This is a genomic window from Oleiagrimonas sp. MCCC 1A03011, from assembly GCF_003267965.1.
Taxonomy (GTDB): Bacteria; Pseudomonadota; Gammaproteobacteria; order Xanthomonadales; family Rhodanobacteraceae; genus Oleiagrimonas; species Oleiagrimonas citrea.
In genome coordinates this window covers 113366-169443 of sequence record NZ_MSPY01000001.1, presented here as the reverse complement: position 1 = coordinate 169443, position 56078 = coordinate 113366, and the positions used below count along the sequence as shown (strand labels likewise).

The 56078-nt window shown below is 64.3% G+C and carries 52 protein-coding genes, 1 tRNA gene, 1 pseudogene and 2 riboswitches (2 of these 56 running past the window's edge); of the genes and pseudogenes, 28 read left to right on the top strand and 26 right to left on the bottom strand.

Annotated elements, in window-relative coordinates; translation table 11 throughout:
* The 3 genes from BTJ49_RS00770 to BTJ49_RS00760 form a co-directional block, all read left to right on the top strand.
* Positions 1-1280: the 3' portion of a porin gene (locus BTJ49_RS00770; protein WP_168184619.1), read on the top strand. The gene continues 148 nt to the left of window position 1, outside the view; only the last 1280 of its 1428 coding nucleotides appear in the window; the start codon falls outside the window, past its left edge; the stop codon is at positions 1278-1280.
* A gap of 189 nt (positions 1281-1469) precedes the next feature.
* Positions 1470-2003: a peroxiredoxin gene (locus BTJ49_RS00765; RefSeq protein WP_113063468.1), complete on the top strand. Its 534-nt coding sequence runs from the start codon at positions 1470-1472 to the stop codon at positions 2001-2003.
* Positions 2004-2184: 181 nt separating this feature from the next.
* The gene (locus tag BTJ49_RS00760) at positions 2185-2739 is read left to right on the top strand and encodes a peroxiredoxin (protein WP_113063467.1); all 555 of its coding nucleotides are present in this window, start codon (positions 2185-2187) and stop codon (positions 2737-2739) included.
* A 6-nt stretch (positions 2740-2745) separates the two neighbouring features.
* Here BTJ49_RS00760 and BTJ49_RS00755 read toward each other — a convergent pair whose 3' ends face one another.
* Positions 2746-2958 carry a GDCCVxC domain-containing (seleno)protein gene (locus tag BTJ49_RS00755; RefSeq protein WP_113063466.1) on the bottom strand — a complete coding sequence of 71 codons (213 nt, stop codon included), beginning with the start codon at positions 2956-2958 and terminating at the stop codon, positions 2746-2748.
* Between the two features lie 95 nt (positions 2959-3053).
* Here BTJ49_RS00755 and prpB point away from each other — a divergent pair, with 95 nt between their 5' ends.
* The 4 genes from prpB (at position 3054) to BTJ49_RS00735 (ending at position 6248) form a co-directional block, all read left to right on the top strand.
* Positions 3054-3941, top strand: a complete 888-nt coding sequence (prpB, locus tag BTJ49_RS00750; RefSeq protein WP_205300810.1) for a methylisocitrate lyase — start codon at positions 3054-3056, stop codon at positions 3939-3941.
* A 68-nt stretch (positions 3942-4009) separates the two neighbouring features.
* Positions 4010-5164 (top strand): 2-methylcitrate synthase, encoded by a 1155-nt coding sequence (prpC, locus tag BTJ49_RS00745; protein WP_113063464.1) that lies wholly within the window; start codon positions 4010-4012, stop codon positions 5162-5164.
* A 52-nt stretch (positions 5165-5216) separates the two neighbouring features.
* Positions 5217-5714 (top strand): potassium channel family protein, encoded by a 498-nt coding sequence (locus BTJ49_RS00740; protein WP_113063463.1) that lies wholly within the window; start codon positions 5217-5219, stop codon positions 5712-5714.
* Positions 5715-5807: 93 nt separating this feature from the next.
* Positions 5808-6248: a universal stress protein gene (locus BTJ49_RS00735; RefSeq protein ID WP_113063462.1), complete on the top strand. Its 441-nt coding sequence runs from the start codon at positions 5808-5810 to the stop codon at positions 6246-6248.
* A 12-nt stretch (positions 6249-6260) separates the two neighbouring features.
* Here the strand turns inward: BTJ49_RS00735 and fadH are convergent.
* A pseudogene (fadH, locus tag BTJ49_RS15895) lies at positions 6261-6538 on the bottom strand (NADPH-dependent 2,4-dienoyl-CoA reductase); the annotation flags it as partial.
* Between the two features lie 267 nt (positions 6539-6805).
* Here fadH and BTJ49_RS00725 point away from each other — a divergent pair.
* Entirely contained in the window at positions 6806-7246 is a 441-nt protein-coding gene (locus tag BTJ49_RS00725; RefSeq protein WP_146742229.1) for a universal stress protein, read from the top strand.
* A 12-nt stretch (positions 7247-7258) separates the two neighbouring features.
* On the opposite strand, the gene BTJ49_RS00720 is transcribed toward BTJ49_RS00725, so the two are convergent.
* Complete coding sequence (locus BTJ49_RS00720) at positions 7259-9280, bottom strand: NADPH-dependent 2,4-dienoyl-CoA reductase (protein WP_113063977.1); 2022 nt, start codon at positions 9278-9280, stop codon at positions 7259-7261.
* 76 nt (positions 9281-9356) lie between these two features.
* Entirely contained in the window at positions 9357-10043 is a 687-nt protein-coding gene (locus BTJ49_RS00715; protein WP_113063976.1) for a TerC family protein, read from the bottom strand.
* 269 nt (positions 10044-10312) lie between these two features.
* Here BTJ49_RS00715 and BTJ49_RS00710 point away from each other — a divergent pair, with 269 nt between their 5' ends.
* Both BTJ49_RS00710 and BTJ49_RS00705 read left to right on the top strand, forming a co-directional pair.
* Positions 10313-11764, top strand: coding sequence for a bifunctional 2-methylcitrate dehydratase/aconitate hydratase (locus BTJ49_RS00710; RefSeq protein ID WP_113063460.1), 1452 nt, complete (start codon positions 10313-10315; stop codon positions 11762-11764).
* A 205-nt stretch (positions 11765-11969) separates the two neighbouring features.
* Positions 11970-13142 (top strand): OmpA family protein, encoded by a 1173-nt coding sequence (locus tag BTJ49_RS00705; RefSeq protein ID WP_113063459.1) that lies wholly within the window; start codon positions 11970-11972, stop codon positions 13140-13142.
* Between the two features lie 313 nt (positions 13143-13455).
* Here BTJ49_RS00705 and BTJ49_RS00700 read toward each other — a convergent pair whose 3' ends face one another.
* The 7 genes from BTJ49_RS00700 to BTJ49_RS00670 are packed head-to-tail and all read right to left on the bottom strand — an operon-like array spanning position 13456 to position 20200.
* Entirely contained in the window at positions 13456-14523 is a 1068-nt protein-coding gene (locus BTJ49_RS00700) for a cyclopropane-fatty-acyl-phospholipid synthase family protein (RefSeq protein WP_240151700.1), read from the bottom strand.
* An 8-nt stretch (positions 14524-14531) separates the two neighbouring features.
* Positions 14532-15329 carry a DUF1295 domain-containing protein gene (locus BTJ49_RS00695; RefSeq protein WP_113063457.1) on the bottom strand — a complete coding sequence of 266 codons (798 nt, stop codon included), beginning with the start codon at positions 15327-15329 and terminating at the stop codon, positions 14532-14534.
* Positions 15322-15864, bottom strand: coding sequence for a DUF2878 domain-containing protein (locus tag BTJ49_RS00690; RefSeq protein WP_168184618.1), 543 nt, complete (start codon positions 15862-15864; stop codon positions 15322-15324). The genes BTJ49_RS00695 and BTJ49_RS00690 overlap by 8 nt, the downstream gene beginning before the upstream one ends.
* Complete coding sequence (locus BTJ49_RS00685) at positions 15861-17141, bottom strand: cyclopropane-fatty-acyl-phospholipid synthase family protein (RefSeq protein WP_206098357.1); 1281 nt, start codon at positions 17139-17141, stop codon at positions 15861-15863. Before BTJ49_RS00685 ends, BTJ49_RS00690 begins: the two co-directional genes overlap by 4 nt.
* A gap of 10 nt (positions 17142-17151) precedes the next feature.
* Positions 17152-17997 (bottom strand): DUF1365 domain-containing protein, encoded by an 846-nt coding sequence (locus BTJ49_RS00680; protein WP_240601676.1) that lies wholly within the window; start codon positions 17995-17997, stop codon positions 17152-17154.
* A complete protein-coding gene (locus BTJ49_RS00675; protein WP_113063454.1) occupies positions 17994-19244 on the bottom strand; it encodes an FAD-dependent oxidoreductase in 1251 nt (416 codons plus the stop codon). Before BTJ49_RS00675 ends, BTJ49_RS00680 begins: the two co-directional genes overlap by 4 nt.
* Positions 19241-20200 (bottom strand): fatty acid desaturase, encoded by a 960-nt coding sequence (locus BTJ49_RS00670; RefSeq protein ID WP_240151677.1) that lies wholly within the window; start codon positions 20198-20200, stop codon positions 19241-19243. The genes BTJ49_RS00675 and BTJ49_RS00670 overlap by 4 nt, the downstream gene beginning before the upstream one ends.
* Before the next feature lie 180 nt (positions 20201-20380).
* Between BTJ49_RS00670 and BTJ49_RS00665 the strand changes: the two genes are divergently transcribed.
* Entirely contained in the window at positions 20381-21736 is a 1356-nt protein-coding gene (locus tag BTJ49_RS00665; RefSeq protein WP_168184617.1) for a DUF2254 domain-containing protein, read from the top strand.
* Between the two features lie 127 nt (positions 21737-21863).
* On the opposite strand, the gene BTJ49_RS00660 is transcribed toward BTJ49_RS00665, so the two are convergent.
* The 3 genes from BTJ49_RS00660 to tdh form a co-directional block, all read right to left on the bottom strand.
* Positions 21864-22340: a YbaK/EbsC family protein gene (locus BTJ49_RS00660; protein WP_113063452.1), complete on the bottom strand. Its 477-nt coding sequence runs from the start codon at positions 22338-22340 to the stop codon at positions 21864-21866.
* A gap of 202 nt (positions 22341-22542) precedes the next feature.
* Positions 22543-23742 carry a glycine C-acetyltransferase gene (kbl, locus tag BTJ49_RS00655; RefSeq protein WP_113063451.1) on the bottom strand — a complete coding sequence of 400 codons (1200 nt, stop codon included), beginning with the start codon at positions 23740-23742 and terminating at the stop codon, positions 22543-22545.
* Positions 23743-23975: 233 nt separating this feature from the next.
* Positions 23976-24998, bottom strand: coding sequence for an L-threonine 3-dehydrogenase (gene tdh / locus BTJ49_RS00650; RefSeq protein WP_113063450.1), 1023 nt, complete (start codon positions 24996-24998; stop codon positions 23976-23978).
* A gap of 239 nt (positions 24999-25237) precedes the next feature.
* Between tdh and BTJ49_RS00645 the strand changes: the two genes are divergently transcribed.
* From BTJ49_RS00645 to BTJ49_RS00605, 9 genes are all read left to right on the top strand, one after another.
* Positions 25238-27364 carry a S46 family peptidase gene (locus BTJ49_RS00645; RefSeq protein ID WP_240601675.1) on the top strand — a complete coding sequence of 709 codons (2127 nt, stop codon included), beginning with the start codon at positions 25238-25240 and terminating at the stop codon, positions 27362-27364.
* A 79-nt stretch (positions 27365-27443) separates the two neighbouring features.
* Positions 27444-28403 carry a tRNA (adenosine(37)-N6)-dimethylallyltransferase MiaA gene (gene miaA / locus BTJ49_RS00640; RefSeq protein WP_205300812.1) on the top strand — a complete coding sequence of 320 codons (960 nt, stop codon included), beginning with the start codon at positions 27444-27446 and terminating at the stop codon, positions 28401-28403.
* A gap of 454 nt (positions 28404-28857) precedes the next feature.
* Complete coding sequence (gene hfq / locus BTJ49_RS00635) at positions 28858-29118, top strand: RNA chaperone Hfq (RefSeq protein ID WP_113063447.1); 261 nt, start codon at positions 28858-28860, stop codon at positions 29116-29118.
* Positions 29119-29244: 126 nt separating this feature from the next.
* Positions 29245-30555: a ribosome rescue GTPase HflX gene (hflX, locus tag BTJ49_RS00630; protein ID WP_113063446.1), complete on the top strand. Its 1311-nt coding sequence runs from the start codon at positions 29245-29247 to the stop codon at positions 30553-30555.
* Positions 30556-30745: 190 nt separating this feature from the next.
* Positions 30746-31828, top strand: coding sequence for an FtsH protease activity modulator HflK (hflK, locus tag BTJ49_RS00625; protein ID WP_113063445.1), 1083 nt, complete (start codon positions 30746-30748; stop codon positions 31826-31828).
* Positions 31825-32694 (top strand): protease modulator HflC, encoded by an 870-nt coding sequence (gene hflC / locus BTJ49_RS00620; RefSeq protein ID WP_113063444.1) that lies wholly within the window; start codon positions 31825-31827, stop codon positions 32692-32694. Before hflK ends, hflC begins: the two co-directional genes overlap by 4 nt.
* Before the next feature lie 13 nt (positions 32695-32707).
* Positions 32708-32893 carry a DUF2065 family protein gene (locus tag BTJ49_RS00615; RefSeq protein WP_113063443.1) on the top strand — a complete coding sequence of 62 codons (186 nt, stop codon included), beginning with the start codon at positions 32708-32710 and terminating at the stop codon, positions 32891-32893.
* Positions 32894-33160: 267 nt separating this feature from the next.
* Positions 33161-34453 carry an adenylosuccinate synthase gene (locus tag BTJ49_RS00610; RefSeq protein ID WP_113063442.1) on the top strand — a complete coding sequence of 431 codons (1293 nt, stop codon included), beginning with the start codon at positions 33161-33163 and terminating at the stop codon, positions 34451-34453.
* Between the two features lie 152 nt (positions 34454-34605).
* On the top strand, positions 34606-35769 hold the full coding sequence (locus BTJ49_RS00605; protein ID WP_113063441.1) for a Fic family protein: 1164 nt from the start codon (positions 34606-34608) through the stop codon (positions 35767-35769).
* 40 nt (positions 35770-35809) lie between these two features.
* Here the strand turns inward: BTJ49_RS00605 and BTJ49_RS00600 are convergent, their stop codons facing one another.
* Genes BTJ49_RS00600 through BTJ49_RS00590 form a run of 3 tightly spaced genes read right to left on the bottom strand, consistent with a single transcriptional unit; the run spans position 35810 to position 40789 of the window.
* Positions 35810-38116: a type I restriction endonuclease subunit R gene (locus BTJ49_RS00600; RefSeq protein ID WP_113063440.1), complete on the bottom strand. Its 2307-nt coding sequence runs from the start codon at positions 38114-38116 to the stop codon at positions 35810-35812.
* Between the two features lie 4 nt (positions 38117-38120).
* Positions 38121-39341 (bottom strand): restriction endonuclease subunit S, encoded by a 1221-nt coding sequence (locus BTJ49_RS00595; protein ID WP_113063439.1) that lies wholly within the window; start codon positions 39339-39341, stop codon positions 38121-38123.
* Positions 39338-40789: an N-6 DNA methylase gene (locus BTJ49_RS00590; RefSeq protein ID WP_113063438.1), complete on the bottom strand. Its 1452-nt coding sequence runs from the start codon at positions 40787-40789 to the stop codon at positions 39338-39340. Before BTJ49_RS00590 ends, BTJ49_RS00595 begins: the two co-directional genes overlap by 4 nt.
* Before the next feature lie 263 nt (positions 40790-41052).
* On the opposite strand from BTJ49_RS00590, the gene BTJ49_RS00585 reads away from it, so the two are divergent.
* Complete coding sequence (locus BTJ49_RS00585; protein ID WP_240601673.1) at positions 41053-41763, top strand: DUF3883 domain-containing protein; 711 nt, start codon at positions 41053-41055, stop codon at positions 41761-41763.
* 45 nt (positions 41764-41808) lie between these two features.
* Here BTJ49_RS00585 and BTJ49_RS00580 read toward each other — a convergent pair whose 3' ends face one another.
* Complete coding sequence (locus BTJ49_RS00580; RefSeq protein WP_113063437.1) at positions 41809-42198, bottom strand: DUF302 domain-containing protein; 390 nt, start codon at positions 42196-42198, stop codon at positions 41809-41811.
* Positions 42199-42647: 449 nt separating this feature from the next.
* On the opposite strand from BTJ49_RS00580, the gene BTJ49_RS00575 reads away from it, so the two are divergent.
* Positions 42648-43922: a sodium:proton antiporter gene (locus BTJ49_RS00575; protein WP_113063973.1), complete on the top strand. Its 1275-nt coding sequence runs from the start codon at positions 42648-42650 to the stop codon at positions 43920-43922.
* A 70-nt stretch (positions 43923-43992) separates the two neighbouring features.
* Here BTJ49_RS00575 and BTJ49_RS00570 read toward each other — a convergent pair whose 3' ends face one another.
* Both BTJ49_RS00570 and BTJ49_RS00565 read right to left on the bottom strand, forming a co-directional pair.
* Positions 43993-44451: a type II toxin-antitoxin system death-on-curing family toxin gene (locus tag BTJ49_RS00570; protein WP_113063436.1), complete on the bottom strand. Its 459-nt coding sequence runs from the start codon at positions 44449-44451 to the stop codon at positions 43993-43995.
* A 12-nt stretch (positions 44452-44463) separates the two neighbouring features.
* The gene (locus tag BTJ49_RS00565) at positions 44464-44685 is read right to left on the bottom strand and encodes an AbrB/MazE/SpoVT family DNA-binding domain-containing protein (RefSeq protein ID WP_113063435.1); all 222 of its coding nucleotides are present in this window, start codon (positions 44683-44685) and stop codon (positions 44464-44466) included.
* 136 nt (positions 44686-44821) lie between these two features.
* Here BTJ49_RS00565 and BTJ49_RS00560 point away from each other — a divergent pair, with 136 nt between their 5' ends.
* A complete protein-coding gene (locus BTJ49_RS00560) occupies positions 44822-45091 on the top strand; it encodes a hypothetical protein (RefSeq protein ID WP_113063434.1) in 270 nt (89 codons plus the stop codon).
* Positions 45092-45203: 112 nt separating this feature from the next.
* Here BTJ49_RS00560 and gcvP read toward each other — a convergent pair whose 3' ends face one another.
* Positions 45204-48077 (bottom strand): aminomethyl-transferring glycine dehydrogenase, encoded by a 2874-nt coding sequence (gcvP, locus tag BTJ49_RS00555; protein ID WP_113063433.1) that lies wholly within the window; start codon positions 48075-48077, stop codon positions 45204-45206.
* A gap of 133 nt (positions 48078-48210) precedes the next feature.
* Positions 48211-48308: riboswitch (glycine riboswitch) on the bottom strand.
* 30 nt (positions 48309-48338) lie between these two features.
* Positions 48339-48423, bottom strand: a riboswitch (glycine riboswitch).
* 144 nt (positions 48424-48567) lie between these two features.
* Between gcvP and BTJ49_RS00550 the strand changes: the two genes are divergently transcribed.
* The gene (locus BTJ49_RS00550; protein ID WP_113063432.1) at positions 48568-49002 is read left to right on the top strand and encodes a VOC family protein; all 435 of its coding nucleotides are present in this window, start codon (positions 48568-48570) and stop codon (positions 49000-49002) included.
* A gap of 91 nt (positions 49003-49093) precedes the next feature.
* On the opposite strand, the gene BTJ49_RS00545 is transcribed toward BTJ49_RS00550, so the two are convergent.
* Positions 49094-49178: transfer RNA gene (locus tag BTJ49_RS00545), tRNA-Leu, on the bottom strand.
* Positions 49179-49333: 155 nt separating this feature from the next.
* On the opposite strand from BTJ49_RS00545, the gene rnr reads away from it, so the two are divergent.
* The 4 genes from rnr to BTJ49_RS00525 all read left to right on the top strand — a co-directional run bounded on the left by rnr (position 49334) and on the right by BTJ49_RS00525 (position 53421).
* Positions 49334-51745: a ribonuclease R gene (gene rnr / locus BTJ49_RS00540; protein ID WP_240601711.1), complete on the top strand. Its 2412-nt coding sequence runs from the start codon at positions 49334-49336 to the stop codon at positions 51743-51745.
* Complete coding sequence (gene rlmB, locus BTJ49_RS00535) at positions 51745-52488, top strand: 23S rRNA (guanosine(2251)-2'-O)-methyltransferase RlmB (protein WP_113063430.1); 744 nt, start codon at positions 51745-51747, stop codon at positions 52486-52488. The genes rnr and rlmB overlap by 1 nt, the downstream gene beginning before the upstream one ends.
* Positions 52489-52530: 42 nt before the next feature.
* The gene (locus tag BTJ49_RS00530; RefSeq protein ID WP_113063429.1) at positions 52531-53022 is read left to right on the top strand and encodes a hypothetical protein; all 492 of its coding nucleotides are present in this window, start codon (positions 52531-52533) and stop codon (positions 53020-53022) included.
* Between the two features lie 111 nt (positions 53023-53133).
* Positions 53134-53421 (top strand): hypothetical protein, encoded by a 288-nt coding sequence (locus BTJ49_RS00525; protein WP_113063428.1) that lies wholly within the window; start codon positions 53134-53136, stop codon positions 53419-53421.
* A gap of 18 nt (positions 53422-53439) precedes the next feature.
* Here the strand turns inward: BTJ49_RS00525 and phoU are convergent, their stop codons facing one another.
* The 4 genes in view from phoU to pstC are tightly spaced (at most 47 nt apart) and all read right to left on the bottom strand, a layout consistent with a single transcriptional unit that may run on beyond the window.
* Positions 53440-54147 (bottom strand): phosphate signaling complex protein PhoU, encoded by a 708-nt coding sequence (phoU, locus tag BTJ49_RS00520; RefSeq protein ID WP_113063427.1) that lies wholly within the window; start codon positions 54145-54147, stop codon positions 53440-53442.
* Between the two features lie 47 nt (positions 54148-54194).
* Entirely contained in the window at positions 54195-55007 is an 813-nt protein-coding gene (pstB, locus tag BTJ49_RS00515) for a phosphate ABC transporter ATP-binding protein PstB (RefSeq protein ID WP_113063426.1), read from the bottom strand.
* Positions 55000-55866, bottom strand: a complete 867-nt coding sequence (gene pstA / locus BTJ49_RS00510) for a phosphate ABC transporter permease PstA (RefSeq protein ID WP_113063425.1) — start codon at positions 55864-55866, stop codon at positions 55000-55002. Before pstA ends, pstB begins: the two co-directional genes overlap by 8 nt.
* 1 nt (position 55867) lies before the next feature.
* Positions 55868-56078, bottom strand: partial view of a phosphate ABC transporter permease subunit PstC gene (pstC, locus tag BTJ49_RS00505; RefSeq protein WP_113063424.1) — the end only. Its footprint extends 764 nt past the window's final position; only the last 211 of its 975 coding nucleotides appear in the window; the start codon falls outside the window, past its right edge; its stop codon occupies positions 55868-55870.

The following is a 56078-nucleotide window of genomic DNA, read 5'->3' as shown; positions in this document are numbered from 1 at the left end:
CGCGTCTGGCCGTGATCGAGGACAGGGAATCGCAGCCGTCTACCAGCAAGGACGGTGCCGCGCCGGTTCATGGCGCCGGAAACACCGCCGCCGCGACCGCCGCGCCGTCGGCGGCCGGGCATGCCGATTCGGTGCGCTGGGGCGGTCATGGCGAGGCCGGTCCCGTCTTCAGCAGCGACGACGGCTTCTTCACGTTCGCTCCGGCCGGTCGTCTGCTGGTGGACTACACCGCCACGCGCGGTTCCAGTGACCCCGGGCGCAATATCAACGGGTCCCGGGTCACCGATGCGCGTCTCGGCGCCAAGGGCACGATGGGCGCGCTCGGCTACTACGTGCAGGTGAAGTTCACCGACGGCAAAGCCGGTCTGCGCCAGGCATACCTGAGTTATTCGACGCCGCTGCTCGGCCACCACGCGGTGTTCTACCTGGGCAACTTCTTCAAGGATCTGGGCATCGACGGCTCCAGTGCGTCCGTGAACCTTCCCTTCATGTTGCGCGACGCGGCGACCATGGTGGGCGAGCCGGTCAACCGCTATTACGGCCTGGGCATGCAGATGCGCATGTACGGGGACAACTGGCATTACAGCCTCTCGGTCAGCGGCGATGCGCCGGGGAATGCCAGCAATGGCAGCACGTCCGATTCGGTCGTCTACCTGACACGCGCGCACTGGAATCCGATCAAGACCGATGCCGGATTCATGCACGTTGGCGCCTGGTACTACTACGAGCATCTCAGCCCGGGCGTGGCCAGCATCAACGACCATCCGTCCATTGCCCTGGACTTCAACGAAAACCTGGACGTCAAAGCCGGTGCGGTTCCCGACCCGACCCAGGACCATGCCACGGGCTACGAGCTGGGCGGCGTCTACCGCAGTTTCTGGGCGGTGGGCGAATACGCCCGACGCAGCGTCGATTCGGCCAGTGTCGGTACGGCGCGGCGGCATGGCTCCTCGTTGTCGGCCGGCTGGATGATCACCGGCGAGAAACCCGGCTTTTCCAGCCGCGGCGGCAACTGGCAGTGGGTGCGGGTCAACCATCCGGTGACATCCGGTGGCTGGGGCGCGTTCGAGCTTGCCACGCGGGTCGATCATTACGACTACCGAGGCGGCGCACCGTTCGGCGGCGACGGCCAGAGCTACACGCTGGGCGTCAACTGGTACCTCAACGACTGGTCGCGCGTCATGTTCAACTACATCCGCTGGCATACCGACAACCGGATCGGCGATACGGGATCGGACTGGGGCCATTCGTTCGGGTTGCGCACGCAGCTGATGTTCTGACTGCGCATGGCGTGATCGGCGAGGGAGGCGGCTGCGGCCGCCTTTCTTCGTTCTTCCCGCAAGCGGCAGGGCGGTTTCGCCGTGCCCCGGCAACGTTCCGGGCGACATCGGACGTCCGCGAAATGGCGTATCCTCGCCGTACATGTCGGCTTGTCGGGTCGGCCCGTTATCTTTCAGGAGAAACGTTGCATGAAACGCGCACTGCTTTGTCTGCTTTTCCTGGTCGCGCTGCCAGCGCTCGCCGCGCTGCCCGATGGCGCCAAGGCGCCGATGTTCACGGCCAAGGCGTCGCTGGGCGGCAAGGTGTACAGCTACTCGCTGGCCAAGGAACTGAAGAAGGGGCCGGTGGTGGTCTATTTCTACCCGGCGGCCTTCACGCCCGGCTGCACTATCGAGGCGCACGACTTCGCCGAGGCGATGCCGAAGTACAAGGCGCTGGGCGCCAGCGTGATCGGCGTGTCGCACGACCCGATCGCCAAGTTGAAGAAGTTCTCGGTCAGCGAGTGCCGCAGCAAGTTTCCGGTGGCTTCGGACAAGGACGGCCACATCATGAAGGACTACGATTCGGTGCTGCCGAGCAACGCCGAATACGCCAACCGCACGTCCTACGTGATCGCACCGGACGGCACGGTGATCTACAGCTACACGGCCATGAATCCGGACAAGCACGTCGAGAACACCCTCGGCGCGATCCGCGCGTGGCGCAAGGCGCACGCGATGTGACCTCTGCGCGGCGACACCGCATGGTGTCCTCTGCGTGACCCGACGGGGCGGCTTCGGTCGCCCCATTTCGTCGATCGGGGCGCGAGCTTCGACAGCATGCATCGTTTTGCGCGGTCGCTGCGTATATGCATCAGATCGCCGTTTGCGGCGATCGCTTCATTGCATCGAGGAGGTTTGCAGCATGAAATACGGAATTTCGTTGTTCGTGGCCGTCATTCTGGTCAGTCTGGCGGGCACGGCGGTCGCAGCGCTGCCGGTTGGCGGCAAGGCGCCGATGTTCACCGCGCAGGCGTCGCTGGGCGGCACGGTCTACACCTACTCGCTGGCCAAGGCGCTGCAGAAGGGGCCGGTGGTGGTCTATTTCTATCCGGAGGCCTTCACCAAGGGCTGCACCATCGAGGCGCATGATTTTGCCGAGGCGATGCCGAAGTACAAGGCGCTGGGCGCGACGGTGATCGGCGTTTCGCGCGATGATATCGAGGTCCTGAAGAAATTTTCGGTCAGTGAGTGCCGCAGCAAGTTCCCCGTGGCCGCCGATCCGGACGGAAGCATCACCCGCTCCTACGATGCGGTGATGCCGATCCTCCACAAGTACGCGCGGCGGGTGTCCTACGTGATCGCGCCGGATGGCACGGTGATCTATGAATACACGGATCTGAATCCAGAGCACCATGTGGCCAACACCCTGAAGGCGTTGCGGGCCTGGGGTCAGGCCCATGGTCGCGGGAATGGCTAGGCCGAATCAGCAGCAGCCCGATCCAACCTGGACGGGCGGGCAGGGCGTGTCGCCGAAGCTGCAGAAAACGCAGCAGTCGCCCGGACGGGGCTTGAGCAGGGTGCCGCAGCCCCTGCACGCGTAGAAATACACGCAGGCATTGGCCGGCATCGGCTCGGTTTCGGCATGGCCGCAGGCCGGGCAGGTCAGCGTGCTGGTGGCGATCACTCGGTGTTTCATGGCCCGATCCTAGCGCTGCGGCCATGCCGTTGCGACCGCCCGTCCAGCCGAATGCACTACAATGGCGAGCTCGAACCAGTCCACGGAGTATGTCCATGAGTGCACGAGTATCGATGGGCGCCGCCTTCCGCGCCGCACTCGAGACCGAGAGCCCGCTGCAGGTGATGGGCGCGATCACCGCCTATGCCGGCCTGATGGCCAAGCGCACGGGCTACAAGGCGCTGTACCTGTCCGGCGGCGGCGTGGCCGCCAATTCGCTAGGCATGCCGGACCTGGGCATCAGCACCATGGAAGACGTGCTGACCGACGCCCGCCGTATCGTCGAAGCTACCAACATGCCGCTGCTGGTGGACATCGACACCGCCTGGGGCGGAGCCTTCAACATCGCCCGCACCATCCGTTCCTTCGAGCGTGTCGGCGTGGCCGCGGTGCACATGGAGGATCAGGTCGGTCAGAAGCGCTGTGGTCACCGCCCGGGAAAGGAAGTCGTGTCCAAGCAGGAGATGGTCGATCGCGTGAAGACGGCGGTGGATGCTCGCACCGACGATGATTTCGTCATCATGGCGCGCACCGACGCCGCCGCGAAAGAAGGCATCGACGCCGCCATCGAGCGCGCCGTGGCCTACGTTGAGGCCGGCGCCGACATGATCTTCCCCGAGGCGATGAAGACGCTCGACGATTACCGCAAGTTCAAGGCCGCGGTGAAGGTGCCGATCCTGGCCAACCTGACTGAGTTCGGTTCCACGCCGTTCTTCACTGTCGACGAGCTGCGCGACGCCAACGTCGACATCGCGCTGTATTGCTGCGGCGCCTACCGTGCCATGAACAAGGCGGCGCTGAATTTCTACGAGACGGTGCGCCGCGAGGGTACGCAGAAGTCGGTGGTGCCGACGATGCAGACTCGCGAGGAGCTGTACGACTTCCTCGGCTACCACGAGTACGAGAAGAAGCTCGACGCGCTGTTCGCCGACGACAACGACTGATCTTTCGCGATGAGCGCCGGTCTGACCGGATGCTCTTCCAGCCACATGCAAAATACGAGGTTCCCAGCATGAGCGAGAACACCCAGCAGACCCTGCCCAAGGCCAAGAAGTCCGTGGCGCTGTCCGGCGTCGCTGCCGGCAACACCGCCGTGTGCACGGTCGGGCGCAGCGGCAACGATCTGCATTACCGCGGTTACGACATCAAGGATCTGGCGACCAAGTCCAGCTTCGAGGAAGTGGCGCACCTGCTGATCCACGGTCATCTGCCGACCTGGTCCGAGCTCAATGCCTACCGCGCCAAGCTCAAGCGCATGCGTGGCCTGCCGCAGCAGGTCAAGGGCGTGCTCGAGCGCCTGCCGGCCGCGACTCATCCGATGGACGTGTTGCGCACGGGCTGCTCGGCGCTGGGCACGGTGCTGCCGGAGAAGGACGACCACAATGTCAGCGGCGCGCGCGAGATCGCCGACCGTCTGATCGCCAGCTTCGGCTCCATGCTGTTGTACTGGTACCACTTCCGCCAGAACGGCAAGCCGATCGAGACCGAGACCGACGACGAGACCATCGCCGGCCACTTCCTGCATCTGCTGCACGGCGAGCCGGCCACCGAAACCCAGGTCAACGCGCTGGACAAGTCGTTGATCCTGTACGCCGAGCACGAGTTCAACGCCTCGACCTTCACCGCGCGTGTCATTGCCGGCACCGGTTCGGACATCTATTCGTCCATCACCGGCGCCATCGGCGCGCTGCGCGGACCCAAGCACGGCGGCGCCAACGAAGTGGCGATGGAGATCATCGCCCGCTATCGCGACGCCGACGAGGCCGAGGCCGACATCCGCGAGCGCGTGGCCAACAAGGAAATCGTGATCGGCTTCGGTCACCCGGTGTACACCATCGGCGATCCGCGCAATCCGATCATCAAGGAGATCAGCCGCAAGCTGTGTCAGGAAGGCGGCAACATGCGCTTGTTCGAGATCTCCGAGCGCATCGAGAACGTGATGATGGAACTGAAGAAGATGTTCCCGAATCTCGACTGGTACAGCGCCTCGGCCTACCACATGATGGGCGTGCCGACGGCCATGTTCACGCCGCTGTTCGTGATCGCGCGCACCACCGGCTGGAGCGCCCACGTGATGGAGCAGCGTGACGACAAGAAGATCATCCGTCCGAGCGCCAACTACATCGGTCCCGAGGATCGGGCGTACACTCCGATCGAGAAGCGCTGATTCTGCGCAGGCGGCCCGCGACGAGCGGGCCGCCGCTTATCGCGGAGGCACGATGCATCGATTCATCGAAAGCATGGCCACGGCCCCTGTAGTCGTGGGCGGCTACCATCACTGGGGCGTGAATGTCTCGGTGGCCCTGGCCACGGCCATTGTGGTCGGTCTGTGCGTGCTCGTGCACTACGAAGGCCTTTCGCTGCTAACCCGCGGTCTCGCTCATCTGCGCGGCAAGGCCCGGCGGCACATCCTGCGCGGCATCTTCGGCGTGCTGGTGTTGCACGTGCTGGAGATCTGGATCTTCGGTCTGGCGCTGTATGTGCTGTTGCTGATCGATCCGCTGTTCGGGCGGATCCACGGGATCGAACCGCACTCGATCTTCGACTACGTCTACTTTTCCGCTGTCACCTACACCACGGTCGGCTTCGGCGACGTGATTCCCTTCGGGCCCCTGCGATTCATGGTCGGGACCGAGGCCTTGGCGGGTTTTGTGCTGCTCACCTGGTCGGCCTCCTTCACCTTCGTGGAGATGCAGCGTTACTGGAAGCGCGACTGACGCGCGGGTTCGGGACGCCTTTTGACCGGCGTCAATGCACGGAGGCGCGGGTGGTGTGACAATGAAATCAACCCGTCACCGGAGGAGCACGTCATGTACAAGCGAATCCTGATCGCCACCGATGGTTCGGAGCGTTCCGAACGCGCCATCGAACAGGGCGTGTCGCTGGCCAAGTCGCTCGGCGCGAGCGTGGTCGGCCTCAATGCCATGCCGACCTATCGCGCATTCGTCGGCAGCGTGGGAGACATCACCAACACGCTGGAAGACGATTATCGCAGGGCAGCCGAAGAGCGCAGCACGGTTATCCTGTCCGATCTGGACAAGGCGGCGAAGGCTGCCGGCGTGCCCTGTGAGACCCATTATCTGTACGGGAAGCCGGTCCATCAGGCGATCATCGATGCGACGGACACCTACGATTGCGATCTGGTCGTGATGGCCTCGCACGGACGAGGCAGCGTCGGCACGCTGCTGCTGGGCAGCGTGACCCAGAAAGTGCTGATGCACGGCGAGCGTCCGGTGCTTGTGGTGCGCTGAAGCGCGTCGGATCTAGAGCGTCGCGGCTAGGCGCGTCCCCTGATCGATGGCGCGCTTGGCGTCCAGTTCCGCCGTGACGTCGGCGCCGCCGATGACGTGCGTGTCGACGCCGGCGGCGATCAGTGCATCGGTGAGTCCGCGGTTCGGCGCCTTTCTGGCGCACACGATCACGTTGTCCATCGCCAGCATGCGTTCTTGTCCGTCATGCGTATGTGCAAACCGGCGTCGTTGATACCCAGGTAGGTCACGCCGCCGAGCATGTGCACGCTCTTCGCACGCAACGTGGCGCGGCTGCACCTGGCGGGGTCTTGTTTGGTTGTCGACACGGCCAGCTCTCGGTCGGCGATGTCGTTCCGATGGGGGGGGGTACCGAAGCACCGCGTATTCTGCTGGGTACCGAAGTGTCGGTCGAGTTTGTGCTCATTGCCCGGATGGCCTCGTTCACTGATGTCGAAATGCAGCGCTACTGGAAGCGTGATTGATGTTTGATCGGCGTCAAGGCGCAGGACGGGTTCGAGTCGAACAATGGTCTTGCGCCCACAGTCGAGGAGGCGGTCATGTACAAACGAATCCTGATTTCCACGGACGGCTCCGAACATTCCAAACGCGCCATCGCGCAAGGCGTAACACTGGCCAGGTCGCTGGGGGCCAGCGTGGTCGGACTGAATGCGGCACCGAGTTTAAGCATTGATGCAAACAAGATGGATGACATCAGCCACTCCATGGAAGTCGAATACCGCCGCGCCGTCGAGGAGCAGTCCAGAGCGATGCTGTCGGAAATCGAAAAAGCGGCCGGCGAGGCGGGTGTGAGTTGTCAGACCCATTTCCTGTACGGCGACCCGGTGCATCGGTCCATCATCAAGGCGGCTGATGACAACCATTGCGATCTGGTGGTGATGGGGTCGCACGGGCGCGGCAGTGTCGGCACGTTGCTGCTGGGCAGCGTGACACAGAAGGTGCTGGCTCACGACGAGCGCCCGGTGCTGGTGGTGCGCTGAAGCGCACCGCGTCTAGAGCGTCGTCGCCAGGCGTGTCCCTTGGTCGATGGCGCGCTTGGCGTCCAATTCTGCCGCGACGTCGGCGCCGCCGATGACGTGCGTGTCGATGCCAGCGGCGATCAGCGCATCGGCGAGTCCGCGATTCGGATCCTGTCCGGCGCACACGATCACGTTGTCCACCGCCAGCACGCGTTCTTCCTCGTCGATGCGTACGTGCAGGCCGGCGTCGTCGATGCCCAGGTAGGTCACGCCGCCGAGCATGTGCACGCCTTTTTCTTTCAGCGTGGCGCGGTGCACCCAGCCCGTGGTCTTGTTCAGGCGCCGGCCCGGCCGGCCTTCGCTTCGCTGCAGCAACCACAGTTCGCGCAGCGGCGGTTCGGGCGAGCGCGACGTCAGGCTGCCAGGTTGGCGCATGTTCTCGTCCACGCCCCATTCCGCGTTCCAGCGATGCACGTCGCTGCTGGGCGAGGGCATGCCCTGACTCAGGAATTCGGCGACGTCGAAGCCGATGCCGCCCGCGCCGATGATGGCCGCGCGCTTTCCGACGGGGGCATTGTTGCGCAGCACGTCGATGTAGCCGAGCACCATGGGATGGTCGCTGCCCGGCAAGTGCAGCGCGCGCGGCGTGACGCCGGTGGCGACCACCACGGCATCGAAGTCGCGCAGATTCTCGACTCCGGCTTCGGTGCCCAGGCGCAGGGTGACGTTCGCGTCGCGCAGGCGATGGTCGAAATAGCGCAGCGTCTCGTGGAACTCCTCTTTGCCGGGAATGCGCTTGGCCATGTTGAACTGCCCGCCGATGGCGTCGGCGCGGTCGAACAACGTCACGCGGTGGCCGCGTTCGGCCAGGGTCGCGGCGCAGGCGAGGCCGGCCGGTCCCGCACCGACCACGGCGTAGCGGCGCGGCGTGGCGGCGGGTTCGATCTTCAGTTCGGTTTCGTGGCAGGCCCGTGGATTGACCAGGCAGGAAGCGCGCTTGTTCTCGAACACGTGGTCCAGGCAGGCCTGGTTGCAGGCGATGCAGGTGTTGATGGTCTCGGCACGGGCAGCGCGGGCCTTGGTCAGCCAGTCCGGGTCGGCCAGCAGCGGCCGCGCCATCGACACCATGTCCGCATCGCCGGCGGCGAGGATGCGCTCGGCCACGTCCGGCATGTTGATGCGGTTGGTGGTGATGAGCGGCAGCTTCACCTCCTGCTTCATGCGCGCGGTGACCCAACTGAACGCACCGCGCGGCACGCTGGTGACGATGGTCGGTACGCGCGCCTCGTGCCAGCCGATGCCGGTGTTGATGAGCGTCGCACCCGCCGTCTCGATGGCCTTGGCCAGGCGCACGATGTCCGGCCACGACTGGCCGCCTTCGACCAGGTCCAGCATGGACAGGCGGTAGATCAGAATGAAGTCTGGACCGACGGCCTCACGGATGCGGCGCACGATCTCGATGGGAAAGCGCATCCGTCGCTCGGCGTCGCCGCCCCAGGCATCGGTGCGCTGGTTGGTGCGTTCGGCCAGGAACTGATTGATCAGGTAGCCCTCCGAACCCATCACCTCGACGCCGTCGTAGCCGGCCCTTTTCGCCAACTCCGCGCTGCGCACGAAATCGGCGATGGTGCGCTCGACGCCGCGTGCGGACAGTGCGCGCGGGGTGAACGGTGTGATCGGCGACTTCACCTTCGAGGGCGCGACGGACAGCGGGTGATAGCCGTAGCGGCCTGCGTGCAGGATCTGCATGCAGATACGGCCGCCTTCGGCATGCACGGCCTCGGTGATCTTGCGGTGACGACCGACATGCCACGGCATCGACATGCGTCCGCCGAACGGCTTCAGCCAGCCGGCGATGCTGGGTGCGATGCCGCCGGTCACGATCAGGCCGACGCCGCCGCGCGCGCGCTCGGCGTAGAACGCGGCCAGCTTGTCGAAGTCCGCCGCGCGGTCCTCCAGGCCGACGTGCATCGATCCCATCAGCACGCGGTTGGGCAGGGTGCAGAAACCCAGGTCGAGCGGGCGAAAAAGGCTGGGGTAGGTGCTGTCGGTCATCGGCACGATCGGTTCCAAACGATCGTTTGATTATGGCCGCGATCCGGAGCCGGGGCCAGCCCGCCCGGCGAATCGTCTATTCCGCCTGCGCGCGATGCTCGCGGCGCTCGGCCCATACGCCCAGCCCGCACACGCCCGCCACTAGCACGATATCGAGCACCCAGCGCATCGCGTCGTGGGCATTGAACCAGTCGCGCAGCAGGTGATCGTGGGTGATCATGCGCGCCGCAGTCCAGGCGATGGCCGCCGCGCCGACGTAGATGATGGCCGGGAAGCGCTGGATCAGTTTCAGGATCAGGGTCGAACCCCAGACCACCAGCGGCACACTGATCAGCAGGCCGATGATGACCAGGCCCAGGTGGCCCTTGGAGGCGCCGGCGATGGCCAGCACGTTGTCCAGCCCCATCAGCGCATCGGCCACGATGATGGTGCGCATGGCGGTCCAGAAGCTGGTGGCGACCTTCACATTGGGATTGTCGCCTTCGTCGCCCTGGCGCAGCAGCTTCCAGGCGATCGGCAGCAGCACCAGACCGCCGACCAGCATCAAGCCGGGCAGCTTGAGCAGGAAGACCACCATGGTCGTCATGATCATGCGCACGGCAATGGCGCCGGCGGTGCCCCAGGCGATGGCCTTCTTCTGCAGTTCGGGCGGCAGGTTGCGGGCCGCGAGCGCGATGACGATGGCGTTGTCGCCCGCCAGCACCAGGTCGATGAGGATGATGGCCACCAGGCCGGAAAGCAGGTCGGGGGTCGAGAATTCCATGCAGGCTCCGTTGCGCGTGGGACTCGTGCGGACACCGGCGAACACGCGCGACGGTCCGCTGGCTGGCACAAAAGTCTCGCTCGCGGCTCGGTGCCGCCGCGACGACCGGGGCGTTGGTGCCCGTGATGACGATCGTCGCGCTAGGGAGCTACTCCCCTTTGATGGAACCGATTGTCGGCAGCCGGTGCATGCGGCGTCAAGCCGGCCGAGGCGGCGAAGATGCCGGGCAGGGTACAATGGGCGTTTGATTCCCTTCAGCGAGGTCCGTCATGAGCGCCCCCGACATCCGTTCCGCCCAGCGTCCCGATCCCGATCAGCCGATGGTCGACATCGCCGATTACGTCGCCGACTACACCATCGATTCGACCGAGGCCTACGACACCGCGCGCTACATGCTGCTGGACTCGCTGGGCTGCGCCATGCTGGCGATGAAGTTCCCCGAGTGCGTCAAGCATCTCGGTCCCATCGTCCCGGGTGCGAACCTGCCGGGCGGTACGCGCGTGCCTGGCACCAGCCATGAGCTGGATCCGGTGCAGGGCGCGTTCGCCATCGGCACGCAGATCCGCTGGCTGGACTTCAACGACACCTGGCTGGCTGCCGAGTGGGGCCATCCGTCGGACAACCTGGGCGCGATCCTCTCGGTCGCCGACTACCTCAGCCGCAAGGCCGAACGCGAGGGCGGCGAGCCGCTGACCGTGCGCGACGTGCTGGGCTACGCCATCAAGGCGCATGAGATTCAGGGTTGCTACGCGCTGAAGAACAGCTTCAACCGCGTCGGCCAGGACCACGTGATCCTGGTGCGTCTGGCCTCCACCGCCGTTGCCACCAAGATGCTGGGCGGCGACAAGGACGCCATCACCACCGCCGTCTCGCACAGCTGGATCGACAACGGTGCGCTGCGCACCTACCGTCACGCGCCGAACACCGGGCCGCGCAAGAGCTGGGCCGCGGGCGACGCCTGCCGTCGTGCCGTCACCCACGCGCTGAATGCCGCGCACAAGGGCGTGGTCGGCTATCCGTCGGCGCTGACCGCCAAGACCTGGGGCTTCTACGACGTCGCTTTCGGCGGCAAGCCGTTCGAGTTCGAGCGTCCGTTCGGCAGCTACGTGATGGAGAACGTGCTGTTCAAGATCAGCTTCCCGGCCGAGTTCCACGCGCAGACCGCCGTCGAGTGCGCGATGCAGCTGCACGGCGAGGTCGCCGACAAGATCGATCAGATCGAGAAGATCGTCATTGAGACCCAGGAAGCCGGTTGCCGCATCATCGACAAGACCGGCCCGCTGGCCAACTACGCTGATCGCGATCACTGCATCCAGTACATGGTCGCCGTGCCGCTGATCTTCGGCCGTCTGACTGCCGCCGACTACAACGACGACGTCGCCGCCGATCCGCGCATCGACGCGCTGCGCGACAAGATGGAAGTGGTCGAGAACGAGCAGTTCACCAAGGACTACTTCGATCCGGACAAGCGCTACATCGGCAACGCCGTGCAGGTGTTCTTCAAGGATGGCACCAGCACCGACAAGATCTCGATCGACTATCCGATCGGACACCGTCGCCGCCGCGACGAGGGCATCCCGGTGCTGCTGAACAAGTTCGAGCAGGCGCTGCGCGGACACCTTCCGGCACGTCAGGTGGAAGCGATCCTGGACGCCACCGCCGACTCGGCGAAGCTGGATGCGATGCCGATCCACGAGTTCCTGGCGCTCTTCACAGTCTGAGGACGTTTTTTGCTCTGACTCGTTTATGAACGGGTTTGTCCGCCCACGTGGGATTTGTTTGTTTTTTGATAAACTGGCGTCAACCGCACGGAAGGAAAAATGCGGGACGCTATTAACGGATTCCCAAGGCTCAGTTGTGGCAGGCGCAATGCCACCGTGGGCGGGAGCGGATGCGAAAAGCAACGAAGTGAAGAGGAGATTCCACATGAAACACAAGGCTTTGTACGTGCTTGTCGCGTTGACGCTTGGAAGCGTCAGTGCCGCGCATGCCCAGGACGCCATGTCCTCCAGCGACAACGGTCAGGCCATGAGCAGCAGCTCGAGCATGAGCAGCGACTCCGGCAGCATGAGCAGCGAAAAGTTCGATGGTCGCTGGTACATCGCGCCGACCATCGGTGGCTACTACAACGATACCAACCGCAACACCAACAGCCGTCAGCTGTACTACGGTCTGGGCTTCGGCAAGTTCGTGAATCCGAATGTGTCGATCGATGCGTTCGCCGACTACACCAGCCGCGACATCGACTACAGCAGCGGTAAGTGGAAGAACCTGACCATGGGCCTGGCCGCGCGTTTCTACGGCGGCAACTGGGACTCCTGGCGTCCGTACGCCCTGCTGGGTGCGATGGGCAGCCATCACACCAGCATGCTGGACAGCGGTTGGGCGCCGGCGGCCGAAGTGGGTCTGGGCCTGTCCAAGACCATCAACGAGAACTCGGACTTCCGCGTCGAAGCCGGTTATCGCTATGACTGGGATAGCAATTCGCAGGTCACCGATGGTGGCTACGGCGATTACTTCCTGGGTCTGAGTATCGTTTCGCGCTTCGGTCAGGCTGCCGCGCCGCCGCCGCCGCCGCCGGTTGCTCCGCCGCCGCCGCCGCCGCCGACCTGTGATCAGCTCGACAGCGACAACGACGGTGTCAACAACTGCGACGACAAGTGCCCGAATACTGCAGCCGGCACCATCGTCGGCCCGGACGGTTGCGCGCAGAAGGTCGTCATCGATCTGCGTGGCGTGAACTTCAAGTTCGACCGTCCGCACAAGGGTGAGACCGACATCGGTCCGACGCTGCAGAAGCCGACGTCCGATTCGATGGACATCCTCAACCAGGCCGTCGATACGCTGAAGCGCTATCCGAACGTCCACGTCATGGTTGCGGGTTACACCGACTCGATCGGTACCGAGGCCTACAACCAGTCGCTGTCCGAGCGTCGTGCGAAGATCGTCTATGACTATCTGACCTCGCACGGTGTCGACGCCAGCCGTCTGGACGGCCCGGTGGGTCATGGCGAAAGCAACCCGGTCGCCAGCAACTCCACCGACGAGGGTCGTGCGCGTAATCGCCGCACGGAACTGCAGGCTGAAGACCAGCAGTAAGCCTTCAAGGCAAGTGGTACGAAAAAGCCCGGCGCATGCGCCGGGCTTTTTCTTTGTCCGCGTCCGCGCCACCGCTGCGGGACCCGAGACATTGCCGCGTGCCGAACTTCGATCACGAGCCGATGACGACCCGGATGGGGCTTTCGTTGCGAAATCGGGCAAAATGTCCCGCGGCGAGCGGAGCCAAAGAAGGGCACCAACGCTGCCTCCATGGCTTGCCGACGGGATCGTTGTTCGTTCTCCTGGAATCCATGCGAAAAGCCCGGCATGCGCCGGGCTTTTCGGGCCTCGTTGTGACGGAGTCGCGCGTGCTTCAGGGCCGCACGAAGCGATAGTGTCCGACCAGCCACTGCTGTCCCTGCTCGTAGCCGAACAGTTCGGCGCAGGCCATCCAGAAGATCCGCCAGCGCTGATGCCACAGGCGGGCGTCCTCGCCGTAGGCTTCGCTCAGCACTTCAAGTACCCGTTCCCGGCGCGCGTCCTGATTGGCCAGCCAGAGGTTGGCCGTGCGCGCGTAGTGCCGGCCGGAAAGCCGCCATTGCCGCTGCAGCGTCAGATGCTGCTGGAAATGCAGCAGGGTATCGGCTGCGGGCATCAGGCCGCCGGTGAAGAAGTGCCGGCCCATCCAGTTGTCTCCGCCCTCGGTCTCGAACGGGTACATCAGCTCGCGATGGCAGAAGATGTGCACAAACAGCTTGCCACCACTGCGCAGCCAGGTGCCGATGTTGCGCAGCAGGTGCTCGTAGTTGCGCATGTGCTCGAACATCTCGATCGACACCACGCGGTCAAAGGCGTCGGCGTCCAGTTCCAGGCGATTGACGTCGTCGGTGATGACGCGAACGTTGTCCAGACCGCGTTCGCGGCACTGCGCTTCGATGTGGCGGCGCTGCAGCCCAGAATTGGAGACCGCAGTGATGCGGGCGCGCGGATAGCGCTCGGCCATCCACAGCGTCAGCGAACCCCAGCCGCAGCCGAGTTCCAGGATGTCCAGGCCATCCTCGAGTTCGGCGCGTTCGCCGTACAGCTCGAGCATCGCGTTCTCGCCTTCTTCCAGCGATTCGTTGCCCCAGGGGAAATAGCAGCTGGAGTATTTCAGGCGCGGTCCGAGGCATTCGCGAAAGAAGGCCGGCGGCAGTTCGTAGTGCTGTTCGTTGGCGGCGTCGGTATGAATCGCCAACGGACTCTTGCGCAGCTCGTTCAACAGATCGTTGAAATGCTGCCACTGCAGTTCGACGCCGCCTTCCTGTTCTTCGCGCAGGCGTTGCGCGCACAGTCGGCGGATGCCGAGCCGGAGCAGGCTGTCCGGAACCAGGCCGCGTTCGGCCAGTCCGATCAGCCCGCGTTCGCGCGGCATGCGGTGGTTCGATGAGGTCAAAGCCATGCTGTCGCTCATGAGTGGGCGTCCTCCTTGGGTGGCCAGGGAATGAAGGCGCTGGTGCTGCGTTGATAGTCGCGGTAGTCGTCGCCGCGGCTGCGCAGGGCCTGCGCCTCGGTGTAGGGAATGCCGGTGAGGCGGTACAGAAAGATCAGCATCAGCACGGGGCCGCTCCAGGCCAGCCAGCCGATCGGCGAACCGATGGCCAGTAGCGGGTAGGCGAACCAGTGGGTCCATTCGAAGAAATAGTTGGGGTGGCGCGAGTAGCGCCACAGGCCGGCGCGACAGGTCTTGCCGCGATGCGCCGGATCGGCGCGGAAGCGCGCCAGCTGGCGGTCGGCCAGCGCTTCACCGCCGACGCTGACCAGCCAGATCGCGACGGCCAGGACCAGGGCCCAGCGCGGTAGCGGCTGGACGTGGTTCGCCGCCGCCAGGAACGGCAGCGAAAGCAGGGTGGTGAACCCGGCCTGGGCCATGAAGAAGGCCAGGAACTTGCCCTGGGCGTCGTTCCAGTAGTCGCGCAGGTAGGCGTAGCGGCCGTCTTCCGGTTCGCTGTGGACGCGCCGGAACAGGTACACGAACAGACGTGCGCCCCAAAGGCCGCCCAGGATCAGCACGGCCAGGCGCGCGATCATCGAGCCGCTGCCGACAGCGGCGTACCAGGCCGCGCTGGCGGCCATGGTGCCGGCCCAGACCACATCGACGATGCCGGCATTGCGCGTGACGCGTTGACGCAGCCAGGCCAGCAGCATCAGCACGGCGGTGGTGGCGAACACCAGCAGAGGTTGTGCCCACAGCGGAAGATCAGGCATGGCGGACTCCGGAATCAGTAGTTGCGCGTGTCTCGATGCGCTGCGCTAGCCGCAGCATCAGGGGCAGGGCGAAGGCCCACATCACGGCCAGAGCGATCAGGCCGGGGAGCGGACCTTCACCGAATTGCACGGCCTGCCAGCCGCGCGCGGCGGCCAGGTAGGCCAGCGGTCCGCCGATGCCGCCGAACAGCGCGCTCAGCACCGGGCGTCGGAACAGGAAGCGGAAGGTATGTCGCAGGGTCAGTGCGAAGCTGCACCAGATGGCCGCGATCCACAGCGGAGCCAGGTGCGGCGACGGCACCGGCGCGGCGTAGTGCAGCAGGCCGCTGGCGGCCATCAGCGAATCCATGGCGCAGCCCAGCGGCACCACCAGAGCCATCAGTTGCAGGTCGCTGCGCCGTTCCGGATCCCGCAGCACCATCGCGGCGAAGGGCAGCATCGCCAGCGCCGCGGGCCACCACAGACCGCGTCCGGCACCCCATACGGCGATGAACCAGACGATCTGGTATCCGACAACGTTGAGCCAGATGTTCACGCGGACTCCAGGTCGGGCAGCCAGGAGGCGCGTCGGTTGCCCGGCCGCGTGAACAGCATCTGCACGTCGCCGATGGAACGTTCCAGGAATCCGCCTTCGCAATAGGCCAGATAGAACTCCCACATGCGCACGAATTGTTCGTCGTAGCCCAGTTCGCGCACGTCCGGCAGGCGTTCGAGGAAACGCTCGCGCCAGGCACGCAGGGTCAGTGCGTAACTCGGGCCGATGTCTTCCAGGTTGAACAGACGCAGGTCGCTGCTCTGCGCCGCCGACTGCAGCATCGCGCTGACGCACGGAATGAAGCTGCCCGGGAAAATGTAGCGCTTGATGAAGTCGACCGCGTTCAGCGCCTGCCGGTAGCGATGGTCTTCGATGGTGATGGCCTGGATCAGTGCCGCGCCATCGTGCTTGAGCAGGTTGGCGACGGTGCGGAAATAGGTGCCCAGATACTGGTGGCCGATGGCCTCGATCATCTCGATGGAGACCAGCTTGTCGTAGCGGCCTTCGAGGTCGCGGTAGTCCTCGAGCAGCACCGTGACGCGGTCCTGCAGACCGGCGTGCGCGATCCGCTGCCGGGCCAGATCGTACTGTTCCTGCGAGATCGTCGTGGTGGTCACCCGGCAGCCATAGCGCGAGGCGGCGTGAATAGCGAACCCGCCCCATCCGGTGCCGATCTCGACCACGTGATCGTCGGCCTTCAGGTCCAACTTGCGGCAGATGCGTTCGAGCTTGCGCGTGGCGGCGATGTCCAGCGATTCGCGCGGATCGGCGTAGATGGCCGAGGAATACATCAGTGACGGATCGAGGAACAGTTCGAACAACGGATTGCCGAGGTCGTAGTGCGCGGCGATGTTGCGCTTGCTGCCACCGCGCGTGTTGCGGCGCAGGGCGTGCCAGGCGCGCATGGCGAGACCGCCGAGACGTGCCATGCCGGTTTCCATCGCATCGAGGATATCGCGGTTGCGCACCAGAATGCGTACCAGCGCGACCAGGTCGTCGCATTGCCACAGGCCATCGATCCAGGCCTCGCCCGCACCGACGCTGCCGTGGCTGGCGAGGTGACGGTAGAACGCCGGATCGCGCACGCGGATGGACGCGTGCAGGGTGTGCTCGGGAACGGCGGCAGGTTGCCCCAGTGTTTCCTCGCCGAGTGGGTCGCGCAGCGTCAGCCGGCAGTCCGTGAGCTGCGCCATCTGCTTCAGCAGGCGTGCGCGGAGCATTTTCTCCAGGCCGGTGAAGGGGCGGGACTGTTCCGAGTAGGCTTGGTCGATTCGCATGTCCATGGCTTCAGCTCCCTTGTTTGCGGGGATGGTCGTAGACGGGGGTGCGTTTCAGGAACAGGCGCAGTGCCTGCCAGTGAATCGCGGCAATCACTTTCAGCGTCATCAGCGGATAGCGCAGCAGGACCCGCGCCAGTCCGACCCGGTTCAGCGGGCGCCGGTGTAGCACGAGCGTTGCGTCGAATTCCCGCTGTGTGCCGTTCAGGACGTCCATGTGTACTGCGAGGTGGCGGCTGGGTGCGGTGAAGCGCCAGGCGTAGTCGCGTTGCATGGCCATGAACGGCGAGACATGGAAGGTCTTCGGGAAGTGCCAGTGCGCGGCGCGCGCGCTTCGCTGCGCGTGCTCCATCGGCAGCACGTAGGCGTGACGTTCCTTCCAGGGCGTGTTGGTGATTTCGGCGACGATGGTTTCCAGCGTGACGCCGTCCGCGGCATAGCAGTAGTAGAAACTGACTGGGTTGAAGATGACGCCGAAGTAACGCAGGTGGGTCAGCAATCGAATCGGTCCTTCGGGGCGCGCGCCAGTCGACTCGGCGACGCGCCGGCGCACGGCTTCGTCCAGGGATAGATCGGTCGGTCCCATATAGTCCGAGCGGCGGAAGGCAGCGACGTTGGTGCCTTCCACGGACCACAGCCAACGGTCCTCGAACAGGTCGTCGAGTTCGGCTAGGTCGATGTACAGCATCGCCACGCGATAGCGGAATGCGTGCGGTCGCGGCGCGTGCCGACGGTGCCGCACCCAGCCTTCGTAGATGCCGCTGGCGAGTGGTTCGGCATCGGCCGCAGGAGCCGTTCCGCGCGGGATGTGTCGCGGGGCGGTCGAGTCGAGACGCTCACGCTGCATCGTGTTCACGGCCAGTGCACTCCCAGTCCGTTGGCGACCTCGACCGCGCTGCGCATGCCGTCCTCGTGGAAGCCCCAGCCCCACCAGGCACCGGCGAACCACGTGTTGCGGCGGCCCTGGATTTCCGCCTTGCGCTGTTGCGCGGCGACGCTCTCGTGGGTGTAGACCGGATGCTGATAGCGCATTCGCGCCAGTACCCGGTCCGGGTCGATGCGGTCGCTGCAGTTGAGCGAGACGCAGAATGTATGCGGCGCGTCGATCGACTGCAGATGGTTCATGCAGTAGCTGACGGTGCAGGCCGCACCGGAATGCTCGGGAATCAAGGCGTTCCAGGCCGCCCAGGCTGCGCGCCGACGCGGCAGCACAGCGATGTCGGTGTGCAGGACCGTATCGTTGTCCTGCCACGGGATCGCACCGAGGATCTCGCGTTCCTCGGCGCTGGGGTCGCCGAGCAGCGCCAGGGCCTGATCGCTGTGGCAGGCCAGTACCACCTGATCGAAATGATCGTCGCCGGCAGCGCTGTGCACACGCACGCCATCGCGGGCGCGTTCGACGCGATCGACCGGGCAGCCGATGCGTTCCTGTACGCTCCAGCGTGCGCGGAGCGCGTCGATATAGCGACTCGAACCGCCCCGGACCACGCGCCAGGGCGGGCGTCCATCGACCTGCAGCATGTGATGGTTGGCCATGAAGCGGACCAGATAGGCAGCCGGGAACGACAGCACCTTCGCTTCCGGCGAGGACCACAGCGCGCTGGCCATGGGCACGATGTGCTGGTCGCGAAAGGCGTCGCCGTATCCTTGCGCGCCGAGATACTCGCCCAGCGTCGGACCCGGACCGTCCTGCTGCAGCAAGGCGGGCGCTTCGCGGTAGAAGCGCAGGATGTCGCGGACCATGCCGTGAAAGCGCGGCGAGAAAAGGTTGCGGCGCTGGCAGAACAGTTTGTTGACGCTGGTGGCGTTGTATTCCAGACCGCTGCGCTCGTCGTGCACGGCGAAGCTCATCGTGGTCGGCTGGCCGGCGACGCCGAGTTCCTCGAACATCCGGCACAGCAGCGTGTAGTGCGTGGGGTTGTAGACGATGAATCCGCTGTCGATGGCGTAGCTGCGGCCGTCGATCTCGATGTCGTGGGTATGCGTGTGGCCGCCGAGCCGGTCGGCGGCTTCGTACAGCACGACGTCGTGTTCGCGCGACAGCAGCCAGGCGCTGGCCAGCCCGGCGATGCCCGATCCGATGACGGCGATGCGCGACCTCATGCGCGAGGCTTCCCGTGCGGACGACGCAGCCCGACTGGGACCGGCTTGAGCGCGCGGATCAGTCCGAACGCGGCCATCAGGCGCAGGCCGTAGTAGGTCGCGTCGATCTCCCACCAGCGGAATCCCTGGCGCGCCGAGCCCGGGAAGTGGTGATGGTTGTTGTGCCAGCCTTCGCCCATGGTCAGCAGGGCCAGCCAGAGATTGTTGCGGCTGTTGTCGCGGGTGGCGAAACGACGCGAACCGAAGCGGTGCGCCAGCGAGTTGATCGTCACCGAGGCGTGGAACAGGGCGACGGTGGAGACGAAGAAGCCCCACACCAGCAACTGGCCACCGGTCACGCCCAGCGCCGGGTGCGCGGCGTGCAGCCAGTCACCCAGGAAGAACAGGCCGGCGGCGAGGGCGACCGGCACCACGATGTCGAAGCGGTCGATCCAGCGCAGCTCCGGATATTTCGCCAGATCGGGGATCACCGACCAATCGGTGACGAAACCGCGCCGGGTCAGGAACCAGCCCATGTGGCTCCAGAGAAAGCCGCGCTGCACCGGCGAGTGCAGGTCGGCCGGCTCATCGGAATGGCGATGGTGATTGCGATGGTGCGCCGCCCACCACAGCGGTCCGCGCTGCACGGCGCTGGCACCGATCACGGCGAACACGAACTGCAGCCAGCGCGGGGCGCGAAAGGCACGGTGCGAGAAGTAGCGGTGGTAGAAGGCAGTGATCGCGAACATGCGGATCAGGTAGAGCGCCAGCGCCGTCCACAGCGCGAAGGCCGACACCCCGACGTAGAACACGCCCAGGCAGGCCAGGTGCATGCCGATGAAGGGCACGACCCGCGCCCAGTCGATGCGGTCGGCGTTGGCGTCGTGTTCGTCGACTTGCGCGCCGGTGTCGAACCACAGGCGGATCGCGGTCCACAGGCGTTGGTGCATGCGGTCGGGACGGGCGGTGGAGGGCATGAATCGGTTCCGTGTGACGGGTCTGTGGAGAGATACGCAGGGCGAAGCGGATCGGATGCAGCAGAAAACGCCGATGCGCCGGTTTTTTTCGACCTTGTTTCGGGTATGTAGACTGGGCGGGTCCCGCGAGCTCCGGCGGCTGCCGTCGAGAGCGCGATGCAACCGCAACGAGGAGACGCGATGAATCGCATTCGCCTGTGGCTGGATACCCTGCGGACCAGCCTGTGGTTCGTGCCGACGCTGATCGTGCTGGCGTCCGTGGTGTTGGCCTACGCGCTGCTGGCGGCCGACGCGGCGCTGCCGCCCGAGTGGTGGAAGCACTACGGTGCGGGGGTCAACGCGGTGATGGACGTGCGCATCCGCGGCGCCACCGCGATCCTGCAGATGATCGGTACCTCGATCATCACCATCGCCGGCGTGGTGTTCTCGATCACCATCGCCGCCTTCACTCTGGCCGCGGGTCAGTACACCTCGCGCGTGCTGCGCAATTTCATCGGCGATCGCGGCAACCAGACGGTGCTGGGCAGCTTTCTGGGCATCTTCATCTACTGCATGCTGGTGCTGCGTTCACTGTCCAGCGCCAGCGACGCCGCGCATGCACCGGCGCTGGCGCTGCTGATGGCGATGGTGCTGGCCTTTTTCGCCATCGGCATCCTGATCTATTTCATCCACCACATCGCCATCGGGTTGCAGGCCACCAATGTCGTCGCAGCCATCGCGCGCGACGCGTTGCCCTCGATCGATCACCATTTTCCCGAACGGTTCGCGCCGCCGGAGCAGGACAATGTCGATCTGGAGCGTCCGCAGGGGGAGCATCGAAGTACGCTGCGTGCACACCGCAGCGGTTATCTCACGGGGGTTTCCTACGCTGCGCTGGCGGAGCGGGCCGAAGCGTGCAAAGGATGGATTCGCGTGTACCGCAACGCCGGTGAGTTCGTTGCCGAAGGCGAGGCGCTGGCTGAACTGGTGACGCCGGAGCCGGTCGAGGACGAGCGCATCGATGCCATGCGCGCGGTCTGGTCGTTTGGCGATCAGCGCACGTTGGCGAACGATCCCGGCTACGGTCTGCGTCAGCTGGTCGATGTGGCTTTGAAGGCGCTGTCGCCCGGCGTCAACGAGACCACCACGGGCGTGATGTGTGTGAACTGGATCGGCGTGATGCTGCTGCGCATGGCCGAGCGTCGGTTGCCCGCGCAGATGCGCGTGCGCGACGGTTGCATCCGCGTCATCACGCAGGCACCGCAACTGGGCGACTTCATCGCGCTGGGGTTCGATCAGATCCGTCAGAACGCATCGAGCAACGTGGCGATCCTGCGTCGTCTGCTGGAAGTGCTGCTGGCGCTGTCGGCCAGCGTGGGCGCGCACAAGGCGCGCAAGCCGATCTTGCGTCAGGTCGAAGCCATCGAGGCCATGATGCACGACACCGTCCGCTGGGATCACGATGCCGAACCGCTGCGCAAGCTGCTGGATACGTTGCGCGAACGGCTCGAAGGCGATACCGAATCACACGCAGAGGGCAAGCCGGCCGGCGAATGACCCCGGCCAGGTGCAACCCGCGTCGGTCCGGCCACGTCGTACCGTGGTGCGCGCGATCATGTCCTGGCCCGTGCTTTCCCGGCGATACCGCCTCTCTTCGGGTTGCGCTGAATGCCGGGACCTGCGGCTACATGCGGGGCGATGCGTTGGACAGGTGCACGTGTCGCGGCTTGGCCAGACGCTCGAATTCGACGTAGGGCATGCGCACCAGGTCGGTGTGCGTGCCGTCGTTGAAGGCGATCTCCTCGTTCCCGGCCAGACGTTCTTCGAGGTACACATCCATGTCATACAGATGACCGAACGGCGGCATCGCACCGACTTCGCAATCCGGGAAGCGGTCGCGGAAGTCGGTCTCGGTCGCCAGTTCGACCCGTGACGCGTCGGTGAGGTGTCGCAGGTGACCCAGCGGTACGCGGTGCGCCGCCGGCAGCACCACCATGGCCAGACGGCCGTCCAGTTTCACCATGACGGTCTTGGCCAGCATGTCGCCACGGATGTGGGTGCTGGCGGCGACTTCCTGCGCGGTGATCGCACGGGTGTGATGGATGACTTCGTAGGGGACGTGCTGCTCGTGCAGAAGATGATGGAGTCTTGTCTCGCTCATGGCGCTGCCTCCTCGGGATCGCGCCGTTCCGCTGGGCGCGGCCGGGTTGCCGGCACACGCGGCGCGTTCCCTGCCCGCGACGGGGAACCGCGCCTTCGTCGCCCCTGCGGCGCGACTCCAGACCGGCTTCGTGTGGGAAGCCGGTCTGCGTTCCAGCTTACTCCCGCCCGCGGCGTTCGTGAATGCCGCGGGCGGCGGAGGTTCAGCCGCCGATCACGCCCAGCGAGCGGCCGACGCGGGTGAACGCGTCGATGGCCTTGTCCAGCTGTTCGCGGGTGTGCGCCGCGCTCATCTGCGTGCGGATGCGCGCCTGGCCCTTCGGCACCACCGGGAAGAAGAAGCCGGTGACATAGATGCCCTCGTCGAGCAGCGCGTTGGCCATGGCCTGCGCCTTGGGCGCGTCGTGGATCATCACCGGCACGATCGGGTGGTTGCCCGGCTTGATCTCGAAGCCGGCTTCTTCCATGCGCTGGCGGAAGTAGGCCGTGTTCTCGACCAGCTTCTCGCGCAGGTCGCCGGCGGCGTCGAGCATCTCGAACACCTTGATGCCCGCTGCCACCACATGCGGCGGCAGCGAGTTGGAGAACAGATACGGACGCGAGCGCTGGCGCAGCATGTCGATGATCTCCTGGCGGCCGGTTGTGAAGCCGCCGACCGCGCCACCCAGCGATTTGCCCAGGGTGCCGGTGAAGATATCGATCTTGTCCATCACGCCGTGCACCTCGGCCGAGCCGCGACCGGTCTTGCCGAGGAAGCCGGTGCAGTGGCATTCGTCGATGTGCACCAGCGCGCCGTATTTCTCGGCCAGGGCGGTGATCTCATCCAGCTTGGCGACGTAGCCGTCCATCGAGAACGCGCCGTCAGTGGTGATCAGCTTGGCCTTGCAGCGGGCCTCGTCGGCGGCCTTGAGCTGGGCTTCCAGGTCGGCCATGTCGGAGTTGGCGTAGCGGAAGCGCTTGGCCTTGCACAGGCGCACGCCGTCGATGATCGAGGCGTGATTGAGCGCGTCGGAGATGATCGCGTCCTCGGGGCCGAGCAGCGGCTCGAACAGACCTCCGTTGGCATCGAAGCAGGCCGCGTACAGGATGGCATCGTCGGTGCCGAAGAACTCGGCGATCTTCGCTTCCAGCTGCTTGTGCAGGTCCTGCGTGCCGCAGATGAAGCGGACCGAGGCCATGCCGAAGCCGTGCGTGTCCAGCGCCTCCTTGGCGGCGGCGATGACCTCGGCGTTGTCGGCCAGGCCCAGGTAGTTGTTGGCGCAGAAGTTGAGCACCTTGCGGCCGTCCGCGAGGGTGATCTCCGACGACTGCGGCGAGGTGATGATGCGCTCGTCCTTGTACAGACCGTCGTTGCGGATGCTTTCGAGTTCGGTCTTCAGGCGTTCGCGGATGGTGTAGGCCATGTCGGGTCTCCCGTGCTCCAGTATGGCGAAAAAAGGCGTTGGTGCGAGTGACACACAGGATCGTCATTCCTGCGAAAGCAGGAACCCAGCGTCTTTTCGATGCTGCGTGGAAGTCGCTGGGTTACTCGCTGCGCTCGCCCCTCCGGGGCCGTCCTGCGGCCGTTCTGCGCGCTGCGCGCTTGTCCGGCGTCCGCAGGGATGACGTCCCGATGGGGTGTGCGTAGGTACGGGTGTCACGTCCAAGAACACACGACCTTGCCGCAGTTGCCCGCCGCCATCAGGTCGAAGCCGTTCTGGAAGTCGTCGATGCCGATCTGGTGCGTCAGCACCTTCTGCAGCGGGAAGCCGGTCAGCACCATCTGCGTCATCTTGTACCAGGTCTCGTACATGCGGCGGCCGTAGATGCCGTGCAGGGTCAGGCCCTTGAAGATGATCTTGTCCCAGTCCACGCCCGCGCCCTGGGGCAGCAGGCCGAGCAGGGCGATCTTGCCGCCGTGGTACATGCATTCGAGCATGTCGTTGAAGGCGTGCGGGTTGCCGCTCATCTCCATGCCGACGTCGAAGCCGTCCATGTGCAGATCGGCGACCGCGTCCTTCAAGCGCGCCTTGGATACGTTGACCACGCGCGTCGCGCCCATGTCGGCGGCCAGCTTCAGACGGTAGTCGTTGACGTCGGTGACGACCACGTTGCGCGCGCCGACATGCTTGGCGATGCCGGCGGCGATGATGCCGATGGGGCCGGCGCCGGTGATCAGCACGTCCTCGCCGACCAGGTCGAACTCCAGCGCACAGTGCGCGGCGTTGCCGTAGGGGTCGAAAAATGCGGCCAGCTCGGACGAGATCGGGTCCGGAATCGGCCACAGATTCGAGGCCGGCACGGCCACGTATTCGGCGAACGCGCCGTTGCGGTTCACGCCGATGCCGATGGTGTGCGGGCACAGGTGCTGGCGTCCGGCGCGGCAGTTGCGGCAGTGGCCGCAGACGATGTGGCCTTCGGCCGACACGCGCTGGCCGACCTCGTAGCCGGTCACGCCGGGCCCCATGTCGACGATGCGACCGACGAATTCGTGACCGATCACCAAGCCCGGCTTGATCGTGCGCTGCGCCCACTCGTCCCACTTGTAGATGTGCAGGTCGGTACCGCAGATCGCGGTCTTCTCCACCTTCACCAATACTTCGTTCGGGCCGATCTCGGGCAGCGGCACCTGTTCCATCCAGATGCCTTCGGCCGCCTCGCGCTTGACCAGCGCCTTCATCGTCTGTGACATGCAAAAAACCTCCTGCGTAAGCGGCCATTATAAGGGGTCGCGCAATCCCCAGGCTGTTGATGTAAGTGCATGACTTTATTCAGGTTGTCATTGCGTCGACTTTCGGGCATAAGCGGTGATCCGGGCGGAAGATCCGCCCAGGAAAGCGTCCCGTGAGGGGGCGCGAACACCAGGAGAATGTTGTGCGACGACTGTTGATTGCGGCCGCGCTGACCGCGAGCCTAGGCATGACCCAAGCCGCCCGTGCCGACGAGGGCATGTGGCAACCTTCGCAGCTGCCGAAGCTGGCCAAGACGCTGAAGGCCGAAGGCCTGAAGCTGGACCCGAAGACGTTGACCGACCTCACGGCGTATCCCATGGGCGCGGTGGTGAGCCTGGGTTTCTGCACCGGCTCGTTCGTGTCGCCGCAGGGCCTGATCGTGACCAACCACCATTGCGGCTACGGTGCGCTGCAGTACAACTCCACCGACAAGAAGAATCTGATCGAGGACGGCTTTCTGGCCGGAACCAAGGCGGCCGAGTTGCCGGGCGGTCCGAATCTGCACATCTACGTCACCGAGAGCATTCGCGACGTCACCGGCGACATCAAGGCGGCGATCCAGCCGGACATGACGCCACTGGACCGCTACAACGCCATCGACACCGCCGAGAAAACCCTGGTCAAGCAGTGCGAGACCAGCGAGGACTTCCGCTGCGATGTCTACAGTTTCTATGGCGGCTACCGCTACCAGCTGATCAAGCAGCGCGAGATCAAGGACGTGCGTCTGGTCTATGCGCCGCCGGAATCCATCGGCAAGTATGGCGGCGACGTCGACAACTGGATGTGGCCGCGCCACACCGGCGACTTCAGCTACCTGCGTGCCTACGTTGCGCCGGATGGGCGTTCCGCGGCTTATAGCAAAGACAACGTGCCGTACATGCCCAAGCACTGGTTGAAGGTCAATCCGAAGGGATTGGAGGCTGGCGACTTCGCCATGGTGGTCGGGTATCCGGGCCGCACGAACCGCTATCGCCTGGCCGAGGAAGTGGCGGACGCGATCGACTGGCGCTATCCGACGTTGCAGAAGGTCTACGGCGATCTGCTGGGCATCATCGAGAAGGCCGGCAAGGCGGATCCCAAGGTCGCGGTGAAATACGCGGGCAGGGTGGCCAGCATCAACAACGGCCTCAAGAACTTCGAAGGTCAGCTGGCCGGCTTGACCAAGGCGCATGCCGTCGAGGTCAAGCGTGCGCGAGAGGCGGGGCTGATGCAGTGGCTGAATGCGCATCCGAGTGCCGAGAACCGTGCCCTGACTGCCGACATCGCCAAGCTGCGCACTCTGATTGCCGCGCAGCGTGCGAACCGCGAGCGCAATCTGGACACGTCGCTGGCGACGCGCGGCCTGCTCGGCACGGCCATTCAGTTGGTGCGCCTGGCCGACGAACGCGGCAAGCCCGATCTGGAGCGCGAGCAGGGCCTGCAGAAGCGCGACGAGCCGCGTATCAAGGGCCGTCTGGAACAGATGGCGCGACGGATGGATCCGGGCGTGGATCGGCAGATGCTGGTCTACGGCCTGCAGCGCTACGTGAAGCTGCCCGCCGACCAGCGCATGAAGGCACTCGATGCCTGGCTGGACGGCGCCCGCGATCCGGCCGCGCTGGAGAAGAAAGCTGCGGCGCTGTATGCCGGCACGTCGCTGACCACCACCAAGGGCCGTTTGAAGTGGTTCGGTGCCGATGCCAAGCAGATCGCGGCCAGCGACGATGCGATGATCGCCCTGGCGCGCGCTCTGATGCCGGAGCTCAAGCAGCGTGAGCAGGAGGAAAAGGCCATTGGCGGTCAGTTCCAGACGCTGCGTCCGCGTTATATGGAGGCGATGCTGGCCTGGAACCGCGCTGAGGGTCGGCCGATCTATCCCGACGCCAACAGCTCGTTGCGCGTCACCTTCGGCACCGTGCGCGGCTACAGCCCGAGAGACGCGGTCGAGTACCTGCCGTTCACCACGGCTGAAGGCATCCTGCAGAAGGACACCGGCGAGAAACCCTTCAACGCGCCCAAGGCCGAACTGGAGGCCATCCGCGCCAAGGCCTACGACGGCTACGCCTCGAAGCGGATCGGCTCGCTGCCGGTCGACTTCCTGACCAACGTCGACACCACCGGCGGCAATTCCGGCTCACCGACGCTGGATGCGAACGGCGAACTGGTGGGGCTGTTGTTCGATGGCAACTGGGAGTCGGTCAGCTCCGACTGGTTGTTCAACCCGAAGCTGACGCGCTCGATCCACGTCGATGTGCGCTACATGCTGTGGGTGATGCACCACCTCGATCATGCCGACAATCTGCTGAAGGAGATGGGCGTGCCAGCCCGGCGCTGACGCGATCCTTCGGCGACAGGAGAGCGGGCGGCGCGTGCGTCGCCCGTTTTTTGTGTCCGCATTGCCTACAATGCCGCGCATGTCCGCGACCGATACCCGCCCGCTTGCCATTTTCCTGATGGGGCCAACCGCCACCGGCAAGACCGATCTTGCCTGTGCGCTGAGCGACGAGTTTCCGCTGTCCCTGATCAGCGTCGATTCGGCGCTGGTCTACCGCGGGCTGGATATCGGCAGCGCCAAGCCGGACGCGGCCACGCTGCGCCGCTATCCGCACGCGCTGATCGACATTCGCGACCCGGCGCAGCCGTATTCGGCGGCGGACTTCCGCGAGGATGCGCTGCTGGCCATGCGCGAGGCAACGGAGCAGGGTCGGGTGCCGCTGCTGGTCGGCGGCACGGGCCTGTATTTCCGCGCCCTGCAGCACGGGCTGTCGCCGCTGCCGGAGGCCGATCCCGGGATTCGCGCGCGCCTGCAGGCCGAGGCCGAGCGCGAAGGCTGGCCGGCGTTGCATGCGCGCTTGCGCGCGCTCGATCCACAGGCGGCGGCGCGCATCGGCCCGCAGGACGCACAGCGCCTGTCGCGCGCGCTGGAGGTCATCGAACTCAGCGGCCAGCCGCTGAGCACCCTGCAGCAGGGACCGTCCGCGCCGCATTTTCCGTGGCGCGTGCTGAAACTGGCGCTGCTGCCGGTCGACCGTACACGGCTGCATGCGCGCATTGCGGCACGCGTGGACGGCATGCTCGAAGCAGGCCTGATCGAGGAAGTCCGGTGCCTGCGCGCTCGCGGCGATCTGCAGCCGGAACTGCCGGCCATCCGCGCCGTCGGTTACCGGCAGACCTGGCAGTATCTGGACAGCGAGCTGCCGCGCGAGGAGCTGGCCGAACGCATCGTCTTCGCCACACGTCAGCTGGCCAAGCGGCAGACCACCTGGCTGCGCCGCGAATTCGACGCGCGTTGCCTGGACCCGGACCGGCAGGATGTACTCGCGGAAGCGCGCCGTTCCGTGCACAGATTCCTCGCGCATGCCGGGACGGGCTAGCCCCGAAGTCTCTTCCTTCTGTGCCGCGCCGTTCGTCGCGGTCATCGTCTTGGATGCGCCGTCGACCTGCGAGCCGTCCGTGTCACCTCTGCATCGGAAGCTTCGGCGTGGCCCGGGATGCCCGGACATGGCTCTGCACGTCACGCGAAGTCGCCTGCGCAGCGCGCGTTGCGCATCACCTTTCGCCCCTTCCAGAACATGCTTCGCCCGCCCTGGTGAGTTCTGAAAGCTCTATAGCGAACGGCCGCGTTCATTTATGCCGAATACGTGCTTGCGCGAAAACGGCAGGGGTTTAAGATTCCCGTCAGTGCCTGTTTCGTCCGGCGAGGAAGCCGAACGGAACGGGCGGGTTGCGATCGGGGCTGCCGGAACGGTTCGGCATGCCATTTCGCCGGTTGCCTGCATCATGCCTTGCGCGCGTCTGCGCGCAGCGAGGCGAGGGGAGATAACAACAATGTCCAAGGGACAATCCTTGCAAGACCCGTTCCTGAACGCCCTGCGCCGCGAGCGCGTTCCGGTCGCCGTGTACCTGGTCAACGGCATCAAGCTGCAAGGCACGATCGAATCCTTCGATCAGTTCGTCGTTCTGCTGCGCAATCAGGTCAGCCAGATGGTGTACAAGCACGCCATTTCCACGGTTGTGCCCAGCCGCAATGTGCGTCTGGACGACCATGGCGCGCAGAACAACCAGCAGGCGGAATCCGCCGAAGCCTGAACCGCGGCCCCTGCGCGGGGCGCTTCGCGGCTCGATCCGCCTCCGTCGCGGGGCGCCGGCGTTACACTATGCGTCCCGCCGTCGATGCATTCCGCATCGCGGCACGCATCCTCAGGGTGAACGCCTCTGTTTGAACGTGAGAAAAAAGGCGAGCGCGCCGTCGTCGTCCTGCCGCATGGCCGCGGCGACGTCGACAGCGCCAGTCGCGCCGACGAATTCGTCGAACTGGTGAGTTCGGCCGGCGCCGAAGTGCTGGCGCGGCTCGACGCGCGCGTCGACCGTCCGAACCCGAAGTTCTACATCGGTTCCGGCAAGGCCGACGAACTGGCCGAGATCGTGTGCGGCGTCGAAGCCGATCTCGTGCTGGTCGACCACACGCTGACGCCGGTGCAGGAACGCAACCTCGAAGCGCATCTGAAGGCACGCGTGGTCGATCGTGCGGGCCTGATTCTGGACATCTTCGCCCAGCGCGCGCGCTCGCACGAAGGCAAGCTGGAAGTCGAGTTGGCTCAGCTCAAGCACCTGGCCACGCGCCTGGTGCGCGGCTGGACACATCTGGATACCCAGCGCGGCGGCGCCATCGGCAACCGCGGCCCCGGCGAGACGCAGCTGGAAACCGACCGCCGTCTGCTTGCCGCGCGGGTCAAGATGCTGACCCAGCGTCTGGCGAAGGTGAACACGCAGCGTGAGCAGCAGCGCCGTGCGCGCTTGCGCAACACGGTGCCGCGCGTGGCGCTGGTCGGTTACACCAATGCCGGTAAGTCCACGCTGTTCAACGTCATCACCACCGGTGGCGTGTACGCGGCCGATCAGCTGTTCGCCACGCTGGATCCGACCGTGCGCCGCATCGAGGACCTGTCCTGCGGACCGGCCGTGATCGCCGACACCGTCGGCTTCATCCGCGAGCTGCCGCATGACCTGGTCGCCGCCTTCCGCGCCACGCTGTCGGAGGCGCGCGACGCCGATCTGCTGCTGCACGTCAGCGATGCCGCCGACGACGAGCGTGAACTGCTGGCGCAGGTGGTCAACGAGGTGCTGGCGGAAATCGGCGCCGGCGATGTGCCGCAGTTGCGGGTGATGAACAAGATCGACCTGACCGATGCCGAACCGTCGATCCAGCGCGACGGCGAGGGTGTGCCGCAGCAGGTGTCGCTGTCGGCGGTGACGGGACAGGGCCTGGACTTGCTGCGCCAGGCGCTGGGCGAGCGGCTCGGCGGCGAGCGTGTTCGCGTCGAGCTGCAATTGCCGCTCAGCGCCGGCCGCATGCACGCACGCCTGACCGCGCTCGGCGCCATCGCCGAAGAGCACGTCGACGCCGACGGCTGGCAGCTGCGCCTCGACGCGCCGCGCAGTGTGCTGGCACCGCTGGCCGGTTCCGGCGACGAGGCCGCGCGTGCCTTGCAGGCGGCGATCGCGCCGCCGCAGGAGCCGGTCTGAACCCGCCGGGGCAGGGGCTTGCACGGCCTCGATCTGCTACCATTTGCATCGTTTCGTATTCCCGGCGTGCCGCATTGATCGCGGGTGCCGGATTCGACCCTTCGCAGCGATGCACGAACCCTTCATGACAAGCAGCCGGCGTGGACGCAATGCGCCGACCCACCGGCTGCCCGCAGGAGACGCCTGACCCATGGCCTGGAATGAACCTGGTGGCGGAAAGCAGCGCGATCCCTGGGGCCGCAACAACGGCTCTGGCGGCAATGGCGGCAACGGCCCCGATTTCGAGAAATTCCTCAAACAGCTGCGTGCACGCTTCGGCCGGTTCGGTCGCGGCGGCGGCGGATTGTTCACCATCATCGTGGCGCTGCTGCTGGCCTGGGTGGTGCTGTCCAGCTACACCGTCATCGACGCACGTCAGGTCGGCGTGGTGCTGCGCTTCGGCCAGTACTCGCGCACGCTGCCGCCGGGCTTCCATTTGAAGTTGCCGGCGCCGATCGAGCATGTCAGCAAGGTCTTCACGACGCAGGTGCGTTCGGTTTCCGACCGGGCCACCATGCTGACCAACGACGAGAACATCGTCTCGGTCGATTTCAACGTGCAGTACCAGGTTTCGGACGCGCGCAAGTTCCTGTTCTCCATGACCGACCCGGACGAGACGCTGAAGGAGGCCGCCGAGGCCGCCGTGCGTTCGGTGGTCGGCAACAACAACATGGACACGCTGCTGTCGGGGCAGGGCGCGGAACTGGTCGCCAAGACCCGTGAAGCGCTGCAGAGCACGCTGGACGGTTACCACTGCGGCATCGTCGTGACCGAAGTCAGCTTCCAGAACGTGTCGCCGCCGGATCAGGTGCGCGATGCCTTCGACGACGTCAACAAGGCGCGCGAGGACAAGCAGCGCATCGAGAACGAAGCGCAGGCCTACGCCAGCCAGGTGGTCCCGGTCGCACGTGGCGCCGCCGCGCGCATCGCGGCCGAAGCGGCCGGCTACAAGGCTGAGCGCATCGCCCGTGCCACCGGCGACACCGAGCGCTTCAAGCTGCTGCTGGCGCAGTATCGCGCCGCGCCGCAGGTCACGCGCGAACGCTTGTGGCTGGAGACCATGGAAAGCGTGCTGGCCAACAATCCGAAGGTCTTCGACGGCAGCAACGGTCGCAACATGATCTATCTGCCGGTGGACAAGCTGTTCGGCAAGTCCAAGAACGGTTCGCAGCCGTCCGACGCCGTGAAGGGCGCGGCGGTCCAGTCCAGCTCGACCACGGGAGGTGGCCAGTGAAGATCGCAAGCGCCATCGTCGCCATTCTCATTGTCCTGGGCGTGTGGAGTTCGGCCTTCGTCGTGCGTGAGGGACAGACCGCCATCGTCCTGCAGTTCGGCCGCATCGAGCGCACCAACGACCAGCCGGGCCTGCACTTCAAGTGGCCGTTCGTGCAGCAGGTCATGCGCTTCGACGCGCGCATCCAGACCCTGGACGCGCAGCCCGAGCGCTACTTCACGCTGGAGAAGAAGAGCGTCAAGGTCGACTTCTACGTGAAATGGCGCATCGCCAAGAACACCACGTACTATCTGGCCACCGCCGGCGACCTGACCCAGGCGCGTCAGCGTCTGTCGCCGATCATCAAGGACGCGCTGCGCTTCGAGGTCAACGCGCGCCCGCTGGACGAACTCATCTCCGGCGGCCGCAAGGACATCACCAAGCGCGTGCGCGAACTGGCCGACAAGTCCACGCGCAAGTCGCTGGGCATCGAGGTCGTGGACGTGCGCATCAAGCAGATCGATCTGCCCAGCGAAGTCAGTGACTCGGTTTACAAGCGCATGCGCGCCGAGCGCACCAAGCTGGCCAACGAACTGCGTTCGACCGGTAAGGAAGCCGGCGAAAAGATCCGCGCCGACGCCGACCGTCAGCGTCAGGTGTTGATCGCCGATGCTCACCGTGATGCCGCCAAGGTACGCGGCGAGGGTGACGCGACGGCCGCGCAGATCTACGCCAAGACCTACAGCCAGGACCCGAAGTTCTACGACTTCTACCGCAGCCTGCAGGCCTATCGCCACGCGTTCGCCAACGGTAAGGGCGTGTTGGTGCTGAAGTCCGATTCCAACTTCATGCGCTTCTTCGACAATCAGGACGGCAACAAGCGCTGACCGGCCCGTCGTCATGCCGAAGGATTTCTACGCCGCGCTGTGCCTGGTGCTCGTGTTCGAGGGGCTGGTGCTGTTCGCGGCCCCGCAGGCCTGGCAGCGCATGGCGCGCCAGGCCGCGGAGATGGAACCGAAGACCCTGCGCCTGATCGGCGCCGCGGCCCTCGCTATCGGCGTCATCACGCTGCGGTTCGTGTTTTAAGCGTCGTTGACCGGCAACGGAGAAGACAGGATGGGCATCCCGGCAACCGCATCGCGACATGATCGAGCCTGCTCCATGCTTGTCCTGCGCTCGCGCGATGTCCGTTCCAACGCAAGATCCGAAGTTCGTCATCCCGGCGAAGGCCGGGACCCCGCGACTCCAGGATCAGACCACAACGCAACGTAGGGCGGACGCCGTCCGCCAACCGTGAAACTCAATCTGAAACCGCCCGGTACGGGCACTTCCAGTCAAAGCGAGAACATCGAGATGGGCAAGTCAGTCGTAATCCTGGGCGCGCAGTGGGGCGACGAGGGCAAGGGCAAGATCGTCGATCTGCTGACCGAGCGCGTCGGCGCCGTGGCCCGCTTCCAGGGCGGTCACAACGCCGGCCACACGCTGGTCATCGACGGCAAGAAGACCGTTCTGCACCTGATCCCGTCGGGCATTCTGCGTGAAGGCGTGACCTGCCTCATCGGCAACGGCGTGGTGTTGTCGCCAGCCGCGCTGAAGAGCGAGATCGCCGAACTGGAATCCAACGGCGTCGAAGTCCGCTCGCGCTTGAAGATCAGCCCGGCCACGCCGCTGATCATGCCGTACCACATCGCCCTGGATCAGGCTCGCGAGAAGGCCGCCGGCGGCAAGGCCATCGGCACCACCGGTCGCGGCATCGGTCCGGCCTACGAGGACAAGGTCGCGCGCCGTTCCATCCGCGTCGCCGATCTGATGTACCCGCACGAGCTGCCGGAGAAGATCAAGACCGCCGTCGAGTACTACAACTTCGTCCTGACCCAGTGGCTGAAGGCCGAGCCGGTCGACGAGAAGGAAGTCCTGGACGCCGCGCTGTCCTGGGGCGAATACATCCGTCCCATGGTCGACGACGTCGCCACCGTGCTGCACGACGTGCGCGCCGAAGGCGGCAACATCCTGTACGAAGGCGCACAGGGCGCGCTGCTGGACATCGACCACGGCACCTATCCGTACGTCACCTCGTCCAACACCACCGTCGGCGGCGCGCTCGCCGGCACCGGCGTCGGCGCGTGCGACATCGACTACGTGCTGGGCATCTGCAAGGCCTACGCCACGCGCGTGGGTAGCGGTCCGTTCCCGACCGAGCTGCACGACGACATCGGCGCCTACATCGCCAAAGCCGGCAACGAATTCGGCGCCAGCACCGGCCGCCCCCGCCGCTGCGGCTGGATCGACCTCGTCGCCCTGCAGCGCGCCGTGCAGATCAACGCCATCAACGGCCTGGCCATCACCAAGTTGGACGTGCTCGACGGCCTGGAGACCATCAAGGTCTGCATCGCCTACGAATACCGCGGCAAACGCCGCGAGCTGGCGCCCCTCGACGCCGACGGCTGGGAAGAGTGCAAGCCGGTCTACCTGGAATTCCCCGGCTGGGACCAGCCGACTTCGGGTGTCCGCGAGTGGAACAAGCTGCCGGCGGCTGCGCGCGCCTACCTGCGCGCCATTGAGGAACTCTCCCACTGCCGCCTCGCCCTCGTCGCCACCGGTGCCGATCGTGATGACACGATTGTGTTGGAAGATCCGTTTGCGTGAGTGGGGAACTCAAAGTGATAGAAAAGGCCCCGCTCAGTCGGGGCTTTTCATTACGCCATCTGCAAGGTAGTGTCGAGCTTTATTAAATTAGTGGCGCTAATATTTAATAGTGTGGGGCGCTATTCAAGGACGCTTTAACAAGGAGGCATGCTGTGGAAAGAGGGCTTACGGGGCGTTACGAGGTTACTCGAACCGCTGAAGAGGCTGTCCGAGCTTTTGTGCCCAACCCGCTTCCTCCGGAGCCTCCACTTGATCTCAGCGGAGAGCGTCAGCGACTTCTAGAGCAAGCACTACTTGCATGCGGGCGGCTTGATGGTGTCTCAGCCTTGCTTCCTGATCCCGACCTCTTCTTGTACGCCTACGTGCGTCGAGAGGCCGTGCTCTCATCGCAGATCGAAGGTACGCAGTCCTCGCTATCGGACTTGCTGTTATTCGAGCTTGATGAAGCGCCAGGCGTGCCATTCGACGATGTCGTCGAAGTGTCCAACTACGTAGCGGCACTTGAGCATGGGATGAATCGCCTCCGTGAAGGCTTCCCGATCTCAAATCGACTGTTGCGCGAAATGCACGAAAAGCTGCTGGCGCGTGGGCGAGGTGTTGACAAGCTCCCAGGTGAATTTCGGCAAACACAGAACTGGATCGGAGGTACGCGACCTGGCAACGCGCACTACGTGCCGCCACCGCCGGCAGATCTGGCCGATTGCATGGCGTCCCTTGAGCGTTTCATTCATAGCGACCCCAAGCCGTTTCCTGACTTGATCAATGCGGCCTTGACCCATGTGCAGTTCGAGACGATTCATCCGTTTCTGGATGGTAACGGTCGCGTTGGGCGACTGCTGATAGCGCTCATGCTCCACGATGCAAAAGTGCTCCGCCAGCCGCTGTTGTACTTGAGCCTGTACTTCAAACAGCACCGTGCGGAGTATTATCGATTGCTTGACCGGGTCCGTCAGGAAGGCGATTGGGAGGCTTGGCTGGAGTTCTTTCTCGAAGGTGTTACGCAGACCGCAGGAGGCGCTGTGGAAACCGCGCATCGCCTGCTAGCTCTGTTTCAAGAGGACAGGAATCGTCTCCAGGACCTGGGGCGAAGTGCGGCCAATACCTTGCGCATCTTCAACGCGCTTTGCTCGCGGCCTATTGCCACCATCAGAGATCTAGAGGCAACGACTGGGGTATCTTATCCCACCGCTTCGAAGGCCATCGAGACGCTATCGGAACTTGGGATCGTACGTGAACTTACGGGGCGACAGCGCGACCGCGTATACGCATATGACCGCTACCTTGCGTTGCTCAATGAGGGGACCGAACCGCTTTAAGGTCGATAGACCGTTTCAGTGGAAGACCAAAGCGTTGATGTCACTCGTAGAGATTGCTTTGGATGGCGATAAACGCCTTCCGGATATTCGGGACCGTCCCCAGTGCACGTTTCGCATCATTGACTCCGCCGTAGCGGATGCGCAAGAAGTCGGCAATTTTTCGTGACGCCAACTCTTCTACACCATCACGTTCGTATGCGCAGAGGACGTAGTCGAGAAATTCACGCATGGCCCGCTCGTGCCCACTCAAACCAGTTTCGCGTGCATGATTCGCACGCTCTCTACGGGCACGAGGAGCAAGTGTGAAGCGGACGTAGGCGAGCACGTCGAAGATGTCGCTATTCGGTGCATCGATAAGTCGGCGCATATCATTGAGTCGCTCACTGTCGTACCCGCGTTCGGTGAGGCGTTGCATGAAGGCTTCGCGGCGGTCCGGGTCGCTCCAGATCGTGCGCAGTTCATCTTCGGATGTGACCATCGTGCCCAGGTCACCAAACAGCTGCTCCATGAATTCCTTGGCGGTGATCGGTCGACCATCATGGGACCAGTACGTGGTCGCTCGGAGGTAGTGGATGGTGCGTTCTTTGCCATCTGCCAGCTTTACGATGATCCTTTCGCGAGGCGGGGGTGGTTCACCGATTTCACCGCCACCTCCAGGACCTGGGGGATCGGACTCTCCGGGTGGTCGGGGCCTTCTTGGTCCTTCCGGCGGCAACGGCTCGCCGTCCCATTCCGGGTCGTTGAAGTGCTCGTAGGCCTTCACGAAGTCGTAGATGGTGAAGAAGTCCTTGCCATCGAAGGTGCGCGTGCCACGGCCGATGATCTGCTTGAACTCGATCATCGACTTGATCGGGCGTAGCAGCACAATGTTGCGCACGTTGCGCGCGTCCACGCCGGTGGACAGCTTGTGCGAGGTGGTCAGGATCGTGGGCAGCGTCTTCTCGTTGTCCTGGAACTCGCGCAGGTGCTGCTCGCCGAGCTTGCCGTCGTTCGCCGTGACCCGCTCGCAGTAGTGCGGATCAGGGTTGTCCTTGATCGCGTTGATGAAGTTGCGCACCCGCGCGGCATGGTCCTGAGTGGCGCAGAACACCAGCGTCTTCTGGCGCTGGTCGATCTGGTCCATGAACTCGGCCACGCGGCTTTCCTCGCGCTCATTGATGATGAGCTTGGTGTTGAAATCGGCCTCGGTGTATTCCTTGTCCGGGTCGATCTCGCCAGCGACCACCTCGTCGTCGTCAGAGAAGGTGTAGGTATCCAGCGTGCTGGCCATCTGCCGCACCTTGAAAGGCGTCAGGAAGCCGTCGCCGATGCCTTCCTTCAGCGCATAGGTGTAGACCGGCTCGCCGAAGTAGGCGTAGGTGTCGGCGTTGGCGTCGCGCTTGGGCGTGGCGGTCAGGCCCAGCTGCACGGCGGGTTCGAAGTATTCGAGGATGCCGCGCCAGGTGCTCTCGTCCTTGGCGCCGCCGCGATGGCACTCGTCGATGACAATGAAGTCGAAGAAATCCGGTTCGTAGCCTTCGAAGGTGAACTGGCCTTCGCCGGTCATGAAGGTCTGGAAGATGGTGAAGAACACGCTGGCGTTGCGCGGAATCTTGCCCTGCTTACGGATCTCGTCGGGGCTGATCCGGCACAGCGCGTCGGGAGCGAAGGCGCTGAAGGCGTTGTAGGCCTGATCGGCCAGGATGTTGCGGTCCGCCAGGAACAGGATGCGTGGACGACGCACCGGGTCGCGGCTCAGGTTCCACTTAGCGTGGAACAGCTTCCAGGCGATCTGGAAAGCGATGGAGGTCTTGCCGGTGCCGGTGGCCAGGGTCAGCAGGATACGCTGATCGCCCTTGGCGATGGCCTCCAGTACGGCGGTGATGGCGTTGTGCTGGTAGTAGCGCGGCTGCCACTTGCCGCCACCGGTTTCGAAGGGCACCGCGCCGAAGCGGTCGCGCCAGTCATTGCCTTCGGGAAAGCAGCGATCCCACAGTTGCTGCGGGGTGGGAAAGGGCAGGGCGATATCGCCTTCCGTGCCCGTGTGCATGTCGATGCCGTACCAACCGATGCCGTTGGTGGCGTAGGCGAAGCGCGCTTGCAGGCGGCTGGCGTAATCCTTGGCCTGGCCGACACCGTCCGTATGCCCCAGCCCGGCACGCTTGGCTTCGATCACTGCCAGCTTGCGGTCGCGATAGCTGAGCACGTAGTCCGCCGACAGCGGATTGGCCCGTCCGCCGCCGCCGGTGATGCGGCCGGGGCAGATCAGTTCGCGATGGACCTTGGAGCCTTCCACGACACCCCAGCCCGCGTCGCGCAGGACGGGGTCGATGCGGTTGGCGCGGGTGTCGGCTTCGGTCTCGCTCATGGGCTCAGGTTAGTTGGCCAGAGAAGGCTTTGTGCAGGAGGGATTGGCGGAGGTCGGCAATATTGTTCAGATCTTTTGCGTATCTAAATTGCAAAGCATGAGTACGCTTCTTGAGGGTCTCGATCTCGTCCATGATTTCATCCTGAACTTGGCGCGGTGGCACGTCGATCAAGAGCTCACGGACCATCTTGCATGTCAAGTGGGGAACAGTTGATCCGGTCCGAATTCTTTGGAATTCGTCCTGCATATACGGAGTATTGAATATGGCAGAAAGATAAGGTCCCGAAATAACGTCGTCGAGAGTCGTAATGACGATCATCGCGTGACAATTGTGTCCGTCATGTTCCTCCGGTACTACTGCGCAATGGCCGATATGTCCACTCTGAACAAGCAAGACATCACCAGCTTTGAGCTTTGACTTCTTATTTTTCTCGTTGAATTCTGGTGAGACGTGCGTTCGACCATCAAATGTCAGGGTGTTATCTCGCACATGACGTGCAAGGAGATATGGGATGCCTGAATCAACGTAAATATTTCTTGTGGCGCCGACATAACCATTAGTGAGTCGCGTCACAATTGAGCCGAGACGCAGACGTTCCTGTCGCCCCTTAGACATTCGCTCAACAATAGAGCTTGCAGCCACAGAAAATATTTCCCGACAGTCTTTTAGGTTAGCCTCGGCATGGCCGCGGGCGCAGTCTAGAGCAGCGAGGGCCTGATCGAGCATCTCAACGACTCGCTTCTGCTGCTCGCGGTTTATGAACGGGAAGGGAAGTGATTTGATGAATGGTAGTCTAATACCTTGAACCGTGGCACCAGAACCTGCAGAAACGATTCGATCCGTGATGCTTTGCAACCAATAAAGGCAAAATTTCCGTTCTATATCTTCAGGGGTTTTAGGTATAAGGGCTCGAATATCTTGATTGATCGCAGTGTCTTGCTTAAGGATGCAGGCTTTACCCAATCCTACACGGCTGGCCATAATTACTTCACCTGCCGGAATCAACTTGGCTGAAGAGTTTTTGAGTCCTTCAAGGCTGATAGTGTGTTCAGTAGTCGATAGGTGCTCCGCATTCATGTCTCTGATCGTTGCCCAAGGAATGTTTCCATCGTAGTAAGCGGTAGATCGTTTAGAAGGCGTGCCACCGCCTACCACGTCGAAAACGTCACCTAACGGACGAAATGACCAGCTGGAGTCGACCGCTACACTGACTTGCTGTTTCATAACAGCCCCCGAATGTCTTTCAGTATCTCCGCTGTCTCGGCATCCCGTGCGAGCATGTCGGCAATGATCTGCTCGGGGCTACGCAGCGGCTCGGCTTCGGGCGCGTTCGGGTTCTTCACCGATAGGTCCGAGGTGGCCTTGTCCACATTCTTCACTGGCACCGTCCAGCTCTTGTCGCTGTTGGCCTTATCCTTCTGCAAGGCCACGAACTCGGCTAGATCGTCGTCGTTAAGCGGATTGGTCTTGCCCAGGCTACGTCCCGGATCGAGCTGGTAGTACCAGATATTGCGCGTCTTCGATCCTTTCTCGAAGAACAGCACCACGGTCTTGACGCCCGCGCCCTGGAACGTGCCACTTGGGCAGTCGAGCACGGTGTGCAGGTTGCAGCTTTCCAGCAGTTCCTTGCGCAGGGCGATGCTGGCGTTGTCGGTGTTGCTGAGGAAGGTGTTCTTGATGACCACCGCGCCGCGACCACCAGCCTTGAGCTTGCGGATGAAGTGCTGCAGGAACAGGTAGGCCGTCTCGCCCGATTTGATCGGGAAGTTCTGCTGTACTTCCTTGCGCTCGCCGCCGCCGAAAGGCGGGTTGGCCAGTACGATGTCGTGGCGGTTCTTCTCCTGGATATCCATCACATCCTGGGTGAGCGTGTTGGTGTGACGGATGGACGGCGCGTCGATGCCGTGCAGGATCATGTTCATCACGCCCAGCACGTAGGCGAGCGACTTCTTCTCCTGCCCGTAGAAGGTCCGGTGCTGGAGCGTGTCCCAGTCGGCCGAGGACAGGTCATCGCGGCGCAGGGTTTCCCAGGCCTCGCACAGAAATCCCGCCGATCCGCAAGCCCCGTCATAAATAGTCTCGCCGATCTGCGGGTTGACCACCTTGATCATGGCGCGGATCAGCGGACGTGGCGTGTAGTACTCGCCGCCGTTGCGGCCGGCGTTGCCCATGCGCTTGATGCGCGTCTCGTACAGGTCGGACAGCTCGTGCTTGGCCTCGGTGCTGCCAAAATTGAGCTGGTCGACGATCTCCAGCGCATCGCGCAGCGAGTAGCCGGAACGGAAGCGGTTGGCAATCTCGGAGAAGATCTCGCCGATCTTGTATTCCAGCGTATCGGGGTCGTCCACCGATTCGCGGAAGGTCTTGAGGTAGGGGAACAGCTTGCCGTTGACGAACTCGATCAGATCGTCGCCGGTCAGGGCCGCGTTGATGTCCGGCTCGCCGTCTTCGGTCCGGGGCATCGCCCACGACTGCCAGCGGTACGGTTCATCCAGGATGGGCGTGTAGTCGTGACCTTCAAGCGTAGCCTCGTCTTCCCACTCTTTTTCCATGTCCTCCAGGTACTTAAGGAACAGCAGCCAGGAGGTCTGCTCGGCGTAGTCCAGCTCGGAAGCCAGGCCCTCGTCGTTCCGCATGACTTTGTCGATGTTGTTGAACGCGTTTTCAAACATGTGGTGTATCGTTTCCTGGTCAGGTCACGGCCGGGAAGTTGTCCGGCTCGTTGCGCATTGCTTCCAGCATAGGTAACCAGAGGGAAACTGCCAATCTTGCAGTTTGGCTCGTTGGTTCAGGGGGACTTGGGTGGCAAACAAGGGATGGACGCGCGAGGAGGTCGAAGCAGCGGTTGCCGACTATCGACGCATGCTTATTCAAGAGCTTAGCGGCCAGGCATACAGCAAGGCGGAGCACCGGCGGGTGCTGCAGAAGCTGCTGAATGATCGCTCCGAAGGCTCCATCGAACGTAAGCATCAGAACATCAGCGCCCATCCTGATTGCGATGAATTGCCCGTACATCGCGGGCTATAAGCCGCTTGGAAACTACCAGGCTTTGTTGCATGAAGTCGTGGTCGAGCAGATCGCCGATGATCCGTTGTTCGACCAGGCGGCGATTCACGCAGCTACACAGCCGGCACTAGCGCCTGCAGGCGTTGATTTTGGCTACTGGTTGGACGACCCGCCAAAGCCTTCCAAAGTGAGCGATCCGAAGGCTGCGAAATCACCATCTTTTCTACCCGTACAGCGAGATTACGTAGCCCGGGAGTCGCGCAACCGAGCCTTGGGGAAGGCAGGCGAAGAGCTTGTCTTGGCGTATGAGCGAGATCGCTTGGAACGCCTCGGCCGCGAGGCACTTGCCGGTAAGGTCGAGCATGTTGCTGCGACACGAGGAGATGGTGCCGGGTACGACATTCTTTCCTACGAAGATAGCGGCCGCGAACGCTTTATTGAGGTCAAGACGACGGCCTTTGCTAAAGCCACGCCGTTCTACGTCAGCCGGAACGAAGTCGATTTCTCTGAACGGATGCAGCGACAGTTTCATCTCTATCGATTGTTCGAGTTCCGCGCGCAGCCGCGCATGTTCATGCTGCGCGGGAACATGCGTGAGCGCTTGAAACTAAATGCTGTCACTTATCGCGCGACGGTTTGATGGGTAGGAAAAGGCGGCGAAGGGGATGGGGTCCAGTGCCCGACCTCAAGCTGCTTCATCAATGATGGCCTTCAGCGCCGCCTCCACGCCCCCAGCCGCCTTAGCAATCTGCGGGTCGTCGGAGATCAACTTGAGTTGCTCGGTCGGCGGCACCATGCCGATCCAGGTCTGGCCGGCATCTTCATAGATCGAAATGCGGCAGGGCAGCGCCATGTTGAGGTTCATGTCGATACCGAGGACGGCGTGGGCCTGGGCGGGGTTGCAGACTTCCAGGACCAGGCAGGCTTCGGGTAGGTCGAAGCCTTTGTTCTTGAGGGTTTCCTGGAAGTCGTAGTGATGCAGCAGGCCGAATTTGTGCTGTTTGAGCGCGGCTTGCAGGTCTTCGAAGGCGCGGGCGACGGATTTGCTGGTGGCTTTGCGGTAGAGATCACTCATGGCGGCTCCGGTCGTTGGGGGCTGAGGCGTGGCGTTGTGTGCGGGCTAGGGCGCGGTGGATACCCATCCAAGTGTAGGCGGCGCGACTCGTCGTGGATTGATCTGCGTCATCGCGGAGGCGTGAAACTAGAGCCGTTGGCCGGCAGGGCTGCGACGTGGCGATGAACCGGGCGAAGGTCCTGGTGGCGACATACGATTTTGCGACCTGAGCGTTCGCAAACTGTATGCGTGATCCACGGCGGTGCAAGGCTTCCTGCCCGGCGCACGACATCGTCTTGGACAAGGAGCGGAAGGATCGTGTTCCATGATTCAGTAGCTGTGGGCGGTCGTCGTTCAGCGCCGAGAAATGACTACGTTCAGGGCTTAAGCGATTCACGACGTGCGTTAGGCCCGATACCATGGAAACCATGCGCGACATGCTGTCGCGGTCGTGTGATGGGGAGTGCTCCATGTTCAACATCGCGGTCGTCCTGCTGGTGATCACCGCAGGCGTGGCCTACATCAATCATCGCTTCGTGCGCTTGCCGACGGCGATCGGGGTGATGGTGATCGCGCTGGTCGGGTCGCTGGTGCTGGCGCTGCTCAACGGGATGGGATTCAGCGGCCTGCATGACTACGAGACGTCGCTGCTGGCGTCCATCGATTTTCCCGAGGTGGTGCTGAAGGGGATGTTGTCGGTGCTGCTGTTCGCGGCGGCGCTGGGGGTGGATTTCAGCGATCTGCATGCGTATCGGTGGCATGTGACGGCGCTGGCGGTGCTGGGGACGATTGCCTCGACGCTGCTGATCGGCGGGGCGGTGTGGCTGGCGTTGGGCTGGGCGGGACTTTCGCTGTCGCTGCCGTATTGCCTGATTTTCGGGGCGCTGATTTCGCCGACTGATCCGGTGGCGGTGGCGGGCATCATCCGCAGTGCCGGTGCGCCGCGCAGCATGGATGTGGTGATCAGCGGTGAGTCGCTGTTCAACGACGGTATCGGCGTGGTGCTGTTCGCCATGCTGCTGGGCATGATCGCGGACGGCGGTGCGCCGGATTGGGGCCACGGCGCGGTGCTGCTGGCGCGCGAGGCGGGCGGCGGCCTGATCTACGGGCTCATTCTGGGCTGGATCACCTACCGCATCCTGCGCACTATCGATAATTATCAGGTCGAGATTCTGATCACGTTGGCGGCGGTGCTCGGCGGCTATGCGCTGGCGCGCGAGCTGGAGGTGTCGGGTCCGCTGGCGATGGTGGTGGCCGGTCTGGTGGTCGGCGAGCACGGGCGCGAGTTCGGCATGTCCGAGCTGACGCGCAAGCATCACGACGAGTTCTGGGAGCTGCTGGACTGGATGCTCAATTCGGTGCTGTTCGTGCTGATCGGACTGGAGTTCGCGGCGGTGACGTTCTCGCTGCAAGTGTTGCTGGTGTCGGCCGGCATGATCGTGGTGGCGCTGATTGCGCGGCTGCTGTGTGCGGGCGCACCGATGGCGGTGCTGTCGCGCTACTTCAACATGCCGCGCGGGGCGTGGCAGGTGCTGACCTGGGGCGGATTGCGCGGCGCGATCTCGATCGCGCTGGCGTTGTCACTGCCGTCTGGACCACCGCGCGACCTGATCCTGAGCATGACGTACTACATCGTGGTGTTCTCGATCCTGGTGCAGGGGCTGAGCATCGGAAAGGTAGTGCGCTGGGCGACGCGCAAGGAAGTGGAAGAGGGCGCCGTGCCGCGAGAGGGTGTCGATCTTTGATCAGCGGCTGCCGCGGCTCTGCTGCTGCGGCCTGCGCTGCAAAGCCTGATTCCAGAATGTCTCGAGTGATTCAGTCGGCGCGGTAGCGCTCGCGGGACTCATGCACGCTGCCGTCGGTTTCCAGTTCCAGGTGATCGCGCAACCAGGCGGCGAACTCGGCTTCGCTCAGGCGGCCTTCGGCCAGGGACAGCATGTGTGCGTATTTCTCCTCGTCGCTGGCGACCAGTCGGGCATCGTTGAGCGCCAGGAAGACGCGGTAGCAGACATGCGCGGTCCGCTTGTTGCCATCAACGAAGGGATGATTGCGCGCCACTGCATGCGCCAGCGATGCGGCGAGATCGGCCAAGTCGGCCAGGTCGGCCAGGTCGGCCAGGTCGGCAGGCGGTTCGCCGTAGGCGTGCATCCGCTGAGGGCGCGCCAATGCGGACTCGAGCAGGCTCTCGTCGCGTACGCCGTTGCCGCCCCCATGTTCGGCCAGTTGGCGGTCGTGGATGGCGGGGGCGAGCGGTTTCTCGATCCAGGTAATCATGACGGGTCCCCGCTACTGCGCCAGCTTGTGCAGAACCTGGCGGTCCTCGCGCATGATCTGTTCGGCCACTTCCATCTGTGCAGCCAGCTTGGGGTCGTACGCGGTCAGCTTGATGCCGTCGGGCGTTTCCACGGCGTAGAGTTCGTCGCCTTTCTGCAGGCGAAGCCGGGCCAACAGATCCTTGGGCAGGATCACGCCGGAGGAATTGCCGATGGCGGTGATTTTCAGTTTCATGGGATCGCTCCACACTCAGGTTATAACAAATGTTATACCTTCTTGGCGGCGCTGAACAAGCCGGGCGATGAGGCCCCGCTGCGATGCGTGTGCGTGCGGCGTACGATGGCCGTACCTTCCATCGAAGGAGCGTGTCATGTCCGCCGAAAGCAGCAAGAGCACGGCCGATCGCCTGCGCGATACGCTGGCGCAACTCAAGGAAATGCGGCATTACGCCAAGAACAACGTCGAGGTGCTGACCGCCGAGTGGCTGGTCTTCGACGGCGAATTGTCGAGGCTGAAGAAAGCCGATGCGATCGCCGATCTCATGGATCGCCAGGGGCAGCTGCATGATGCGCTGCAAGCGATGATCGAGGATCTGGAGGGCGTGCTCGACAAGCTTCCGCCCGAGGAGCCTCCGGCGTAGCCGGAATGACGACGAAGGCCGTTCGCGCACCGTGAAGGAACGATTAGGACGCGCATAAAAAAACGCGGACCCGAAGGCCCGCGCTGTCGGAAAACTCCGAAATAGAAACGATTTATGCCTCGGTTTCGGCTTCCTTGTAGGCCTCGACCGGGATGCATTCGCAGAACACGTTCTTGTCGCCGTAGACGTTGTCGACGCGGGCAACCGGCGGCCAGTACTTCTGCTGCTTGAGCACGGCCAGCGGGAAGGCGGCCAACTCGCGCGGGTAGGCGTGGGTCCACTCGCTGCCGGCGACCATGGTCGCGGTGTGCGGCGCGTTCTTCAGCGGGTTGTCGTCGCGGTCAAGCTTGCCGTCCTCGATCGCGCGGATTTCCTCGCGGATCTCGATCATGGCGTCGATGAAGCGGTCCAGTTCGTGTAGCGACTCGCTCTCGGTCGGCTCGACCATCAGCGTGCCGGCGACCGGGAAGCTCAGGGTCGGGGCGTGGAAGCCGAAGTCGATGAGGCGCTTGGCGACGTCCTCGGCCTCGATGCCGACGCTGTCCTTGAACGGACGCAGGTCGAGAATGCACTCGTGCGCCACCAGCTTCTTGCGGCCGGTGTACAGCGTCTTGTAGTGCGGCGCGAGGCGCTTGGACACGTAGTTGGCGTTGAGCAGCGCGACCTGGCTGGCCTTGCGCAGGCCGGCGGCGCCCATCATGGTGATGTACATCCAGGTGATGGGCAGAATGGACGCGCTGCCGAAGGTGGCCTGGCTGACCATGCCGACATCGCCTTCGCCACCGAACGCGCGCGGCAGGAACGGCGCCAGATGCGACTTCACCGCGCACGGGCCGACGCCCGGACCACCGCCGCCGTGCGGGATGCAGAAGGTCTTGTGCAGGTTGAGGTGCGAGACGTCCGAGCCCCACTTGCCCGGTTTGGCCAAGCCCACCAGCGCATTCATGTTGGCGCCGTCGGTGTACACCTGACCACCGTGCGCATGCACGATCTCGCAGATCTCGACCACGTCTTCCTCGAACACGCCGTGCGTGGACGGATAGGTCAGCATGATCGCGGCCAGGTCGTTCGCGTGCTTCTCGGCCTGTGCGCGGATGTCCTCGACGTCGACGTTGCCGTTGGCGTCGCATTTGGTCACCACCACCTTCATGCCGCACATCTGCGCGGAGGCCGGGTTGGTGCCGTGTGCGGACTCGGGAATCAGGCACACGTTGCGGTGGCCCTCATTGCGCGAACGATGCCAGGCGCGGATCGCCAGTAGGCCGGCGTATTCGCCCTGCGCGCCGGAGTTCGGCTGCAGGCTGACGGCATCGTAGCCGGTGCATTCGGCCAGCATCTGCTCCAGCTCGGTGATGAGCTGGGCGTAGCCGGCGGTCTGCACAGCCGGTGCCAGCGGATGGATGTTGGCGAACTCGGGCCAGCTCACCGGGATCATTTCCGAGGTGGCGTTGAGCTTCATGGTGCAGCTGCCCAGCGGGATCATGGTGCGATCCATCGCCAGATCCTTGTCGGACAGGCTGCGCAGGTAGCGCAGCAGTTCGTGCTCGCTGTGGTGGGTGTTGAACACCGGATGGGTCAGGAACGGCGTGCGACGCAGCAGGGTGGCGGGCAGGGCGTCGGGCGTGGCGGCGTCCAAGGCGTCGACGTCGCTGATGGTGGCGCCGAACAGGCTGGCCAGCGTCATGACTTCGGCGCGGGTGGTGGTCTCGTCCAGGCTGATGCCGACACGGGTGTCGTCGATGTCGCGCAGGTTGATGCCGGCGGCAGCGGCCTTGGCGTGGAGGGCCGTGGCGTCGACGCCGGTGATGTGCAGGGTGTCGAAGAAGTCGCCGTCCACCTGGATACCGGCCTCGCGCAGCGCGGCGGCGAGGATGGCGGTGAGGCGGTGCGTGCGGCGGGCGATGCGCTGCAGGCCTTCCGGGCCGTGGTAGACGGCATACATGCCAGCCATCACCGCCAGCAGCACCTGCGCGGTGCAGATGTTGGAGGTCGCCTTCTCGCGGCGGATGTGCTGCTCGCGGGTCTGCAGGGTCAGGCGGTAGGCCTTCTTGCCTTCGGCGTCCACCGACACGCCGATCAGGCGGCCCGGCATGTTGCGCTTGTAGGCGTCGCGGCAGGCCAGCCAGGCGGCGTGCGGGCCGCCGAAGCCCAGCGGCACGCCGAAGCGCTGGCTGTTGCCGATGACGATGTCGGCGTCCCAGCTGCCGGGCGAGGCGATCAGGGTCAGCGCCAGCAGATCGGTGGCGACCACGACCAGTGCGCCGCGTGCGTGCACGGCGGCAGTCAGGGCGGCGTGGTCGGCGATGCGGCCGAAGGTGTCCGGGTACTGCAGCAGTACGCCGAAACCGTCGTCCCCGGCGGCTTCGGCGGCCGGGCCGAAGCGCAGTTCGATGTCGAGGCTCTCGGCGCGGGTCTTCAGCACTTCCAGCGTCTGCGGGTGCACGCCGTCGGCGACATAGAACACGTTCGACTTCGCTTTGGCCTTGCGCATGGCCAGCGCCATGGCTTCGGCAGCGGCGGTAGCCTCGTCCAGCAGCGAGGCGTTGGCGATTTCCATACCGGTCAGGTCGGCGACCATGGTCTGGAAGTTGATCAGCGCTTCCATGCGGCCCTGCGAGATCTCCGCCTGGTACGGCGTGTAGGCCGTGTACCAGCCCGGGTTCTCGAAGATGTTGCGGGCGATGACGGCGGGCGTATGCGTGCCGTAATAGCCCTGGCCGATGAAGCTGCGCGCGACGGTGTTCTTCTTCGCGACGGCCTGGATACGGGCCAGCGCCTCTTCCTCGGTGATCGCGTCCGGGAGGTTCAGCGGTGCGGTGGACTTGATGGAGCCGGGCACGATGGCGTCGGTCATCGCTTCCAGCGAATCGTGGCCGACGGCCTCGAGCATCTGCTGGATTTCGGCGTCGTTGGGGCCGATGTGACGGGCGACGAAGGCGTCGTGCTGTTCGAGGTCGCGCAGGGAAGGCGTGGAGGGCTGGCTCATGGCGGACGGTCCGGAAGCTGGGCGGCGGTCGATGAGACCTCGCGGGCGGTTCCGGTGGTCGTGCCGGCGTGATTCGCCGGGCAGTCCGCTTTTGCGGACGTGACGCCAGAACGCATCCTGCGGATGTCTCGTTGCGCGCCCCTCTGTCCTTTTGCCTGAGAGTTTGAAAAGCGCGTCGCGCTTTCTGCCCCTTCGGCGCCGGATCGAACCGGTCTCTCCAGAGTGTTTTGCGGCGTGCGCGCCGGTGTTTCGACGGGCCGTTTCGCGGCGGTGGTACGGGAGCCTGAGCGATTACGGGCGTTGCGCCTTCGGCAGCGGGTTGCCCCGCTTCTCCCACCGTGGTGTCACAGGGCGCGATTATACAGGGCGCTGGCGTATTTTTCGCCAGCCTCCAACGCCTTTTTTGTCTGCTCGTGTCTGTCGCGGTGTGGACAGGTTCATTCGGGCGCCCGCATCATGAGGCCCGATTCGCGTTCCATGGAGTCTCGGCATGGCCGACAGGCCCTTCGACATCGCCCAGATCGATCATGTGGTACTGCGCGTGCACGATCTCGACCGCATGCGGCGCTTCTATTGCGAAGTGCTCGGCTGTACCGCCGAACGCTGGCAGGAGGAGATCGGGTTGCTGCAGCTTCGCGCCGGCAGTTGTCTGATCGATCTGGTCAGCGTGGATGGCGCCATCGGCCGCAAGGGCGGCGCGGCGCCGGGCGACGAGGGGCACAACATGGATCATCTGTGCCTACGCGTGGATCCGTTCCACGAAAAACGCATCGTCGCTCATCTGCAGGCGCACGGTGTACGCATCGGCGAATCCGGTCAGCGCTATGGCGCGCAGGGCAGCGGTCCGTCGTTGTATCTGTATGATCCAGAGGGCAACATGGTGGAGCTGAAGGCGACCCTGGAGCGTCCCGGCGGCGAAGTCTGAATCGGTGCGGATCGCAGATACTAAAAACCCCGCTCGAGGCGGGGTTTTCAGGGCGGTACCGGGACTGTATTAGCGTCGCGTTACCTTAAAATGGTGCCCAGGAGAGGACTCGAACCTCCACGGTTTTACCCGCTAGTACCTGAAACTAGTGCGTCTACCAATTCCGCCACCTGGGCAAGGTGCGGGCAACGCCATGGGCGTTGCGGAGCCGCGTAAGATAGGTACCTGAAGCCCACTTGTCAACATCCGGCTGCGGTCTTTTTTTCGAAGACGGTGCCAATCATTCTCACAAGGATTTCCTTTGACCAAGAAAACAACACGTTCCGGCAAGATTCCCGGCAAAGCCGCCGGCGCATCGCCGAACGATCCCTGGGCCGAACGCGAAGCGCAACGCTACGCGCGCCCGATTCCCAGTCGCGAAGCGATTCTTGCGCTGCTGGAAGCGCGCGGCGAGCTGATGCGCGAGGAGACCATCGCCGAGGCGCTGGGATTGACCGAGGAGGTCGATCAGCAGGCCCTGGACAAGCGTCTGGGCGCGATGGTCCGCGACGGCCAGCTGCTGCGCACTCGCCGCGAAGGCTACGGCGTGGCGCGCAAACTGGACCTCATTGCCGGCGAGGTGCTGGCCAACGCCGACGGCTACGGTTTCCTGCGCCCGGATGATGGCAGCCCGGACCTGTATCTGTCGCCGTACGAGATGCGCAAGGTGCTGCACGGCGACCGCGTGCTGGCCAGCATCGTCAGCGTCGACCGTCGCGGCCGCCGCAAGGGCGCGATCGCCGAGGTGCTGGAGCGGCGCTTTTCGCGCATCGTTGGCCGTGTGATGACCGAGCGCGGCATCACCGTGGTGGTGCCCGACGACGACCGCGTGCATCAGGATGTGCTGATTCCGCCGGACCGCTGCAACGGCGCGCGCGCCGGGCAGGTGGTGATCGCCGAAATCACCGAGCCGCCCAATGCCAAGCGCGGTCCCATCGGCGCCATCGTCAGCGTACTCGGCGACCGGCTCAAGCCGTCGCTGCTGGTCGAGGTGGCCATCGCCCAGCACGATCTGCCGCACGAATGGCCGCAGGCGGTCCTGTCCGCCGTCGAGAAGATGCCGGTGGACGTGCGCGAGAGCGACCTGGATGGTCGCACCGATCTGCGCGACCTGCCGTTGGTGACCATCGACGGCGACGACTCCAAGGATTTCGACGATGCCGTCTATGCCAAGCCCAAGCGCGGCGGCGGCTGGCGGCTGGTGGTCGCCATCGCCGACGTCGCTCACTACACGCAGCCCGGCACACCGCTGGACGAAGAGGCCTTCGAGCGCAGCACGTCGACCTATTTCCCGGGCTTCGTGGTGCCAATGCTGCCGGAAGCGTTGTCCAACGGGCTGTGTTCGCTGAACCCGAAGGTCGACCGCCTGTGCCTGGTGTGTGACATGTCGGTCAACAAGCGGGGCGAAGTCACCCGCTCGCGCTTCTACGAGGGCGTCATGCGCTCGCATGCGCGCCTGACCTACGACGAAGTCTGGCAGGTCGTCGGCGAGCAGGACGCGGCGGCGCGCGAGCGTCTGTCCGCGCATGTGCCGCAGCTGGAGGATCTGCACGCGCTGTATCGGGCGCTGGACGGTCAGCGTCGCCGTCGCGGAGCGATCGAGTTCGATACTGCCGAAGCCAAGTTTCGACTGGACGGCAAGGGCGAGGTGAACCAGGTCGAAGTCACGCCGCGCAACGATGCGCACAAGCTGATCGAGGAATGCATGATCGCCGCCAACGTGCAGGCGGCGAAGTTTCTGGAACGCAAGAAGATACCGGCGCTGTTCCGCGTGCACGCCTCGCCGCCGGCGGACAAGTACGAGGATCTGCAGGAATTCCTGCGCCAGTACAAGTTGCAGCTCCCGCCGTTGGAGAAGCTGCATCCGGGCGACTACGACAAGCTGCTGAAGAAGGTGCGCGACAAACCCGAGTTCGAGTTGATCCAGTCGGTGCTGCTGCGTTCGATGAGCCTGGCCGTCTATCTGCCGCAGAACCACGGTCATTTCGGTCTGTCGCTGGATGCCTACGCGCACTTCACTTCGCCGATCCGGCGCTATCCCGATCTGCTGGTGCATCGCGCGATCCGTTACGCGCTGCGCAAGGGCAAGCCGAAGAACTACGTCTATTCCGACGAGCAGATGGCGAAGATGGCCGCGCACTGTTCGCAGCGCGAACGCCGCGCCGAGGAAGCCGAGCGCGATGTCGACGAGCGGCTGAAGTGCGTGTGGATGGAAAAGCACGTCGGCGAATCGTTCGATGGCCGTGTCACCGGCGTGACCTCGTTCGGGCTGTTCGTGGAACTGGACGGGCACGGTGTGTCGGGGCTGGTGCACATCAGCCAGCTGCCCAACGACTATTATCATTTCGACGCCAATCGTCGTCTGCTCAAGGGCGAGCGCACCGGTCGCACGTTCCGTCTCGGCGAAAGCGTGCGCATCCAGGTGCTTCGTGCCAGCATGGAGGATCGCAAGATCGACTTCCGTCTGTTCGAGGAGTCGGCGGGCAGGAGCGAAGGCAGAGGCCGGAACGCGCGTGACGCCGAGGCGTCGGGTTCGGCGTCTCGGAAATCCGGGAGAGCGTCCGGCGCCAAGGGCAAGCCGCGGACCAAGGCCGCGTCTGAGGCGAAGGCTCCGTCGAAATCCAAATCCAAGGCGAAAGCCGCCCACAAGAAGAAACGTGCCGCGTCCAAGGGGGCGGCCGGTAAGCGCGGGAGCCGCAAGTAATGAGCAATACCACCTGGATCGTCGGCATCAATCCGGTCGACGGGGCCCTGGGACACGACGCCGAGCGCGTGCGCGAAGTGCGGGTCGAACGCGGTGCGCGCAACCCGCGCGTGGCCGAACTGGCGGCGCGGGCGCGCAAGCAGGGCATCGCCGTGACCGAGGTCGCGCGCGACCAGCTCGAGCGCGTCGCCGGCGGTGCGCGTCATCAGGGCATCGCGGCCAGCTACGCTGCGCCCGAGGCCTTGAGCGAGAACGATCTGGCTCGTCTGGCCGAGGAGGCCGGCAGCGAAGCGCTGTTCCTGGTGCTGGACGGCGTCACCGATCCGCACAATCTCGGCGCATGCCTGCGCAGTGCGGCGGCGGCCTCGGCCACGGCCGTCATCGTGCCCAAGGACCGCGCGGTCGGCATGACGCCGGTCGTGCGCCGCGCTTCGGCCGGCGGCGCGGATCGCGTGCCGCTGGTGGCAGCGACCAACCTGGCGCGCGCGCTGCGCGTGCTGAAGGACGCCGGTGTGTGGCTGACCGGGTTCGCCGGCGAGGCCGAGACGGACCTGTACGACATCGACCTGAAAGGTCCGTGCGCCCTGGTGCTGGGCAGCGAAGGCGAGGGCATGCGTCGCCTGACACGCGAGACCTGCGACTTCCTCGCGCGCATTCCGATGCCGGGCGAGATGGAGAGCCTCAACGTGTCCGTCAGTGCCGGTGTCGCGCTGTTCGAGGCGTTACGTCAGCGGCGTGCGTGATTTCTGTAACGATCGTCACGACCATGGAGTGGCTGGCTTCCGATGAAGATTTCAAGTGTCGGCCTGATCCTTGTTTGCCTTTTCCTGCCAGGCTTGTGCCGATCCATGTCGCCGAAGGATGAGGCACAGCAACTCGTTGATGCGGTGCTTCCCTTTGCCGAGCAATCCTTGGCCAGGCATGGTGAATTCTTTCCCTTCGGGGCGGATCTCACCTTTTCCGGAAAGGTCGAGATGGCGATGGCTGGCGAAGGGGATGCACGCCCTGATTCAACACAAGCCATCGCGATGTTGCGCGCAGGCTTCGCGCAAAAGGCGAAAGCGGGGCGGATCCGCGCAACGGCGCTTGCCTACAATGCTCGTGTGCAGATGCCCGATGGGGCATCCAAATCGGATGTCGTGGTCATCGAGCTTGAGCACCGAGGGGGGTACACCGTGACGGTCTATTTCCCCTATACGCTGAGCGATGGAAAGGCCCGTCTGGGAACTGCTTTTGCCGCACAGGGGTCGCATCGCGTATTTCGAAGCAAAGGGTAGCCACGCACTTTGTCGGAATATCGGATGCCGGGCCGGCTGAATCCGGTCTCTGGTGTGGCGCGAATGAGCAGGGCATCATGAGCGCAGAGTCATCACCGCAAGGAGACACGCATGAGCATTCTTCCCTGGCATGTCTGGATCGGCTTGGTCGGCGTGGCGCTGGTGCTGCTGGCGTTCTTTCTACTGCAGGCGCAGCGGCTCAACGGGCATCGCATGATCTACCAGCTGATGAACGCGCTGGGTGCGCTGGGTGTGCTGATTTCGCTGGTGTTCGGCGAGTTCAACCTGTCGGCCTTCCTGCTGGAGGGCGCGTGGTTGCTCATCAGCATCTACGGCATGGTGTTCGGCGTGAAGACGCGCCGGGCGGCGCGCGATGCCAATCGTGACGCGCCCTGGTAGGCGCGTCACGGGAGTCTATTACTCGGTCGGAAGGGTGGGCTCGTCGCCTTTTTCGCGGGGCGCTTCCAGCGGCTCGCCCTTGACCACGAACCAGACGTTCTCGGCGATGTTGGTGGCGTGGTCGCCGATGCGTTCGATGTTCTTGGCCATGAACAGAAGGTGCGTGCACGAGGTGATGCTGCGCGGGTCTTCCATCATGTAGGTCAGCAGTTCGCGGAACAGCGCGTTGTAGGCCTCGTCGACGTCCACGTCGTCGCGCCAGACCTCGTGCGCCATCTCGGCGTCGTCTTCGCGGTAGGCGTTGAGCACCTTGCGCACGGAGGCCGCGGCCAGCTGCGACAGGTGCTTAAGGCCGTGCGCGGGCGAGACCGGCGCGACCATCGACAGCGGGATCGAGCGCTTGGCCACGTTCGCCGCGTAGTCGCCGATGCGTTCGATGTCCGAGGCCACGCGAAGGGCCGAGAACACCGCGCGCAGGTCGCTGGCCATCGGTGCGCGCAGGGCCAGCAGGCGGACTACGCCGTGGCTGATCTCGTGCTCCATGGTATCGATGGCATCGTCGTTGTCGACCACGCGCTGCGCGGCGCGCTCGTCGCGGCGTTCGACCACGTCGATGGCTGCCTCCAGCTGCGAAACCGCCAGTTCGCCCATGCGCACGATCTCGCCGCGCAGGCGTTCCAGCTCCTTGTCGTAACTCTTGATGATGTGATCGGTCGAAGTATTCATGGCAGCGTCTCGTGTGGTCCGCGCGGTAGGCGGGCAGCGTACTCGAATCAGCCGAAGCGGCCGGTGATGTAGTCCTCGGTCTGCTTCTTGTCGGGCTTGGTGAAGATTTTCTCGGTATCGCCGAACTCGATCAGTTCGCCCATGTACATGAAGGCAGTGTGGTCGGACACGCGTGCCGCCTGCTGCATGTTGTGGGTGACGATGACGATGGTGAAGGTCTTCTTCAGTTCCTCGATCAGCTGCTCGATGCGTCCGGTGGCGATCGGGTCCAGCGCCGAGGTCGGTTCGTCGAGCAGCAGCACTTCGGGCTTCAGGGCGATGCCGCGGGCAATGCACAGGCGCTGCTGCTGGCCGCCGGACAGGCCCAGGGCGCTCTGCTTGAGCTTGTCCTTGACCTCGTCCCACAGCGCCGCGCTGCGCAGGGCTTCCTCGACGCGCTCTTCCATTTGCTTGCGCTTGAGCTTCTCGTGATGTCGGATGCCGTAGGCGATGTTCTCGTAGATGGTCATCGGGAACGGCACCGGCTTCTGGAACACCATGCCGACTTTGCTGCGCAGACGGTTCATCGAATAGCGCGGATCGAGAATGTTCTCGCCGTCCAGCAGCACGTCGCCGCTGGCGACCTGGCCCGGGTAGATCGCGTAGATGCGGTTGAACACGCGCAGCAGGGTGGACTTGCCGCAGCCCGAGGGACCGATGATGGCGGTCACCTTGCGTTCGGGGATGTCCATGCTGATCTGCTTCAGGGCATGGAAACCGTTGTAGTGGAAGTCCAGACCGCGCACCTGGATACGGGTACGCGACGCCGTCGTGGTCTGGGCGTCGGCCGTGGTGGGCGGAGTGGCGGCGAAGCTAGTCATGGTTCACCTTCTTGCGCGCGAAGAACATTCGGGTCAGCAGGGACAGCGCCAGCACGAACAGCGTGATCAGCAGTGCGCCGGCCCAGGCGATGGCATGCATCGCCGGGTTGGGGTCGTTGGTGTACTGGTAGATGGACACCGGCAGGCTGGCCATCTTGTCCAGCAGGCCGTAGGCCATGTAGTTGTTGCCGAAGGCGGTGAACAGCAGCGGGGCGGTCTCGCCGGCCAGGCGCGCCAGCGCCAGCAGCACGCCGGTGGCGATGCCGGAACCGGAGGCGCGCATCAGCACCTGCACGGTCAGCTTCCACTGTGGGATGCCCAGCGACAGCGCCGCTTCGCGCAGGGTGCCGGGCACCAGCTGCAGCATTTCATCGGTGGTGCGCACGATCACCGGCAGGCCGATCAGGGCCAGGGCCACCGCGCCGGCAAAGGCCGAGAAACTGACGGAGCCGTTGGTGATCGAGGTCATCGGCAGCACCACGATGACGTACACGAACAGGCCCAGCACGATCGACGGCGCTGACAGCAGGATGTCGTTGAGGAAACGGATCACCGAACCCAGCTTGGTACGGCGCGCATACTCGGCCAGGTAGGTGCCGGCCAACACGCCGATGGGCGCGCAGATCAGGATCGCCATCAGGTCGATCAGCATGCTGCCGACGATGGCGTTGGCCAGGCCGCCCTGGTCGGCGTAGGCGGTGATCTTGGTGAACAGCGGCACGCCGACGGCGCTGATGCCGCGGCTGATGGTGATCCACAGGATCCAGGCCAGGAAGGTCAGGCCGATCAGCGTGGCGATGCCGCTGAGGGTCAGCGCGATGATGTTGGTCGCGTAGCGGCGGCGGTAGATGGCGGACATCTCAGTTACCCTCCTTGCGCGACAGGCGGCGCAGCATCAGCCGCGCGATCATCAGCACAATGAAGGTGACCACGAACAGCAGGAAGCCGAGCGCGATCAGCGCCGAGCGGTGCGTGCCGACCGCTTCGTTGAATTCGTTGGCGATGGACGAGGAGATCGATGTGCCCGGCATCAGCAGCGAGGCCTGGATGTCGTAGGAGTTGCCGAGCACG

What these genes read in the sequence shown, in the direction of transcription:
- BTJ49_RS00550 (WP_113063432.1), top strand. Translation starts at nt 48,568, where the DNA reads ATGGCCGACAGGCCCTTCGACATCGCCCAGATCGATCATGTGGTACTG.
- BTJ49_RS00565 (WP_113063435.1), bottom strand. Translation starts at nt 44,685, where the DNA reads ATGAAACTGAAAATCACCGCCATCGGCAATTCCTCCGGCGTGATCCTG.
- BTJ49_RS00600 (WP_113063440.1), bottom strand. Translation starts at nt 38,116, where the DNA reads ATGAGCGAGACCGAAGCCGACACCCGCGCCAACCGCATCGACCCCGTC.
- BTJ49_RS00725 (WP_146742229.1), top strand. Translation starts at nt 6,806, where the DNA reads ATGTACAAACGAATCCTGATTTCCACGGACGGCTCCGAACATTCCAAA.
- BTJ49_RS00530 (WP_113063429.1), top strand. Translation starts at nt 52,531, where the DNA reads ATGAAGATTTCAAGTGTCGGCCTGATCCTTGTTTGCCTTTTCCTGCCA.
- BTJ49_RS00645 (WP_240601675.1), top strand. Translation starts at nt 25,238, where the DNA reads ATGACCCAAGCCGCCCGTGCCGACGAGGGCATGTGGCAACCTTCGCAG.
- BTJ49_RS00675 (WP_113063454.1), bottom strand. Translation starts at nt 19,244, where the DNA reads ATGAGGTCGCGCATCGCCGTCATCGGATCGGGCATCGCCGGGCTGGCC.
- kbl (WP_113063451.1), bottom strand. Translation starts at nt 23,742, where the DNA reads ATGGCCTACACCATCCGCGAACGCCTGAAGACCGAACTCGAAAGCATC.
- BTJ49_RS00705 (WP_113063459.1), top strand. Translation starts at nt 11,970, where the DNA reads ATGAAACACAAGGCTTTGTACGTGCTTGTCGCGTTGACGCTTGGAAGC.
- BTJ49_RS00735 (WP_113063462.1), top strand. Translation starts at nt 5,808, where the DNA reads ATGTACAAGCGAATCCTGATCGCCACCGATGGTTCGGAGCGTTCCGAA.
- BTJ49_RS00665 (WP_168184617.1), top strand. Translation starts at nt 20,381, where the DNA reads ATGAATCGCATTCGCCTGTGGCTGGATACCCTGCGGACCAGCCTGTGG.
- tdh (WP_113063450.1), bottom strand. Translation starts at nt 24,998, where the DNA reads ATGAAGGCGCTGGTCAAGCGCGAGGCGGCCGAAGGCATCTGGATGGAA.
- BTJ49_RS00715 (WP_113063976.1), bottom strand. Translation starts at nt 10,043, where the DNA reads ATGGAATTCTCGACCCCCGACCTGCTTTCCGGCCTGGTGGCCATCATC.
- BTJ49_RS00595 (WP_113063439.1), bottom strand. Translation starts at nt 39,341, where the DNA reads ATGAAACAGCAAGTCAGTGTAGCGGTCGACTCCAGCTGGTCATTTCGT.
- BTJ49_RS00580 (WP_113063437.1), bottom strand. Translation starts at nt 42,198, where the DNA reads ATGAGTGATCTCTACCGCAAAGCCACCAGCAAATCCGTCGCCCGCGCC.
- BTJ49_RS00755 (WP_113063466.1), bottom strand. Translation starts at nt 2,958, where the DNA reads ATGAAACACCGAGTGATCGCCACCAGCACGCTGACCTGCCCGGCCTGC.
- BTJ49_RS00740 (WP_113063463.1), top strand. Translation starts at nt 5,217, where the DNA reads ATGCATCGATTCATCGAAAGCATGGCCACGGCCCCTGTAGTCGTGGGC.
- BTJ49_RS00695 (WP_113063457.1), bottom strand. Translation starts at nt 15,329, where the DNA reads ATGCCTGATCTTCCGCTGTGGGCACAACCTCTGCTGGTGTTCGCCACC.
- hfq (WP_113063447.1), top strand. Translation starts at nt 28,858, where the DNA reads ATGTCCAAGGGACAATCCTTGCAAGACCCGTTCCTGAACGCCCTGCGC.
- pstA (WP_113063425.1), bottom strand. Translation starts at nt 55,866, where the DNA reads ATGTCCGCCATCTACCGCCGCCGCTACGCGACCAACATCATCGCGCTG.
- BTJ49_RS00670 (WP_240151677.1), bottom strand. Translation starts at nt 20,200, where the DNA reads ATGCCCTCCACCGCCCGTCCCGACCGCATGCACCAACGCCTGTGGACC.
- BTJ49_RS00660 (WP_113063452.1), bottom strand. Translation starts at nt 22,340, where the DNA reads ATGAGCGAGACAAGACTCCATCATCTTCTGCACGAGCAGCACGTCCCC.
- phoU (WP_113063427.1), bottom strand. Translation starts at nt 54,147, where the DNA reads ATGAATACTTCGACCGATCACATCATCAAGAGTTACGACAAGGAGCTG.
- hflK (WP_113063445.1), top strand. Translation starts at nt 30,746, where the DNA reads ATGGCCTGGAATGAACCTGGTGGCGGAAAGCAGCGCGATCCCTGGGGC.
- BTJ49_RS00710 (WP_113063460.1), top strand. Translation starts at nt 10,313, where the DNA reads ATGAGCGCCCCCGACATCCGTTCCGCCCAGCGTCCCGATCCCGATCAG.
- BTJ49_RS00615 (WP_113063443.1), top strand. Translation starts at nt 32,708, where the DNA reads ATGCCGAAGGATTTCTACGCCGCGCTGTGCCTGGTGCTCGTGTTCGAG.
- rlmB (WP_113063430.1), top strand. Translation starts at nt 51,745, where the DNA reads ATGAGCAATACCACCTGGATCGTCGGCATCAATCCGGTCGACGGGGCC.
- BTJ49_RS00560 (WP_113063434.1), top strand. Translation starts at nt 44,822, where the DNA reads ATGTCCGCCGAAAGCAGCAAGAGCACGGCCGATCGCCTGCGCGATACG.
- BTJ49_RS00685 (WP_206098357.1), bottom strand. Translation starts at nt 17,141, where the DNA reads ATGCGAATCGACCAAGCCTACTCGGAACAGTCCCGCCCCTTCACCGGC.
- BTJ49_RS00760 (WP_113063467.1), top strand. Translation starts at nt 2,185, where the DNA reads ATGAAATACGGAATTTCGTTGTTCGTGGCCGTCATTCTGGTCAGTCTG.
- BTJ49_RS00590 (WP_113063438.1), bottom strand. Translation starts at nt 40,789, where the DNA reads ATGTTTGAAAACGCGTTCAACAACATCGACAAAGTCATGCGGAACGAC.
- gcvP (WP_113063433.1), bottom strand. Translation starts at nt 48,077, where the DNA reads ATGAGCCAGCCCTCCACGCCTTCCCTGCGCGACCTCGAACAGCACGAC.
- BTJ49_RS00525 (WP_113063428.1), top strand. Translation starts at nt 53,134, where the DNA reads ATGAGCATTCTTCCCTGGCATGTCTGGATCGGCTTGGTCGGCGTGGCG.
- prpB (WP_205300810.1), top strand. Translation starts at nt 3,054, where the DNA reads ATGAGTGCACGAGTATCGATGGGCGCCGCCTTCCGCGCCGCACTCGAG.
- BTJ49_RS00570 (WP_113063436.1), bottom strand. Translation starts at nt 44,451, where the DNA reads ATGATTACCTGGATCGAGAAACCGCTCGCCCCCGCCATCCACGACCGC.
- BTJ49_RS00720 (WP_113063977.1), bottom strand. Translation starts at nt 9,280, where the DNA reads ATGACCGACAGCACCTACCCCAGCCTTTTTCGCCCGCTCGACCTGGGT.
- pstB (WP_113063426.1), bottom strand. Translation starts at nt 55,007, where the DNA reads ATGACTAGCTTCGCCGCCACTCCGCCCACCACGGCCGACGCCCAGACC.
- prpC (WP_113063464.1), top strand. Translation starts at nt 4,010, where the DNA reads ATGAGCGAGAACACCCAGCAGACCCTGCCCAAGGCCAAGAAGTCCGTG.
- BTJ49_RS00610 (WP_113063442.1), top strand. Translation starts at nt 33,161, where the DNA reads ATGGGCAAGTCAGTCGTAATCCTGGGCGCGCAGTGGGGCGACGAGGGC.
- BTJ49_RS00765 (WP_113063468.1), top strand. Translation starts at nt 1,470, where the DNA reads ATGAAACGCGCACTGCTTTGTCTGCTTTTCCTGGTCGCGCTGCCAGCG.
- BTJ49_RS00585 (WP_240601673.1), top strand. Translation starts at nt 41,053, where the DNA reads ATGATCGCTCCGAAGGCTCCATCGAACGTAAGCATCAGAACATCAGCG.
- miaA (WP_205300812.1), top strand. Translation starts at nt 27,444, where the DNA reads ATGTCCGCGACCGATACCCGCCCGCTTGCCATTTTCCTGATGGGGCCA.
- BTJ49_RS00700 (WP_240151700.1), bottom strand. Translation starts at nt 14,523, where the DNA reads ATGGCTTTGACCTCATCGAACCACCGCATGCCGCGCGAACGCGGGCTG.
- BTJ49_RS00575 (WP_113063973.1), top strand. Translation starts at nt 42,648, where the DNA reads ATGTTCAACATCGCGGTCGTCCTGCTGGTGATCACCGCAGGCGTGGCC.